58 protein-coding genes (1 of these 58 only partly in view) are annotated in these 55,807 nt (G+C 62.8%); 28 read left to right on the top strand and 30 right to left on the bottom strand.

The window, feature by feature from the left end; genetic code table 11:
• Window positions 1-589 carry the 5' portion of a TetR/AcrR family transcriptional regulator gene (locus tag B0E55_RS06475; protein ID WP_080909309.1) on the bottom strand. 95 nt of this gene lie to the left of the window's left edge, so only the first 589 of its 684 coding nucleotides appear in the window; the start codon lies at window positions 587-589; the stop codon falls past the left edge of the window.
• Between the two features lie 102 nt (window positions 590-691).
• Between B0E55_RS06475 and B0E55_RS06470 the strand changes: the two genes are divergently transcribed.
• The 5 genes from B0E55_RS06470 to B0E55_RS06450 are packed head-to-tail and all read left to right on the top strand — an operon-like array spanning window position 692 to window position 6,350.
• Window positions 692-1,882, top strand: coding sequence for a lipid-transfer protein (locus B0E55_RS06470; RefSeq protein WP_007735955.1), 1,191 nt, complete (start codon window positions 692-694; stop codon window positions 1,880-1,882).
• A gap of 42 nt (window positions 1,883-1,924) precedes the next feature.
• Entirely contained in the window at window positions 1,925-2,356 is a 432-nt protein-coding gene (locus B0E55_RS06465; protein ID WP_019746343.1) for a type II toxin-antitoxin system Rv0910 family toxin, read from the top strand.
• Window positions 2,357-2,363: 7 nt separating this feature from the next.
• Window positions 2,364-3,239: a MaoC/PaaZ C-terminal domain-containing protein gene (locus tag B0E55_RS06460; protein WP_080909308.1), complete on the top strand. Its 876-nt coding sequence runs from the start codon at window positions 2,364-2,366 to the stop codon at window positions 3,237-3,239.
• A 41-nt stretch (window positions 3,240-3,280) separates the two neighbouring features.
• Window positions 3,281-4,147: an SDR family oxidoreductase gene (locus tag B0E55_RS06455; protein ID WP_007735961.1), complete on the top strand. Its 867-nt coding sequence runs from the start codon at window positions 3,281-3,283 to the stop codon at window positions 4,145-4,147.
• Between the two features lie 4 nt (window positions 4,148-4,151).
• Entirely contained in the window at window positions 4,152-6,350 is a 2,199-nt protein-coding gene (locus B0E55_RS06450; RefSeq protein WP_080909307.1) for an acyl-CoA dehydrogenase, read from the top strand.
• 19 nt (window positions 6,351-6,369) lie between these two features.
• Here B0E55_RS06450 and B0E55_RS06445 read toward each other — a convergent pair whose 3' ends face one another.
• From B0E55_RS06445 to B0E55_RS06425, 6 genes are all read right to left on the bottom strand, one after another.
• Window positions 6,370-7,782 carry an amidase gene (locus B0E55_RS06445; protein WP_080909306.1) on the bottom strand — a complete coding sequence of 471 codons (1,413 nt, stop codon included), beginning with the start codon at window positions 7,780-7,782 and terminating at the stop codon, window positions 6,370-6,372.
• Window positions 7,783-7,872: 90 nt separating this feature from the next.
• Entirely contained in the window at window positions 7,873-8,031 is a 159-nt protein-coding gene (locus B0E55_RS31875; RefSeq protein WP_020905720.1) for a hypothetical protein, read from the bottom strand.
• Window positions 8,032-8,175: 144 nt separating this feature from the next.
• Entirely contained in the window at window positions 8,176-8,826 is a 651-nt protein-coding gene (locus tag B0E55_RS06440) for a sterol desaturase family protein (RefSeq protein WP_019746348.1), read from the bottom strand.
• Entirely contained in the window at window positions 8,823-9,545 is a 723-nt protein-coding gene (locus B0E55_RS06435) for a FadR/GntR family transcriptional regulator (RefSeq protein ID WP_019746349.1), read from the bottom strand. Before B0E55_RS06435 ends, B0E55_RS06440 begins: the two co-directional genes overlap by 4 nt.
• Window positions 9,546-9,599: 54 nt before the next feature.
• Window positions 9,600-10,571 carry an ABC transporter substrate-binding protein gene (locus tag B0E55_RS06430; RefSeq protein ID WP_019746350.1) on the bottom strand — a complete coding sequence of 324 codons (972 nt, stop codon included), beginning with the start codon at window positions 10,569-10,571 and terminating at the stop codon, window positions 9,600-9,602.
• A 53-nt stretch (window positions 10,572-10,624) separates the two neighbouring features.
• Window positions 10,625-11,515, bottom strand: coding sequence for a helix-turn-helix domain-containing protein (locus B0E55_RS06425; protein ID WP_198538398.1), 891 nt, complete (start codon window positions 11,513-11,515; stop codon window positions 10,625-10,627).
• Between the two features lie 152 nt (window positions 11,516-11,667).
• On the opposite strand from B0E55_RS06425, the gene B0E55_RS06420 reads away from it, so the two are divergent.
• Window positions 11,668-12,681: an ABC transporter substrate-binding protein gene (locus B0E55_RS06420; RefSeq protein WP_019746353.1), complete on the top strand. Its 1,014-nt coding sequence runs from the start codon at window positions 11,668-11,670 to the stop codon at window positions 12,679-12,681.
• Window positions 12,682-12,693: 12 nt separating this feature from the next.
• Here B0E55_RS06420 and B0E55_RS06415 read toward each other — a convergent pair whose 3' ends face one another.
• Genes B0E55_RS06415 through B0E55_RS06405 form a run of 4 tightly spaced genes read right to left on the bottom strand, consistent with a single transcriptional unit; the run spans window position 12,694 to window position 16,678 of the window.
• On the bottom strand, window positions 12,694-14,019 hold the full coding sequence (locus tag B0E55_RS06415; protein ID WP_241896025.1) for an amidase: 1,326 nt from the start codon (window positions 14,017-14,019) through the stop codon (window positions 12,694-12,696).
• The gene (locus B0E55_RS32125) at window positions 13,964-14,146 is read right to left on the bottom strand and encodes a hypothetical protein (protein WP_241896024.1); all 183 of its coding nucleotides are present in this window, start codon (window positions 14,144-14,146) and stop codon (window positions 13,964-13,966) included. Before B0E55_RS32125 ends, B0E55_RS06415 begins: the two co-directional genes overlap by 56 nt.
• Window positions 14,147-14,179: 33 nt before the next feature.
• Complete coding sequence (locus B0E55_RS06410) at window positions 14,180-15,442, bottom strand: amidohydrolase (RefSeq protein WP_020905726.1); 1,263 nt, start codon at window positions 15,440-15,442, stop codon at window positions 14,180-14,182.
• 27 nt (window positions 15,443-15,469) lie between these two features.
• A complete protein-coding gene (locus tag B0E55_RS06405) occupies window positions 15,470-16,678 on the bottom strand; it encodes an MFS transporter (RefSeq protein ID WP_080909305.1) in 1,209 nt (402 codons plus the stop codon).
• 99 nt (window positions 16,679-16,777) lie between these two features.
• On the opposite strand from B0E55_RS06405, the gene B0E55_RS06400 reads away from it, so the two are divergent.
• Window positions 16,778-17,797 (top strand): Lrp/AsnC family transcriptional regulator, encoded by a 1,020-nt coding sequence (locus B0E55_RS06400; protein WP_080909304.1) that lies wholly within the window; start codon window positions 16,778-16,780, stop codon window positions 17,795-17,797.
• 3 nt (window positions 17,798-17,800) lie between these two features.
• Here B0E55_RS06400 and B0E55_RS06395 read toward each other — a convergent pair whose 3' ends face one another.
• Window positions 17,801-18,514, bottom strand: coding sequence for a TMEM165/GDT1 family protein (locus B0E55_RS06395; protein WP_019746358.1), 714 nt, complete (start codon window positions 18,512-18,514; stop codon window positions 17,801-17,803).
• 292 nt (window positions 18,515-18,806) lie between these two features.
• A complete protein-coding gene (locus B0E55_RS06390; protein WP_019746359.1) occupies window positions 18,807-19,334 on the bottom strand; it encodes a hypothetical protein in 528 nt (175 codons plus the stop codon).
• 165 nt (window positions 19,335-19,499) lie between these two features.
• On the opposite strand from B0E55_RS06390, the gene B0E55_RS06385 reads away from it, so the two are divergent.
• From B0E55_RS06385 to B0E55_RS06370, 4 genes are all read left to right on the top strand, one after another.
• Window positions 19,500-20,849, top strand: coding sequence for a DUF1254 domain-containing protein (locus tag B0E55_RS06385; protein ID WP_080909303.1), 1,350 nt, complete (start codon window positions 19,500-19,502; stop codon window positions 20,847-20,849).
• 156 nt (window positions 20,850-21,005) lie between these two features.
• Complete coding sequence (locus B0E55_RS06380; RefSeq protein ID WP_019746361.1) at window positions 21,006-21,578, top strand: HdeD family acid-resistance protein; 573 nt, start codon at window positions 21,006-21,008, stop codon at window positions 21,576-21,578.
• On the top strand, window positions 21,568-22,716 hold the full coding sequence (locus B0E55_RS06375; RefSeq protein ID WP_080909302.1) for an AI-2E family transporter: 1,149 nt from the start codon (window positions 21,568-21,570) through the stop codon (window positions 22,714-22,716). The genes B0E55_RS06380 and B0E55_RS06375 overlap by 11 nt, the downstream gene beginning before the upstream one ends.
• Window positions 22,717-22,760: 44 nt before the next feature.
• A complete protein-coding gene (locus B0E55_RS06370) occupies window positions 22,761-24,107 on the top strand; it encodes a hypothetical protein (protein WP_080909301.1) in 1,347 nt (448 codons plus the stop codon).
• On the opposite strand, the gene B0E55_RS06365 is transcribed toward B0E55_RS06370, so the two are convergent.
• Window positions 24,108-24,731: a superoxide dismutase gene (locus B0E55_RS06365; RefSeq protein WP_003944189.1), complete on the bottom strand. Its 624-nt coding sequence runs from the start codon at window positions 24,729-24,731 to the stop codon at window positions 24,108-24,110.
• 260 nt (window positions 24,732-24,991) lie between these two features.
• On the opposite strand from B0E55_RS06365, the gene B0E55_RS06360 reads away from it, so the two are divergent.
• From B0E55_RS06360 to B0E55_RS06350, 3 genes are all read left to right on the top strand, one after another.
• Window positions 24,992-26,170, top strand: coding sequence for an acyltransferase family protein (locus B0E55_RS06360; RefSeq protein ID WP_020968085.1), 1,179 nt, complete (start codon window positions 24,992-24,994; stop codon window positions 26,168-26,170).
• Window positions 26,109-26,822: a peptide-methionine (S)-S-oxide reductase MsrA gene (msrA, locus tag B0E55_RS06355; RefSeq protein WP_020905733.1), complete on the top strand. Its 714-nt coding sequence runs from the start codon at window positions 26,109-26,111 to the stop codon at window positions 26,820-26,822. Before B0E55_RS06360 ends, msrA begins: the two co-directional genes overlap by 62 nt.
• A gap of 111 nt (window positions 26,823-26,933) precedes the next feature.
• Complete coding sequence (locus B0E55_RS06350; RefSeq protein WP_223257952.1) at window positions 26,934-27,530, top strand: Rv1733c family protein; 597 nt, start codon at window positions 26,934-26,936, stop codon at window positions 27,528-27,530.
• Between the two features lie 15 nt (window positions 27,531-27,545).
• Here the strand turns inward: B0E55_RS06350 and B0E55_RS06345 are convergent, their stop codons facing one another.
• A complete protein-coding gene (locus tag B0E55_RS06345; protein ID WP_020905735.1) occupies window positions 27,546-28,475 on the bottom strand; it encodes an LLM class F420-dependent oxidoreductase in 930 nt (309 codons plus the stop codon).
• A 16-nt stretch (window positions 28,476-28,491) separates the two neighbouring features.
• Window positions 28,492-30,273 (bottom strand): hypothetical protein, encoded by a 1,782-nt coding sequence (locus B0E55_RS06340; RefSeq protein ID WP_080909300.1) that lies wholly within the window; start codon window positions 30,271-30,273, stop codon window positions 28,492-28,494.
• A 415-nt stretch (window positions 30,274-30,688) separates the two neighbouring features.
• Between B0E55_RS06340 and B0E55_RS06335 the strand changes: the two genes are divergently transcribed.
• Genes B0E55_RS06335 through B0E55_RS06320 form a run of 4 tightly spaced genes read left to right on the top strand, consistent with a single transcriptional unit; the run spans window position 30,689 to window position 34,225 of the window.
• On the top strand, window positions 30,689-31,666 hold the full coding sequence (locus tag B0E55_RS06335; RefSeq protein ID WP_080909299.1) for a DUF4328 domain-containing protein: 978 nt from the start codon (window positions 30,689-30,691) through the stop codon (window positions 31,664-31,666).
• Window positions 31,663-32,427, top strand: coding sequence for a glycerophosphodiester phosphodiesterase (locus tag B0E55_RS06330; protein WP_020968088.1), 765 nt, complete (start codon window positions 31,663-31,665; stop codon window positions 32,425-32,427). The genes B0E55_RS06335 and B0E55_RS06330 overlap by 4 nt, the downstream gene beginning before the upstream one ends.
• An 11-nt stretch (window positions 32,428-32,438) precedes the next feature.
• Window positions 32,439-33,353, top strand: a complete 915-nt coding sequence (locus B0E55_RS06325) for a DUF5926 family protein (protein WP_024487903.1) — start codon at window positions 32,439-32,441, stop codon at window positions 33,351-33,353.
• A gap of 53 nt (window positions 33,354-33,406) precedes the next feature.
• A complete protein-coding gene (locus B0E55_RS06320) occupies window positions 33,407-34,225 on the top strand; it encodes an alpha/beta fold hydrolase (protein ID WP_003944129.1) in 819 nt (272 codons plus the stop codon).
• Here the strand turns inward: B0E55_RS06320 and B0E55_RS06315 are convergent.
• Both B0E55_RS06315 and B0E55_RS06310 read right to left on the bottom strand, forming a co-directional pair.
• A complete protein-coding gene (locus B0E55_RS06315) occupies window positions 34,222-34,767 on the bottom strand; it encodes a ferritin (RefSeq protein ID WP_024487904.1) in 546 nt (181 codons plus the stop codon). The two genes, B0E55_RS06320 and B0E55_RS06315, sit on opposite strands and share 4 nt — an antisense overlap.
• Window positions 34,768-34,921: 154 nt before the next feature.
• On the bottom strand, window positions 34,922-35,848 hold the full coding sequence (locus tag B0E55_RS06310) for a cation diffusion facilitator family transporter (protein ID WP_019746373.1): 927 nt from the start codon (window positions 35,846-35,848) through the stop codon (window positions 34,922-34,924).
• Window positions 35,849-36,027: 179 nt separating this feature from the next.
• Between B0E55_RS06310 and B0E55_RS06305 the strand changes: the two genes are divergently transcribed.
• The 3 genes from B0E55_RS06305 to B0E55_RS06295 are packed head-to-tail and all read left to right on the top strand — an operon-like array spanning window position 36,028 to window position 37,989.
• Complete coding sequence (locus B0E55_RS06305) at window positions 36,028-36,657, top strand: M23 family metallopeptidase (RefSeq protein ID WP_021342425.1); 630 nt, start codon at window positions 36,028-36,030, stop codon at window positions 36,655-36,657.
• A 28-nt stretch (window positions 36,658-36,685) separates the two neighbouring features.
• Window positions 36,686-37,045 (top strand): BlaI/MecI/CopY family transcriptional regulator, encoded by a 360-nt coding sequence (locus tag B0E55_RS06300; RefSeq protein WP_019746375.1) that lies wholly within the window; start codon window positions 36,686-36,688, stop codon window positions 37,043-37,045.
• On the top strand, window positions 37,042-37,989 hold the full coding sequence (locus tag B0E55_RS06295; RefSeq protein WP_080909298.1) for a M56 family metallopeptidase: 948 nt from the start codon (window positions 37,042-37,044) through the stop codon (window positions 37,987-37,989). The genes B0E55_RS06300 and B0E55_RS06295 overlap by 4 nt, the downstream gene beginning before the upstream one ends.
• Here B0E55_RS06295 and B0E55_RS06290 read toward each other — a convergent pair whose 3' ends face one another.
• A complete protein-coding gene (locus B0E55_RS06290; RefSeq protein ID WP_029254185.1) occupies window positions 37,990-38,634 on the bottom strand; it encodes a DsbA family protein in 645 nt (214 codons plus the stop codon).
• A gap of 159 nt (window positions 38,635-38,793) precedes the next feature.
• On the opposite strand from B0E55_RS06290, the gene B0E55_RS06285 reads away from it, so the two are divergent.
• A complete protein-coding gene (locus tag B0E55_RS06285) occupies window positions 38,794-39,603 on the top strand; it encodes a cytochrome c oxidase assembly protein (protein WP_080909423.1) in 810 nt (269 codons plus the stop codon).
• 11 nt (window positions 39,604-39,614) lie between these two features.
• Here the strand turns inward: B0E55_RS06285 and B0E55_RS06280 are convergent, their stop codons facing one another.
• The 5 genes from B0E55_RS06280 to B0E55_RS06260 form a co-directional block, all read right to left on the bottom strand.
• Entirely contained in the window at window positions 39,615-40,160 is a 546-nt protein-coding gene (locus B0E55_RS06280; protein WP_021342429.1) for a ferritin, read from the bottom strand.
• A 37-nt stretch (window positions 40,161-40,197) separates the two neighbouring features.
• Complete coding sequence (locus B0E55_RS06275; RefSeq protein WP_029254187.1) at window positions 40,198-40,668, bottom strand: hypothetical protein; 471 nt, start codon at window positions 40,666-40,668, stop codon at window positions 40,198-40,200.
• A 99-nt stretch (window positions 40,669-40,767) separates the two neighbouring features.
• Window positions 40,768-42,003, bottom strand: coding sequence for an LCP family glycopolymer transferase (locus B0E55_RS06270; RefSeq protein ID WP_020968096.1), 1,236 nt, complete (start codon window positions 42,001-42,003; stop codon window positions 40,768-40,770).
• A gap of 148 nt (window positions 42,004-42,151) precedes the next feature.
• Window positions 42,152-42,973 carry a CPBP family intramembrane glutamic endopeptidase gene (locus tag B0E55_RS06265; protein ID WP_020905746.1) on the bottom strand — a complete coding sequence of 274 codons (822 nt, stop codon included), beginning with the start codon at window positions 42,971-42,973 and terminating at the stop codon, window positions 42,152-42,154.
• 10 nt (window positions 42,974-42,983) lie between these two features.
• A complete protein-coding gene (locus B0E55_RS06260; RefSeq protein WP_003945406.1) occupies window positions 42,984-43,763 on the bottom strand; it encodes a DUF2470 domain-containing protein in 780 nt (259 codons plus the stop codon).
• 139 nt (window positions 43,764-43,902) lie between these two features.
• Between B0E55_RS06260 and B0E55_RS06255 the strand changes: the two genes are divergently transcribed.
• Genes B0E55_RS06255 through B0E55_RS06245 form a run of 3 tightly spaced genes read left to right on the top strand, consistent with a single transcriptional unit; the run spans window position 43,903 to window position 46,152 of the window.
• Window positions 43,903-44,541 (top strand): hypothetical protein, encoded by a 639-nt coding sequence (locus B0E55_RS06255; protein ID WP_080909297.1) that lies wholly within the window; start codon window positions 43,903-43,905, stop codon window positions 44,539-44,541.
• A gap of 13 nt (window positions 44,542-44,554) precedes the next feature.
• A complete protein-coding gene (pheA, locus tag B0E55_RS06250) occupies window positions 44,555-45,487 on the top strand; it encodes a prephenate dehydratase (protein WP_020905747.1) in 933 nt (310 codons plus the stop codon).
• Entirely contained in the window at window positions 45,484-46,152 is a 669-nt protein-coding gene (locus B0E55_RS06245; RefSeq protein ID WP_019746386.1) for a histidine phosphatase family protein, read from the top strand. Before pheA ends, B0E55_RS06245 begins: the two co-directional genes overlap by 4 nt.
• Window positions 46,153-46,161: 9 nt before the next feature.
• Here the strand turns inward: B0E55_RS06245 and B0E55_RS06240 are convergent, their stop codons facing one another.
• The 6 genes from B0E55_RS06240 to B0E55_RS06215 all read right to left on the bottom strand — a co-directional run bounded on the left by B0E55_RS06240 (window position 46,162) and on the right by B0E55_RS06215 (window position 52,369).
• A complete protein-coding gene (locus B0E55_RS06240) occupies window positions 46,162-48,264 on the bottom strand; it encodes an acyltransferase family protein (protein ID WP_080909296.1) in 2,103 nt (700 codons plus the stop codon).
• A gap of 40 nt (window positions 48,265-48,304) precedes the next feature.
• Window positions 48,305-49,057: an ESX secretion-associated protein EspG gene (locus tag B0E55_RS06235; protein ID WP_241896023.1), complete on the bottom strand. Its 753-nt coding sequence runs from the start codon at window positions 49,055-49,057 to the stop codon at window positions 48,305-48,307.
• Between the two features lie 65 nt (window positions 49,058-49,122).
• Complete coding sequence (locus B0E55_RS06230) at window positions 49,123-50,391, bottom strand: PPE domain-containing protein (RefSeq protein WP_080909294.1); 1,269 nt, start codon at window positions 50,389-50,391, stop codon at window positions 49,123-49,125.
• 84 nt (window positions 50,392-50,475) lie between these two features.
• Window positions 50,476-50,775, bottom strand: a complete 300-nt coding sequence (locus B0E55_RS06225) for a PE family protein (RefSeq protein ID WP_080909293.1) — start codon at window positions 50,773-50,775, stop codon at window positions 50,476-50,478.
• Window positions 50,776-50,908: 133 nt separating this feature from the next.
• Complete coding sequence (locus B0E55_RS06220) at window positions 50,909-51,259, bottom strand: metallopeptidase family protein (protein WP_007736028.1); 351 nt, start codon at window positions 51,257-51,259, stop codon at window positions 50,909-50,911.
• A gap of 3 nt (window positions 51,260-51,262) precedes the next feature.
• Window positions 51,263-52,369, bottom strand: coding sequence for a septum formation family protein (locus tag B0E55_RS06215; RefSeq protein WP_019746391.1), 1,107 nt, complete (start codon window positions 52,367-52,369; stop codon window positions 51,263-51,265).
• 70 nt (window positions 52,370-52,439) lie between these two features.
• Between B0E55_RS06215 and B0E55_RS06210 the strand changes: the two genes are divergently transcribed.
• From B0E55_RS06210 to B0E55_RS06200, 3 genes are all read left to right on the top strand, one after another.
• Window positions 52,440-52,835 (top strand): ankyrin repeat domain-containing protein, encoded by a 396-nt coding sequence (locus tag B0E55_RS06210; RefSeq protein ID WP_003945404.1) that lies wholly within the window; start codon window positions 52,440-52,442, stop codon window positions 52,833-52,835.
• Window positions 52,836-52,900: 65 nt separating this feature from the next.
• Window positions 52,901-54,154, top strand: a complete 1,254-nt coding sequence (serS, locus tag B0E55_RS06205; RefSeq protein WP_003945400.1) for a serine--tRNA ligase — start codon at window positions 52,901-52,903, stop codon at window positions 54,152-54,154.
• Window positions 54,155-54,518: 364 nt separating this feature from the next.
• Window positions 54,519-55,807 (top strand): Ig-like domain-containing protein (locus B0E55_RS06200; protein ID WP_241896022.1); only part of this gene is annotated, 1,289 nt, incomplete at its 3' end.

Genomic DNA, 55,807 nt, shown 5'->3' with positions numbered 1-55,807 from the left:
CGGCCAATTCCGCACTGGTCACATCGGAACCCGGCTGGCTGAGCCAACGGTTGACGCTGACGTCGACCAATCCGATGACGCCGAAAGCCAAGGGCTCCGCCATCTTCGACGGTTTGCCGCGGCTGGCGAGGATCGCGCCCAAGAGGTTCCCCAATTGGACGGCGATGGCTGTCTTGGTTCCGGTCACCACTTTCGAACCGGTTGCCCGCGTACTCGGCGAGCCCTTGCCTAAAAAGTGGTGCAGTCGTGGGTATTTCACAATCCACTGGAGGTAGGTCTCGACTGCCCGTGAGATAGCCTCGCCGACCGTACCCTGCGGCGTGAGGGTGGGTGTCAGGTCGGTCATCATCATCTCGAGGATGCGAACTCGCAGCTGCTCGTCGAGGTCGGCTCGATCCTTGAAGATCCGGTAGACAACGGAACGTGGGACGTCGGCGCGCTCGGCGATCTGCTGGACGCCGACGTCGGCGCCACCTTCGTTGACTGCATCGAGTGCTGCGTCGAGGATCCGCGCTTTGCGCTGCTCCTTGTGATCGTTCCAGCGAGTGCTGCGCCCGTCGGGCTGCGCCGACTCGGCTGTTTTTGTCATAAATCGAACGATACTCACCCCGCCATTGACTGGACAAGATGTCTCACATACTTTGGTGGGACAGCGTGTCACACACAGATACCGTTCTCTTCAGGAGTGGCAATGAGTAACAGGGTTTTTGTCGTCGGCGTCGGCATGACGAAGTTCGAGAAGCCGGGAGCCCGCGAGTGGGACTACCCCGACATGGCACGCGAGTCGGGTACCAAGGCGCTCGAAGACGCGGGTATCGACTACACCGAGGTCGAGCAGGCATACGTCGGCTACGTCTACGGCGAGTCCACCGCAGGTCAGCGGGCTGTCTACGAGCTGGGTCTGACGGGCATCCCCATCGTCAACGTCAACAACAACTGTTCGACGGGATCGACCGCGCTCTACCTCGCCACGCAGGCAGTCAAGAGTGGTCAGGCCGACTGCGCACTGGCGCTGGGCTTCGAGAAGATGCAGTCCGGGTCCCTCGGATCCACCTACGACGACCGTGAACAGCCACTCATGCGGCACCTCCTCGCTCTCGCCGAACTGCAGGAGTTCGCGATGCCGCCCGCTCCGTACATGTTCGGCGCGGCCGGCGTCGAGCACATGGAACGCTTCGGAACCACTGCAGAGCAGTTCGCGAAGATCGCCGTCAAGAACCACAAGCACTCACTGAACAACCCGTACGCGCAGTTCCAGGACGAGTACACCCTCGAGCAGATCCTCGAAGCACGCCAGATCCACGGGCCGCTCACCAAGCTCCAGTGCTCGCCTACCTCGGACGGATCCGGCGCGGCGATCATCGCCAGCGAAGCATTCGTCGAGAAGCACGGCCTCGCTGCTCAGGCGATCGAGATCGTCGGGCAGGCCATGGTCACCGACATGAACAGCACCTTCGAGGACAAGAGCGCGATCAGTCTCGTCGGCGCGGACATGACTCGTAAGGCCGCTGAGAAGGTGTACGCGCAGGCCGGGATCACCGCCGACGACGTCGACGTCATCGAACTCCACGACTGCTTCTCCACCAACGAGTTGCTGACGTACGAGGCACTCGGACTGTGCGCCGAAGGTGACGGCGGCAAGCTCGTCGACGCCGACGACACCACCTACGGCGGACGCTGGGTGGTCAACCCGTCCGGCGGCCTCATCTCCAAGGGTCACCCCCTCGGCGCAACCGGTCTTGCCCAGTGCGCCGAACTCACCTGGCAGCTCCGCGGAACCGCCGACAAGCGCCAGGTCGACGGTGCGAAGGTCGCGCTCCAGCACAACATCGGACTCGGCGGCGCAGTTGTCGTGACCGCATACAAGCCCTACGCACGCTGAATCACACCCACAACCCGCCAGCTACCCACCAGGAGTTTCATCATGGCTTCCGTTTCCGTCTCCGCTGTACTGCCCGCATCCCCCGAGAAGACCTGGGATGCGCTCTCCGACCTGTCTCGCTGGGAAGAGTGGCTCACCATTCACCAGGGCTGGAAGAGTGAACTCCCCACCCAGGTTGCGTTGGGCGCCAAGTTCACCGAGGTCGTCTCCGTGATGGGTATGGCAAACAAGATCGAGTGGACCGTCGAAGAGGTCGAGGTTCCGAAGATGGTCAAGATTGCCGGTACCGGAATGGCCGGCGTCACCGTCGAATTCGTTCTCTCGGTCGAGGCCGACGGTGCCGGTTCGAAGGCAACCGTCGACGCCAGCTTCAAGGGCACCATGATCGTCGGGCCGATCGGCAAGGCAGTAGCCAAGAACGCCAAGGCTGACCTCGAGGCCTCGCTGGCCAAGTTCGCCGAGCTGGTCGGGTAACGGCTCAATGACGACACCGAAGACCAACGCGGTCGAATTCGATACGTCCGGGCTGGGCGTATGGACCGATCCGGAGCACTTCGAGGTGACAGCCGAGCGCATCGCTGAATATGCCGCTGCCACCAACGATCCCATCGAGCGACACCTGGAGGGCGAGATCGCTCCACCGGTCTTCGCGGTGGTACCCGTCTTCATGTCGATGGCACCCGCTGCGCTGTCGGTGGCGCCGGTCGAACTGCTGATGAAGCTCGTTCACGGTGAGCAGGACTTCCTGTTCCACCGTCCGATCTACCCCGGTGACCACCTTGTCGCTCGTGCCAAGCCCATCGGATTCGAGGGCCGGGACAACGGATCCACCGTCGTCATCTATGTCGAAACCAAAACCGACAAGGGTGAATTGGTCAACGAGCAGTGGATGACGGCCTTCTTCCGCAAGGTCGACGCAGGCCCCGGACTTGGCGAGAAGGCTCCCGAACACCGATTCGACGACGCTCTTCGCGCGGGTAGTCCCGCAGCGGTGGTGAACCAGCACATCGACGAGGACCAGACGTTCCGGTACTCACCGGCTTCCGGCGATCCGATGCCGATTCACCTCGACGAGGAGATCGCTCGGATGTCCGGGCTCCCCGGAATCATCAACCACGGACTGTGCACGATGGCGTTCACGTCGTGGGGAGCCTTGACCGAACTGGCGGGCGGAGAGACCGAGCGGTTGCGCCGTCTCGCAGTGCGATTCGCGAAGCCCGTGCTCCCGACCCAGGACATCGAGACGGTGTTCTACAAGTCGGGTTCGGCAGACGGAGCCACGTCGTACTCGTACGAAACCAGCGCGGTCGGCGACCTCGTCATCAAGGACGGCCTCGCGGTCATCGCCGACAAATGAGTCTTCATGTCCGACAACTGAACTGATGGGAATCTGAACTGATGGGAAGTCTCGACGGTCGCGTAGCGATCATCACCGGAGCAGGACGCGGCATCGGCCGTGAGCATGCGCTGCTCTTCGCTCGTGAGGGTGCGAGCGTCGTGGTCAACGATCTCGGCGGCGCAAACGACGGATCGGGCGCAGATGCCGGCCCGGCGCAGCAGGTAGTCGACGAGATCGTCGCCGCAGGCGGAAAGGCTGTTGCCAACACCGACAACATCGCCACCTGGGACGGGGCCGAGGGCCTCGTCAAGCAGGCCGTCAGCGAGTTCGGCCGACTCGACGTACTGGTCAACAACGCGGGCATTCTCCGTGACGCCTTCATTGCCGGCATGGACGAGAGCCAGTGGGATGCAGTCATTGCCGTGCACCTCAAGGGTCACGCGGCGACGCTGCACCACGCTGCCGCGTACTGGAAGGACCAGAGCAAGGCAGGCGAGACCGTCAACGCTTCGGTCATCAACACCGCTTCGGCTTCGGGTACCTTCATGCCCAACGCGGGCCAGGGCAACTACGGCGCCGCCAAGGCGGGCATCGCAGCCCTGACTCTGGTGGCCGCTGACGAGCTCGATCGATACGGCGTGCGTGTCAACGCTATTGCGCCGATCGCGCGTACTCGGCTGACGCTGGCGACACCCGGTATGGGCGCGTTGTTCGCCGCCGAGGTCCCCGAGGGTGAGTTCGACGCGTTTGCGCCGTCCAACATCTCCCCGCTGGTGGCCTATCTAGCGGCAGCGGATTGCAAGCTGACCGGCAAGGTGTATGCCGTTCAGGGTGGGGCCATCACGGAACTCGCCGGCTGGCACGGTGTGAACACCATCGAGAGCGAGGGTCCCTGGACCACCGCCGACCTCGCAGAACGTCTGTAAGCGCATGGCACGCAACGCATACGAACTCGGCCTCGGGCTGAGTGAGGAGCACACCGCACTCGCAGATTCGGTGCGGTCATTCGCCGAGCGCACCATCACTACCGAGCAGGTGCGCGCGGCGGTGGAGTCGAGGACCGAGGACAAGTTCCCCGAGTTCTGGACGGCCCTGGTCGGGCAAGACCTTCTCGGGCTCGCGGTTCCGGAAGAACAGGGTGGTCACGGCGCCGGTCTGCTGACCTTGGCGGTGGCACTGGAAGCATTGGGCCGCACTGTCTCTCCCGGCCCGTTTGTTCCGACAGTATTGGCAAGCGCCGTTCTCGGTGCCGCCGATTCCAAGGCGGGACCCGAGTTCCTGCCGGGTCTGATCGACGGAAGTCGTACGGCAGCAGTCGCCTTGGGTGCACCGTTGACGGCCGAGTCGTCGGACGGCGGATACAAGATCACGGGCGCACTCGACGGTGTGCTCGGCGGTGAACACGCCGACGTGCTGCTGGTCCCGATCCAGTTGCCCGAGGGTGTCCGCTACGCGGTGCTCGAGAGCAGCGCAGTCGCGATCACCGTGCAGGACAGCATCGACGTGCTGCGCGGCAGTGCGCGGATCGAAGCTGACAATGTTCAGATCAGCGCCGAACGGATACTCGACGGTCTCACCGAGGCGCGGGTACGGTCCATTGCCGCAGTCGTTCTCGGCGCCGAAGACGTCGGCGTCATGTCCTGGTGTGTTTCCACTGCGTCGGAGTACGCCAAGACACGCGTGCAGTTCGGGCGACCCATCGGCCAGTTCCAGGGCGTCAAGCACAAGTGTGCGCAGATGGGCATTGCGCTCGAGCAGGCACGCGCCGTTGTGTGGGATGCGGCAAGCGCATTGGACAAGGGCGACGACACGGCAGATTTTGCCGCCGATATCGCCGCAGTCATCGTGCCGGACGCCGCAGTGCAGGTAGCGCAGGATTGTGTGCAGGTCCACGGCGGCATCGGATTCACGTGGGAGCACGACGCCCACCTGTACTACCGGCGCGCGCTCTCGATCCGCGGCATTCTCGGCACCCGCGAGGATCGTGCCAACCGTGTTGCGCAGCAGGCACTTGACGGTGTCAGCCGGGCTTCGGTTCTCGAACTGCCGCCCGAGGCAGAGGAGATCCGCGGCGACATTGCGGCCGAGCTTGCCAAGTTGGTCGAGCTCGACGAGGACGACCAGCTGATCGCGCTCGGCGACGGCGGCTGGGTTCAGCCTCACCTGCCGAAGCCGTACGGGCGCAGCGCCGCTCCGCTCGAGCAGATCGTCATCTCCCAGGAGATCAAGGCTGCGGGTATCTCGATGCCGCAGCTCCTGATGGGCACCTGGGCCGTGCAGGCCGTCGTAGCGCATGGTTCGGACAAGCAGAAGCAGGAATTGGCAATACCGACCCTGCAGGGTGAGCTGGTGTGGTGCCAGCTCTTCAGTGAGCCCGGTGCTGGTTCCGACCTCGCGTCATTGTCCACGAAGGCCGAAAAGGTCGACGGCGGTTGGAAGATCACCGGTCAGAAGATCTGGACCACGGTTGCGCAGTTCTCCGACTGGGCAATGCTGATCGCCCGTACGGACGCCACCAAGCCGAAGCATCAGGGCATCACCTACTTCGTGCTCGATATGTCGACACCGGGCATCACCGTCCGCCCGCTGCGTGAGATGACGGGTTCGGCGTTGTTCAACGAGGTGTTCCTCGACGACGTGTTCATCCCCGACGAGAACGTGGTCGGCGAGGTCAACGACGGCTGGAACGTCGCACGTACGACGCTGGCCGGCGAGCGCGTCGCCCTGAGCCAGAAGATGGAGGCGTACGCCTCGGACTCCGATCTACTGAAGTTCGCGAAGTCGGCAGACCTGAGCCCGATCGGGCGCTACCGCGTCGGCGAGCTGGTGGCCGAGAGTCAGGCGATCGACCTCATCGGCTCCCGCGTTGTGCTCAAGCAACTTTCGGGAATCGACGTGAGTACGACGTCGAGCGTCGGCAAGCTGTTGGCGATGAAGATCAGCCAGTCGATCGCCGAGTTCGTCGTCGCCGAACTGGGTGCTGCCGGAGCAGTCAGCATCCCAGGTCAGCCAAGCGACAAGGCGATGGAGCAGCTCATTTCGGGCCGTGCCACCACCATCTACGGCGGCACAACCGAGGTGCAACTCAACGTGATCGGTGAGCGCATGCTCGGATTGCCGCGAGACTGAGGGTATTTACCGGTGAGGCTCAGTCCTGGATTCTTCTCCAGGGCTGAGCCTCTTCCAGTTCGAAGGCCAATTCGAGGAGTGTGCGCTCGTCGCCGAGATCGGCGGAGAAATGCGAAGCCAACGGCAAACCGTTGCTGGTCTGGTGCATCGGTAGCGAAATCGCGGGACCACCGGAGATGTTGTTGAGCGGTGTGAACGACGTGTACGCGATCAACTTGTCGAAAAGCTCCTCGAAAGGCTGAGCGGGAGAGAGGTATCCGAGCTCGGGGGTGGTGTGCCCCAGAGCCGGCGAGAGCACGACGTCGTACTTCAAGAACATGGCGCTGTACTGCTGCTGGAGCCGTCGCAGGCGGTAGAGCACGCGCGGCGTCTTCACCAGGTTCTTCCGGTACAGCGTGTACAGGCCCTTGGTGAGATTGTCGGTGCCGGACTTGTCGAAGTCGGGCCCGAGCATCTGTTTGCCACCGGTGGAGATGGCAAACGACAAAAAGCCCCAGTAGATGCTGAAGTCGTCGATGAATTCCGGTCCGACGGGCAATGCCGCGTCCTCGACGTGATGGCCAAGGCCGGCAAGGAGTTCAGCCGTAGCTTCGACGGACTTGCGTGTCTCGTCGTCGGTCTTGGTGACCGTCACGGAATCGGTGATCACGCCGACGCGCAGGCGGGTTGAGCTGGGTCCTTCGATCAGGCGAACCGGTGCGAGTCGTGGATTGCGGTAGTAACTTTCGGCCGCTGACATCCATCGTGCGGTGTCGCGAACCGTGCGGGTGACGGCGCCCTGAGAGATCAGCCGGATCGGCATCGACTTGTCGGCCGGATCGGCGATGGTACGGCCGCGAGTGGGTTTGAGTCCGACCAGTCCGCAGGCAGCGGCGGGAATGCGAATCGATCCACCACCGTCGTTGGCGTGCGCGATCGGGAGGACTCCGGCAGCAACCAGTGCGGCAGCGCCACCCGAGGAAGCGCCCGACGAGTAGGCCGGGTTCCACGGGTTGTGCACGGGTTCTTCCGTCATGTACTCGGTGGACGCACTGAATCCGAACTCGGGCAGTCGGGTCTTGCCGATCGAAATGGCCCCGGTGGAGAGGAACTGCTTCGCGAAATCGCTGTCAGCCTTGGCGGGGACTGCTGTGAAGGCGGTGCTGCCCTGCTGGGTGGGAAGGCCGGCGCTGTCGGTGTTGTCTTTGATCGCGGTGGGGACGCCGGCGAAGATGCCCGTGGCCGGCCGGTTGCTCCTGGCGAGGGCGCGATCGAAGTCTGTGCAGGCCAGACCGTTCAATTGCCCCTGCACTGCCTCGGCGCGCGCGATCGACGCCTCCATGACTTCCCGTGCGGTCACCTCGCCTGATTTGATCCGGGCGGCGACGCCGGTGGCGTCGAGATCGCCCAGGGCGTCATCGGTGAATGCGTGGACGGGGGTGTTGGGGCTCATGGGGATCCTTGTCAGGCGGAGGCACTCAGGTCGTCCGTCCAGCATATTGGACGGACGACCCCTGAGTGGCGCTATCTGTGGATTGCGGTATCAGCTACCGAAGATCGTCACTGCCTGCTCTGCTGCCTGCGGTGCCTGCTGGAACAGGCCCTGAGGGATGAACTGCTGAGGAATGAACTGCTGGGGACCCAACTGCTGGAAGTTCGTGACCATCGGGTGGATGACGTTGTTGAATACATCGTTGAACATGTGTTGTGTCCTTCGGTTACAGCGTTTTTCGAACTTCTGACTCCATCGACACTAAGCACGGTTCGGGTGGGTTTCAACGAAAATCACTGATACACAGTCAAGTTCAAGTTCATTGCCAGCTAGGGGCCAGGAATCGGCGTTTCTTCACAGCTTCGACGCGGTGCCATGCAGGTTCTTGGCTGTCGGGGATGTCTCGACGGATTTGGGATCGGGGTACGTGCCCAGTACGCGATCGGCCGTTCCCGCGGTGGTGACGGTGAACCAGTAGTGCTCGTTCTTGAAGTGATGGTTGCGATGGTTGCGCCAAACCGACCGGTAGAGAGCAGTTTTCGGCTTGTAGTCACTGTGGATGAGGAAATGAGTCCACTCGTAGCCGAGGCCGAGTACGGAAATACAGGTCAGGAAGGTCAGACCGAGTTCGACGCGGGGAAACGCCAGGAGTGCGACGGCAGTCAGGACGGGAATCACAATCAGGAGCGTCTGCCACGGAATGAAGATGAGTGAGATGGTTCGCGGGGCGAAATGGTGCTCCCGATGGCTGCGCGCCAGGCGTGAATCGAGGGTGACGCCGGCAATGGTCCGCGGCTTCCAATGGAGAACGAAGACGTGAATAATCCACTCCACGAAGGGGAATGCGGCAAGCATCACGAGCGGAACAAGGGCGTCGGTGATCTGCCAGTTGCCCAGCGTGAAGCGCGCTGCCGCGGCGACCACCAACATGGTGCCGATCATCCACGGCGTCGGTGACTTGCGGAACGTCCGTGCTGCGTCGGCCAGAGTGAGAGGCTTGCTCATGGTTTCAGTCCTTCCAGGAAGGTGAGAGCGTCGCCGATTGCCGTCGTGCCGGTGTGAAGGAGCTGTGCGGCTGACGCCTCGGCAGTTGACTCGTCGTGTGAAGTGATGGCGGAGGCCAGTTTTCGATACAGGTCGGTCTGGCCGACTTCGGCGACCATGACGGAGGCAAGTGCAGTCATGGCCGGTTCGTATGCAGCGCGCAGGCTGTTGAAGATCAAACGGAAGGCAATGGAATCCGCGCTGTCGACGACGACGTCCCAGAACGCCAGAGCGCGGTCTTGCAGCTCTACCGGATCTTCGGTGGCGCCTAGTTGATCCACGGCCGTGTCGAGTTCTCGGGCAGATTCCGCGGAGATGCGACGGGCGGCCAGCACCGCGATCTGCGGTCCCATCAACTCGCGAGTTTCCAGGACGCTGCGCACCACGGTCAGGTCGGGGACGCCGTCTCGAACCAACAACTGGGGGAGAAGCTCGGGTCCGGCCTGGCGTCGAAAATCTCGCACGGACGTGGACTCGCCCTGGCGGACCTCGACGAGCCCGGCCTGGGCGAGCTTCTGAATTGCCTCGCGGACTGCGGGCCGCGAGACACCGAATGCCTCGGCGAGCTTGCGCTCGCTGGGTAGCGCCTCACCCGCGGCCAACTCTCCGGCCAGCACTTTCACTGAAATCTGGTCGAACACTGCGCCGGAAGCGGAGGTACGTGCAACGGGTTGGAACATGTACCGACCGTAAACTCTAACTGGTGAGAGGTCAAGTGGTATGACCAGTTAGCGTCACTGCAGGTTGCGAGTGGTGTCCGCCAACTTGTTCAGGAAGTCCGTGTAGGTGAGTGCGAATCCCACCTTGTCGTCGTAGTCGAGCGGTGCAACATTGCCGGCGGCCACGGCTGGAACACGATCCCACGCCGGGTTGCCCGGCCAGGAGTCGAGATTCTGGGCGACGACGACATCGGCGTCGGCGAGCACATCCGCATTCTCCCAACCGAATTCGGCGCTGTAGCCGCCGATCGCGGCCGACTGAGCGGCGGTGATCGCGTCGTTGGACAAGATCGTGTAACCGAGTGACGACGCTACGTCGACGGTCAGGTTGTTCGGGGTGTTGAACACGAAGAACTTGTCCTCGATCAGCGATACGAAGGCGATCGTCTTGGTCTGCGCGACGGAACCGACGTCGTCGCGGGCAGTGGCGAGAGCGGCTTCGTACCGCGCCTGTGCTGCCGAGGCGGCGGCGGTCTTGCCCAGTAGTGCCAGTTGCTCGCCCATGAATCCCAGAGGCCCGCCGAGTGATTCGGTCTCCTTGTCGGGCGAGCTGCCGTCCTGGATCACCAGAACCGGTGCGATGTCCTCGAAAGTGAGGTTCTGTGACTTGTAGCTCTCGTACCAGCCGACGGAGATGAGGATCAGGTCCGGGTTGTAGCTCAGCACGTCCTCCTTACTGAGATTGCCGCCCAAATGCCCCGCATCGGCAGGGACCTTGGATGCGAGATGGCTCGACTCGTCGTAATCGAGGGCGACGATCGGGTAATCGGCGAGAAGTGCGAACTCGAGGGACGTCCGGGAGTCGATGACAACCACTCGCTGCGGGTCGGCAGGTATCTGGGCGGAGTACCCCGCGAAGCTGTAGTCGATGGTCTCGGCCGAAGGCGAGGGCTGGTCGTCGGACGAGCTGCACGAGGCGAGCGTGCCGATCAGGATCGCGCCGACCGCGAGCGCGATAGACCTGGCAAAACGGCGGCGGTGGTGCATCTGTGGTGTTCTCCAACGTGTTCGGGCAACATGGTTTGCCTTGCCTAACAACGCTAACGTGTCACCCGTGCGGGTTTGGTGCCATTCTGATGCGGTTTCATGACAGGTGAGAACGAGCGGAAGTACGCGGCGGGGGTGTGGCCGATGACCTGCCTGAACAGGTCGATGAACGTTCCAGGGTTGGCATACCCGAGGCCGCGGGCCACGGCGACGACAGGTTTGCCTGCGGCAATCTCGATCAATGCAACGCGGACGCGCACCAGAATTCGCCATTGAGTGAGCGTCGTGCCGGTGTCGGCCTGGAAGCGGCGCATCAAGGTCCGGCCACTCACGCCGATGGTGCGAGCCCAGTCGGAAGTGGTGCGGTCGTCCGCCGGATCGGCGATGATCTGCTGGGCAATCGAAAGAAGGTCAGGCGTTCTCGGCAACGGAATGTCGAGACTCGCGGCCTGAACGGGATGGATGAGGTCGATTGCCACCTGCTGTAGCCGTAGTCGCTTCAGGTCGGGCATGGCGTTGTTCTCGTTGTGTAACAACACCTCCCGAAGTGCACCGGTCATGGGTATGCCGACTATCGAGTCCCAATCGGTGTCGATTCGATCCGGCGTCAGGTACGTCGCGAAGATGACGGCGCCGTCGTCGGAGCGGACGCGGTGCGCAGTGCCGGCAGGAATCCAGATGCCGAGCATCGGCGGAACCATCCAGAGGTGTTCGGACGCTTCGAGGGTGACGGTCCCACCTGCCGACCACAGCAGTTCATGTTCGCGGTGGGTATGGAAATCCCAGACGCCAGTTGCCGTGCTCTTGAACCGGATGGTGCTGACGGACCACGGCTCCGCGACGATCCGGTTCGGGGTGGACACCGGCTCGTTCCACGTCGACGGTTCCAGGGTCGGCGCTCCCCACAACATGATGCCGGGGAAGTCCTGTCGCGAAGGCGTCACGAACCAAGAACGTACCGGCTTCCGGCCGTCGACCGAGGGGGTGCGCGTATCGATGGCTCGATCGAAACAGTGGTTGGCCATGACGCTTCACCGTAACAGTGCAGGTGAGAGTAATTTTAGGTAGCCCTAATTCGGATACCGTCAGGAAACCCATGACATCACTTCTCTTGCCTACCGCTGACACCGATGCCGAGTTCGCTCGCATCACCGCAGCACTTACCCGACGCGGTTTCCTCGGGGCCGGTGCCTTGGCGGGGATCGGATTGCTCACGGCCTGTGGAACCAGCTCCAGTGAATCGGCCGAGGGCTCGATGCGCACCATCAACACGGCCCTGGGGCAGGTGGAGGTTCCCACCAACCCGCAGCGAGTGGTCAGCGCCGATTACTACACGGGCCCCGCGATGTTCGACGCCGGATTCACGCCCGTCGGATTGCCGGTGGACTACGAGAACGCCGACGGTGTCCCGGAACCGTATGCGTCTGCCCTGCGGTCTCTTCCGAAGGTGGGACGCTGGTACGAGCCCAACGCCGAGGCGATAGCGGCTTTGTCTCCCGACTTGATCGTGATGACCAACCTCCTTTCGGAGAACAACCCGGATCTTTACGAGCAGATCCGGTCGATTGCACCGACCGCAGTTTTTGCCGAAGACGGCCAGTACGCGTGGAAGGAGCGCGCCCTCGGGGTCGCGGACGCACTCAACCAGAGTGCGAAGGTTCAAGAGTTGGCAGACCGGTACGAGGCGCGGATCGCGAAGTTCCGCAGCGACAATGCTGACGTGTTGAGCAAGGTGAAGGTCGTCTACACCACGTACTTCGAGGAGAGTGGTTTCTCGCTGTACTCGCCGACCAAGTATCAGACGACGGTCATCAGCGAGGCCGGGTTCCAGTTCAACGACCGCTCACTCGCAATTCCTGCCGGCAGCAACGAGTGGTTCCCGAAGGAGCAGTTGGAGCTACTCGACGAAGCCGACGTCATCATCACCAACAGTGGCAAGGGCCCCATCAACGAGAAGTTGGCGAACGACACCATCTTCCAGCGTCTGCGCGCCGTCAAGAACGATCAGGTGTACTCGTTCGACTACGAGGGCGTCGCGTCGTTCGGTTGGGCCCTGACGTTCCTCGAGCAGTTCCAGCCGATCGCTGAGGAGATCAGAGCCAAGCTCTGATCTCCTCAGCAATCAAGAGGAAGCCGGCGCCACCACGTCCAGCCTCGGTTGATGCTGGTCGGTGTATGCCCACGGGCGGATCTTCTCCAGTGCTTTGCCGATCCGGAACACGGTCGGTTCGTCGTACGTATGGCCGACGATCTGGACGCCCGTGGGAACGCCGTTGTGTGCGTGTCCACTGGGCACCGCTAGTACGGGGCACCGATTGGCGACGTTGAACGGCAACGTGAGAAGTGCTTCGGCGGTGGTGTTCACGTGCTGGCCCGCAACCGTGAGGCCGTCGAGCAAAGACTCGCCTGCCGGGAAGGCGATGGTGCCCGAAGTCGGGCAGATCAGCGCATCGAATGGAGCCATCGCCTCGGCGAGCTCTCGTTGCATCTGGGTTTCTTTGCGAAGGCCGTCCAGAAATGACATTTCTGCAGCGCCCTTCGACGTGATCGCGACGTTGTCGAGCGTGTAGTCGGCAAGAAGATCACCGTGGACGCGAGCAACTTCCGCGACGGATGCACCCATGATCGTTCCGAAATGGACTTTCACCGCTGCTGCCATCGAATCACGAGTCCACGGCAACTCGATCTCCTCGACGATCGCGCCGGCATCGACCAACGACTGTGCGAGAGCCCGGGTGTTCGCCTCGATGTCAGGCTCGATCGGGAAGTCGCCGAGCCGCACGCACAGGGCAATGCGCATTCCCTCGACCGACGGGTACTCGTGTGGCAGCGTGATCGCCGGCCTGAGGGAAGAATGGTCACGCGGATCCGGCCCGATCAGAACGTTGGCCAAAAGAATTGCGTCGTCGACAGTTCGGGCCATCGGACCGTCGCCACGGTAGGAATCCATGGACAGCGGGGCGACCCCGGGAATGCGGCCGTACGACGCTTTGAGCCCGACGGTGCCGGTGAAGCCTGCCGGGCCCCGCGTCGACCCGCCGATATCGGATGCTGTTGCCAGAGTGGTAGTTCCGGCAGCGAGGGCGGCGCCCGCGCCTCCGGATGAACCGCCGGGACTGTAATCGAGGTTCCAGGGATTGCGAGTCACGCCCCACAGTGGAGAGTGCGTGAACGCCGCAACACAGAACTCCGGCGTCGTGGTGCGTGCGTGAATCAAGCCGCCTGCTGCCAGAACTCGATCGATCACCGGTGCGTTCTCGCGGGCGATGTTTCCGCGTGCCGCCAGCGAACCTTCGGTCAGAGACTTTCCGGCAATAGCGTGTTTTTCCTTGGCAGCTACCGGAATTCCCTCCAGCGGCCGCGGATCGGGTCCGTGGCCGAGATATCGGCTCTCAGCTTCCCGAGCGCCGATGAGTGCCCTCCTCGAACATCTCTTCGGTGAAGGCATTGATGTGAGGTTCGAACTTCTGGGTTCGGTCGACGACTGCTTGTAGCAGCTCGACCGGAGACAATTCTCGCGTGCGAAAGTGTGCAATAGCTTCGGTGGCGCTGAGGTAATGCAGGTCGTCTGACATTGCGTTATCTCCCTGGAGAAGTATGTGTAGGAATCACGCGCTTCGCGCAAGGGCGCCCAGTGCGGCCGCAGTCATAGCCGTGACACCTTCGGGTAGTGCCGCGGCCGGATCCGGCGCGAAGCGCGGTGAGTGATTCGAGGGTGTGCCGGGAGGAATCCGTCCCTCGGCGAGTGCGGCGAGAGCCCTTTCGTCGAAACTCCGAAGCGCCGTCCCGCCGAAATGCCAGAATACGGAGGGGCATTGGGCAGCAGTGCCGAAGACTCCGAAGTCCTCACTGCCTGAAAGCGGTTGCGGCAGGGTGTGCATTCCCAATCCTGCCCGGCGTAGGTCGGTCATCACCGTGGACGTTGCGTCCGGAGTATTGACCGTGGCCGGAAAGCCGTTGTACGCATGAACGTCCGGCGCTTCGGCGGCGCCTGCTCCGTCCGCTTCTGCGCGAGCGATCCGGCCTACAGATTCGAGCATGTGTTCTCGCGACGACGCACTGAAAGTTCGCAGGCTGAGTAGTAGTTCGGCGTCGTCGGCAATGATGTTCGCAGCTGTGCCGGCGTGCAATGCTCCCACCGTGAGCACCGGTGCTGTCGGGGTTGCCGCTTCATGAGCGACCAGACTTTGAATGCGCAGCGCGAAAGATGCTGCCATCAACAAGGGGTCGATGCACGCGTACGGCGATGACGCATGTCCACCACGGCCGTGAAAAACCACTCGAATCGTGTCGGATGCTGCCATCAAGATGTCGGGTTTGCTGACCAGCATCCCAGCCGGAGTCGGGCCCACGTGTTGTCCCAGGCAGAGGTCCGGTCGCGGGAAGCGGTCGAAGATTCCGTCGTCGACCATCGCACGAGCGCCGGACCCGGTCTCCTCGGCAGGCTGGAAGACCGCGACAACAGTGCCGGTGATCGACGTCGGATCCGCGGAAAGTGCTGCGCACGTGGCAAGTAGCGCGGTGACGTGGACGTCGTGGCCACACGCATGCATGACGCCATCCGTCTTGGAGGCGTATGACAGCCCGGTGTCTTCTGCGACCGGCAACGCGTCCATGTCGGCGCGTAGCAGGATCACCGGCCCGCTGCTCCCTTGGAGAACACCGACGACACCCGTGCCGCCGACTCCGATCGTGACGTCCCAGCCGCCGATCCGCCGAAGCTCTTCGGCAACAAGTGCGGCAGTGCGAGTTTCGTTGCCGGACAACTCGGGGTGTGCGTGCAGGTCCCGGTACAGATCGAACCAGTGCGGCTCGACGGTTCGCAACCGCGACGGGTCTCCGAATTCAAGATTCGAAAGCAGTTGGTTCATGGTCGATCTTCTTTCGGTTGGTGATGATCAGTTGGCGGTTTTCAGTTGCACCAGGTTCAGCATCTTTTCTCGGGTCTGCGGCGCTGCCATTACCGCGATGATCGCCACGACGGGCCCGAGCGCGAGCGATACGAACGCCGCTGACCAGGAGAGGTGGTCCACGATGAATCCGAACACCAGCGGTGCGACTATCCCGGCGACCATGCCGCCGAAAATGATCATCGACGAGGCGGCTCCGACAACCCATGAAGGCAGGCTACGAAGTGGGAGTGCAAAACACGGCATGAAAGCGAAAGAGGCAGCGGCAGATCCGAGGGTGACGAGAACGACGAACAAGGCCGTGTTGGAGGCGAAAGGAACTGAAACGAGCATCACGATGCACGCGAGCATGGACGGCACTACGACGATGCGGCTGTTGCCTGCCAGTCGATCCGAGATTCGGCCGCCGATGACGGTGGTCACGGCGGCCACCACGGTTGCCGGGATGAGAAGGAGGCTCGCACTCGAGAGGGCGATTCCACGTTCGTCATGGAGGTAGGACGGAACCCAGGACGACATCCCCCAGATCACGAAGTCGTAGCCGAAGAACATCAAGGCGAAGAGCCACATCGCGCGGGAGCGAAGTACGGTGCGCATGTTGTCCCAGGAGGAATCCGGACCGTGGTCGATCTCCGCCGGAAGTGCGGGCGGGAGCCACAACTTGATGCTGACGAGCGAGAGTACGCCGAGCGCCGCGACGGCCAGAAACATCCCACGCCAGCCGATCAACGGGAGAAGCGCTGCCGCAACGACAATGGCGAGAAGCGTACCGACGGCGTTGGAACTGTTCATCCATCCGGTTGCGGTGGCACGTTGCTCCGGGATGCTGCGTTCGGCAACCAGCTTTACTGCGGCTGCCGGAAACACGCCCTGTGCGAGACCGAAGAGAAAGCGAACAACCAGAAGCGTCCCGAACGACCACGCAAGGGCGGTGAGGCCGGTGAAGACACTCCACGCCACCAACCCGATCAGAGCCATCCGGACTGCGCCGTATCGATCGGCGAGCAGTCCACCAGGCAGTTGGGCCAGTGTGTATGCAATGAAGAACGTGGAGATGATCAATCCACGCTGGGAGTAGTCGAGATCGAACTCCTCACCGAGCAAAGGGAGGGCGAGGTTGATCGCCAGCCGATCTATGTAGTCGATCGCGTAGGCGACGAACAGCAGCGCGACCGTGACTTTGGTGGAGCGAAGCACTGGGCCTCCAAGTGGTGAACCTGTGAAGTGATTCACATATCTTCGGCAAACAGGCAGGGATCACCGGCCAGAATGCAGTAATCCAGCAATACTTGGCAGATGAAGCCGGAATCCGACGCATTTGTGATCGCGGAATCTGATCTGGAGATCATCAATGCACTCCAACTCAACCCCCGCGCGTCGTGGACACAGTTGTCGTCGGTACTCGACATGGATTCGACGACGATCGCCCGCCGGTGGCGTCGCCTCGTCTCGAACGGTCATTCGTGGGTCAACGCGGTCGCAATCGGTCGAACCCACATATTCGGCTATCTCCTGATCAGGACCACTCAGGATGCGGTTGCCGACGTGGGGGAGCGGTTACGTGAGCTGGCCTGCGCTTATCTGTTGGCCAGGACGGAAGGTGAGTACGAGTACTTCGTCGGAGTTGTGGCCGCCGACCACAAGAGTTTGGACGCCTTGGTGTGTGAGCACCTTGCTGCCGATCCTGGAATCTTGTCGATCAGAAGCCGGGTCGGGGTGAAGGTGTACCGAGACGGCTTCAGTTGGGAGCCGGGCGCTCTGGGGCAAGCAGGTCGCGCTCAGCTGGCAACCGCTGCGGCGCCGGCAGATCCGACAGTGTTCCGTGAGTCCGACGGTGCCCTGTTGGAGGCGCTCGGCCGTGACGGACGTGCCAGCTATGCGCGTCTCGCCGCGATTTGTGGAACGAACGAGACTGCGATTCGACGGCGCTTGGCCCAGCTGACTGCATCGCGACAGTTGATTTTCCGCTGCGATGTCTCGCAACAGGCTGTCGGTTCACCGTTCGAAGTGATCTTCGATGTCGCTGTGGACGGTTCCACCGACGAACTCGGCAATCTTGTGTCGAGTTGGCCGGAGATCAGATTGTTGGTGGCGACTACCGGAACAGCGAACATGTTGATCAGCGTGTGGCTGAGCAGCCTCGCGCAGAGTCTTGTCGTCGAGGATCGACTCCGCCGAATCGGTAGTGTGCGGATCCTCGATCGACGTGTCTCGCTGTACCCGATGAAGCGGTTCGGGCAGCTACTCGGACCGAGCGGAGTGGCGGAAGGTCATGTCCCGGTCGCGATTTGGGGCGCCGGCGACGTTATTCGTTGAGCGTCAGTCGATCGGCGTCCGATTGTCGTCGACGAGGTGTGTATCGGAGTCGGTCGCACGGGAGCGCTTCCAGATCATCCGTGCCAGCGCACCCAGTACGGACACTGCCAGGACAACGCCACCGCCGATGATGCCGGCCGACGAGTCGGGGAAGATGCCCTCGAGCAGCAGCCAGACACCGAAGACGAAGAACAGCACCGCGGCGCCGATCTTGATGAATCCGTCTGGGAGGTGCTTGCCCAGTACCGAGCCGACGATGATGGCGAGAGCGTCGGCCGCCACCATGCCTACCGTCGACCCGATCCAGACGCCGATCCAGTCGTTGTCTGTCGCAAGGGTGATGGTGGCGAGCATGGTCTTGTCGCCGAGTTCTGCCAGGAAGAAGGCCGACGCGACGGCGATGAAGGCGGATCGCGTGACGCGACCGGCTTTGTTCTGCTCGTCGTCGGTGAGATCGTCACCGCGCAGGGTCCAGAGGCCGAAGATCAGGAACGCGATCCCGCCGACGATGGAAATTGCCGCGGTGGGGAGTGCGACGCCCAGGTAGTGGCCGACGGCGACCGAGACAAGGTGAACAAGGGTGGTGGCGACGGTGATTCCGCCGAGAACGACCCACCAGCGATATCGCAAGGCAAACGTCATTGCCATCAGTTGCGACTTGTCGCCGAGTTCCGCGACGAAAATGACGCCGAAACTCAAAAGTATTGCGGCAAGCAAGGTTTACTCCTCCGGTCGGTGTAGGTCGGAGGAAAAATGCGAGCCTCCGGCCTGGGCAGGCGCATAGTGCGCTTGTCCGGCCGAAGGTCTCGCCCACCGAGGCCACAGGACCTTCGGTTCGCCAGGCCGGGTGCTTCGCGATCCACACCAGGCGGAGCGCGTCGAACCAGTATGTCGACACAGGCGATTGGGGGCTACTCCCCTTCGTTGCTACCCACGTTAGCGCGGTCGGCTCGAATTGGCAAAGCGCACAGCAAGTTTGGGAGTCCGAACTTATCGCTTACCGCGGCCGTCACGAAGCGAGGAGCATGGCCAAAACAGCGGTGTCGGGATCGCTGATCAAATCGATGCCGACGCGGCTGATCATGGAGACGACCGTGCCGTCCGGCTCTGCCTCCACCCAGGCCGCACGATGCTCCAAGCCCAGGTAGGGAAGTCCTGGCAGTAGTACGCACCCCGACGCGCTTCCCTCGCATTCCGGCAGGCTGGGGGTAGTTTCCGACGGCGGGTGCAGCATGATCAGTGCCGGCGGCTGATGGTCGGAGAAACGGCCGGGTGTCAGTGCAAAATCGCCGAGCACCGGACCTTCGGCAACCACCAGACCGACGGTGCCGGGTTGCGGATCCTCGGGAACGTCCTCACGCACTCCGAAGACCGTCGTCGTCGGCAACAATCCCGGCATCGAGGCCACTCGGACAGCCAGGGCGAGAAGCTGCGCCCACTCCTGGGTGGTGTCCGGCCAACGGCCGGAAATGACGAAACCCTGCAAAGACCCAGCGGCTTGGAACGGAGAAATGCCTATTGCTTCGTTTCTGTTCATTTCTGTTCCTCCCTCGGTGCTGGGGCAAATCTCGGTCTGACGCGCATGCGTCGGTCCGGCACACCTCGTTGGGTAATCGAAATATGCACCTATTCGGTACTGGCACACAAGACAGGGAGAGTGCCAGCCAGGTTTGCGCTGGTGAGAGCGGTGGTATGCGCAGGCATGACTCTGTCGAAGAACCGTTCTCGGCTCGAAGACCTGGCAACGCAGGCGTGGATCTTCGGGTATCCCCTGTTGATTGCGGCGGTATCGCGTGACGTCATGACGGCGACGCCGACCCCGGTGGCGATGAAAGCCCCGCTCAACCAGTTCGCTTATGCGCGTACGACGCCCGACGCGAGCTTCACCGATGTCGTCTCGCCCAACGCGGACACTCTTTACTCGTCGGGGTGGCTGGACGTCTCGACGGAACCGCAGGTGCTCTCGCTGCCGGACTTCGGCACCCGGTACTGGTTGGTCCCCATCCTCGACGCGTGGAGCGACGTCTTCACGGTGCCGGGATCTCGGACGGTAGGACGCACCGGGGGGCCGTACCTGGTGGCCGGACCGAATTGGAAAGGCAACGTGCCCAAGGGTTTGACGCTGCTGCGGTCGCCGACGGCGATGAATTGGATAGTCGCCCGCTACGCGACGTCAGGGGGAACGGACCTGGCCGAAGTGCACAGCCTGCAGGACCGGACGCGACTCACACCACTGTCGGAATGGACGGGTGACCCGAAGGCCTACACGCCCGGAGAAGTTCCGGTGAACTCCGCTGTCGACACGCGCACACCGCCGGTGGACCAGGTGGCAGCAATGGACGGCGAGGCCTTTTTCACCACGCTCGACGCACTTCTCGACGACAATCCTCCGCGTCCGGAGGATACCGAGATGATGAAACAGCTGTCCGACATCGGAATCGGCTCCTCGCTGCCCTGGAAGTCGCGCCCGCAAGAGGTGCGTGATGCCCTCGACCGGGCTGCGCGGACCGGAATGGACGTGCTGAGCGAGATCGCCAAGGAGGCGGAAGGCAATCCGAAGAACGGCTGGACGATGCACCGCGGCTTGGGGCATTACGGGACTCATTACGCTCAGCGGGCTCTGATCGTCTGGCTCGGTTTCGGGGCCAACCTCGACGCAGATGCCGTGTACCCGCACGCCACCACCGACGTCGACGGTAAGCCTCTGACCGGTGAGAAGAAGTACGTACTTCATTTCGAGAAGGACGAGTTCCCGCCGGTCGAGGGATTTTGGTCGCTCACGATGATGAACGAGCGACAGTACTTCGTGGACAACCCGATCGATCGATATGCCATCGGCGATCGAAGTGATCTGGTGTTCGCCGACGACGGCTCGCTGGACATCTATCTCCAGCACGAGTCGCCTGGTGGCGAGAAGGAGCGGAACTGGCTGCCGGCTCCGTCCGGTGAATTCAACGTCTTTCTGCGCCTGTACTGGCCGAAGGCTGCAGTGCTTTCGGGATCGTGGACTGCGCCCGGTATTCGGGAAGCAAGTATTCGGGAAGCGGGCTGAAAGTCCCCTCGCTTCGCACCCGAAGAGCACAACTCGGTATCAGCCGCGCGTTTCGATGGGCGGAAAGGTCACGATAGCCATACGATCTGTCGGTATTGCCCTGTTTGAAAAGCTGTTGAATCGGTCAGAGACACCCGCTTGCTTCGGAGGCTACTGATGGTCACGCAGAATCCGTTCGTGCAGTACGGCAAAGAGATCTGGTGGATGATCCTGATCCGCGGAATCTTCGGCGTGATCTTCGGAATCATCGCGCTCGTGTGGCCGGGAATTACCGTGGTGGCCTTGGTTTTCCTGTTCGGTATCTACTCCATTGTCGACGGCTTGATCACGCTCGTTCGAGCCATCCGGGACCGCGAACACCTGAGTTCGTGGGGATGGTGGGTGTTCACCGGCGTCGTTTCGGTGGGAGCCGGTATCGTCGCGCTGGTCTGGCCAGGCATCACGGCGCTGGTACTTCTGTACATAATTGCCTTCTACGCCATCATGTTCGGAATCTTCGGAATTGTCGGCGCCTTCAAGATGAAAGCGCTGCCAGGATCCAGTTGGGGATGGCTGCTCGCCGCATCGGTGCTCGCGGTCATCTTCGGCATCATCCTTCTGATCGCACCAGGCGAAGGCATCATCAGCCTCATCTGGCTGTTGGGTTGGTACGCAATCTTGTTCGGCCTCTTCATGATCGTGGGCGCATTCCAGATCAGAAGCCGGGCAAAGGAAGCCGGTGTTCTCTAGGAAGGGCAAGCCGGCCGCCGCGGCTCCCGCTCCGATCCCCACGCTTTCCGGTAGTGCGAACTGGTCGATCCCGCGCGGTCTGATCGTCCTGCTCGGTCTCGCGGCCACCGTGGTTGCCGTCGGCGGAATGAAGGTGTTCGGCGGCATCCTCGGACCGGTATTCCTGGCGCTCGTGCTGACGATTGCCGTTCAGCCCATTCAGGATTGGTCACAGCGACGAGGGTGGCCCAAGTGGGTCGGGATGCTCGGCTCACTGGTCACCGTGTACCTGATTCTGCTCGGGTTGGCGGCGTCGTTGATCGTGTCGACGGCCCAGTTGGCGACAATCCTGCCTCAATACTCCGAGGAGATGACCAACCTCCTCAACGAGGGCCGCGACAAGTTGGCCGACTTCGGAGTCAGCACCGAACAGATCCAAAGCACACTCAGCAGTATCGATCTCACGAAGGTCGTGGGCGTACTCGAAAGCGGGCTGGAGGGTCTGCTCGGCATTCTGTCGGATCTGGTGTTCATCCTCGCGCTGTTGTTGTTCATGGCTTTCGACGGCATGAGTATCCGCTCGCGGTTGAATGTGCTGTCGGAGCAACGTCCCGAAATCTCCTACGCGCTCTCCACCTTTGCCGCCGGAACTCGCAAATATCTGGTCGTCTCGACGGTCTTCGGCCTCATCGTGGCGGTACTCGACGGTGGTGCGCTGTGGCTGATGGGCATTCAGCTGCCCGTCCTGTGGGCGCTGCTGTCGTTCATCACCAACTACATCCCCAACATCGGGTTTGTCATCGGCGTCATCCCACCGGCGCTCCTGGGACTCCTTCAGGGCGGGCCGTGGCTGATGCTGTGGGTGATCGTCGTCTACTCCGTCATCAACTTCGTGATCCAGTCCATCATCCAACCCAAGTTCGTCGGCGACGCCGTCGGGCTGTCGGTGACGATGACCTTCCTCTCGCTTGTCTTCTGGGCGTGGGTTCTCGGAGCACTCGGAGCATTGCTGGCGATTCCGCTCTCGTTGCTGGTGAAGGCCGTCCTGCTCGACATCGACCCGGCCACACGCTGGGCGGACATCCTGATCAGTGGTCCTCGAACCGAACCGGATGAAGACCCGAAAGAAGAAGCGAAACCGACCCCGGCGCCCACCTAGAACTTCTCAGTGTTTCTACAAGTTGTTGCTTTATCGTCTCGCCCATGAGCGCCGAGAACACCACCGAGAACTCCCACCGCCAGCCGTCACGCCTCGGTCGACGGCTGGCAGTGGGTGGTGTGGCCGCGATTGTCGCGGCTGCGGTGGCGGGGATCGGGTTCGTGATCTTCGCGGGCGGTGCCGATTCCTCGAACACCGTCGCGATCGTGAACGCCGACGCGGGAACCACGCTCGACGGCAAGGAACTTCGGGCCGGCGACACCCTGGTGGACACGTTGGGCAAGAACGAAGACTTCGACTTCCAGGTGGTCGACAATCCCGGCGGGAACTACTTCGCGACGTTGACGGTGCCGGAAGACTTCAGCGAAACCGTCGCGTCGATGTTCGGCACTGATCCCCGCCAAGCCAGTGTCGAACTGGCGGTGAATGGCTCGGACCCGGAGAAGTCCGCCGAGTTGACTCGGGCCGTATCGGCGCAGGTCGGCGCGGACGGAATCAAGGGTTTGCTGGCTCAGACTTCGGCCGCGCGGCGCTCGATCGATCAAAACCTCACCACCGCACAGATTCTGGTCGCCGGCACCAACGAGGCCGGAAAGTCCATCGATCAGGTGAAGGCAGGCGCAGGCACTCTGCTGCCGTATCTCGAGACCGCACGCTCGGGAGCGTTGGAGTTGATGAGCGTGGCGGACCAGGTATCCGGCGTGGTCGATCAGGCGTCGGGGTCGGCGGAAGAGCTGGCCACGCGCGCTGACTCACTGGGCCTGACGCTGGGGGAGGCGTCGTCGTCGACCGCGGAATTGAAGACACGGATCGACACGTTGCAAACTGCGTTGAACGGCCTTCCGATCCCGCCCGACGTGACAGCGCAACTGGCCGGTGTGAGTTCGGATCTCGGTGCGCTGAATGCGCAATTGGGCACCGTTCCGGCGCTGTTGGGTGGCTCGGTCGGACCCGATACGGAGCTCGGTGATCTAGTCCGCACCGCTGTCGGGCAGCTGCAAGGCGCGAGCGATCAACTGAGCAGTGCTGCCGGACAATTGAACGACGGACTCATCCCCATCGCCGATCAGGCACCGCAGATGCTCGGCGACGTGACCGATCAGATCACCCAGGGATTCACGACGCTGCAAGGGATCGCCAAGTCATTGGTCACGGGCCTCGACGGCGCAAAATCCGGTATTCCGGCGATGACCACTCCGCAGCAGGTTCAGTTGACCTCGGTGCTGTCGGATCCGGTGGCCGTGAATCAGACCAGCGCGAGCAGTGGTGACTCCGGAACTCGCACACTGGCATTGGTCTTCGGAGCCACGACGGTCCTGCTCGGTGGCGCTCTGCTGACGCGAACGGCGGCGCCCCTGGTGAGGCGCCGCCGTTCGCAAGAAGAGCTGTGACTAGACGATCAGACCTGCGGTCTGGGTACGTGCACGGTCGAAGCGAGCCGAAACGTCGTTCCAGTTGACGATGTTCCAGAATGCCTTGACGTAGTCGCCCTTGACGTTCTGGTAGTCGAGGTAGAAAGCGTGCTCCCACATGTCGAGGAGCAGCAGCGGCGTGAGGCCGATGGAGATGTTGCCCTGCTGATCGTAGAGCTGGACGATGATCAGACGCTGTCCGATCGAGTCCCACGCGAGGATGGACCAGCCGGAGCCCTGGATGGCGTTGGCGTTCGCGGAGAAGTGAGCGCGGAAGAGATCGAACGAACCGAAGTTGTCGTCGATCGCTGCGGCGAGCTCGCCTTCGGGCTTGTCGCCACCGTCAGCGCTGAGGTTGTTCCAGAAAACGGTGTGGTTGGTGTGGCCACCGAGGTGGAACGCCAGGTTCTTCTCGAGCAGGTTGGCCTGCGCTGCGATGGTGTCGTTCTCACGAGCCTCGGCCAGCTTCTCGAGTGCAGCGTTGGCACCGGCAACGTAAGCCGCGTGGTGCTTGTCGTGATGCAGCTCCATGATCTTGCCCGAGATGTGCGGCTCGAGGGCTGCGTAGTCGTAGGGGAGTTCCGGCAGCGTGTAAACAGACACGAGGGTCCCTTCTTTGCGGGCTGGTGAGCCCTGGTGCTTTAGAGTGCGTCGATCACCGGTCACGGCGTGACGTCACTCGCGTATGTGCAAATCATTCTTCGGGTTTCCACCCAATAACATTCGTACACCGTCCGCAACAGTCCGGCTCAGGTAGTAATCACCAAAGAATAAAGTTTGGTTAACCGAACTTAGTCGGATCTAAGGGTAAGCTAATATGCGCAAATTCGTCGTAAAGGTGAACGGAACCTTAAACTTGCGCGATGCCCGCACCAGTTTTCCTCCCGGAATCACCAGAGGCGGCCGCGCCTCGGGTGAATCTTCCGGGCGCTGACCTGCTGCGAGCACTGGCGGTTGCCGCCGTGATCTACTCCCACATCTCTTTTTACGTCATCGACGATCTCGGCTCGGGTTGGTGGGTGATCGACGTCGTTTACGGCGTTCTGATCGAGCCTGCCGAACTCAACCAGCACCTCTCTTTTGTCGGCGTCGCGGTATTCATGATGCTGACCGGCGCTCTGGTGACGCGGTCCGCGATTCGTGACGGCCCCGGAAAGTTCTTGACCAACCGATTCAGCCGCCTGCTGCCTGCATTCTGGGTGGCAACCGCGATTGCCATTCTTCTGGTCCGCCTCGGAATCAACGGAATGTTCAGCGGTCAGGAAGGTATTTCCGATACCGAAGCGTTGATGAGCTTTTTTCTCGGCGGATTCTTTCTCAAGCCCGAGGTAGCGGTTCTCGGAGTGACCTGGACGCTCACCGTCCAGTTCCTCTTCTATCTCGCCTGCGTCGCGGCTCGACCGATACTGCGTCTGCGTCCAATCGTCATGCCGCTCGCGGGCGGAGCACTGTGCTCATTGGTGCTGCTCTACAACGTCTACGCGCCGTTGCCGTACACGGTGCCGATGCTGTCCAAGATCGCCGCGACGCTGCCGGCTGTCTTCCTCGGTCAGATCATGTACCTCGCGTGGGCCAAGCTCGCTCCCGGCCGCTGGCTGATCGTTGCCGTCCTCGTTCAGATGCACGTCATCATCGTGGCGACCCAGTTCCGCGTCTACTGGGCCGGCGAGCACTACCTGTGGACCATTTCGGTAGTCGCCGCAGCGGTAGTTCTCATCGGCCGCTACGACGGTGTCCCGACGCGCTGGTCAGTCGTGAAATGGCTTTCGACGCGCAGTTACATCATCTATCTCGTGCACACCCTGATCCTGTACCGCGTTGTCGAGAACACCGTTTTGTACGTCGGACCGACGCTGGCGTTCGCGCTGTTCCTTCTGGCAACGGCCGCGGTAGCAGAAATCGGCTACCGGTGGGTGGAGCTGCCCGGCGCCCGCGCGGTCACGGCGTGGCGAAACAGCCGCTCACGCGTAGCATCGAAGCATGAGCTGGTACGACGACATTCTGGGACGAGCGTCCGCAAAATCCACGCTGATCGCGCCTGAGGACGCCCTGCCCGGGCGAGAGCAGAAAATGCCGGTACCTACCGCGCACTACGTCAACGGGCATCCGTTGACGCCGCCGTTTCCGGCCGAACTGCAGACCGTCGTCGTCGGGATGGGTTGTTTCTGGGGCGCCGAGAAGGAGTTCTGGCAGCTTCCCGGTGTGTACACAACCGCTGCGGGTTATGCGGGAGGCTTCACCCCCAACCCGACGTACGAAGAAACGTGCTCCGGACGTACGGGTCACACCGAAGTGGTGCTGGTGGTCTTCGATCCCGCAGTGATCTCCTACGAGCAGATCCTGGCGCACTTCTGGGAGAACCACGATCCGACGCAGGGGATGCGTCAGGGTAACGACCAGGGCTCGCAGTACCGTTCGGCGATCTTCACGACGTCCGCCGAGCAGGAAGAAATCGCTCATGCGTCGGCCGTCGCTTTCGGTGAACGACTTGCCGAAGCCGGATACGGCGCGATCACCACCGAAATCGGTCCGCTGCGCGACTTCTTCTACGCGGAGGATTACCACCAGCAGTATTTGGCGAAGAACCCCGGCGGCTACTGCCCGGTGCATGCCACCGGCGTCAGTTGCCCGGTCGGATTGCTCCGTCAGGATCAGGTTCCGGCGCAGACGGACATCCTTCCGCCGAGTGAATAACTGGACAGGTGTTGGAGGACACATGTGATTCAGCTCGTTAACACTTGCAACTAGATCGAAACAAAGGGAATCTCGATGTAAGAGTGTGTCGTCGAGAGAACTGAGCTAATAATGTCAGGTAGTACGCGAGGAACTGCGTCGCTGCTCCGACGCACCATTCATGTAGGCCACGATCCGATGGTTCGCCGCAGTGATCGGATCGAAGGATTCATGTCCTTCGGTCTGATCATTTTCGCGATTCTTCTGCTGCCTCTCGCGGTATGGGCAGGGGCTGCGACGGCTTCGAGCCAGAACGCACTGATCGCCAAACAATCCGCCGAACTACACAGCATCTCGGCGACGACGACTGCAGACTCGACGCAGACCACCCCCTCGACAGCCGATTACATTGCACCGACCACTGAAATGGCCAGCGCGCAATGGAACTGGAACGGTGAGGTTCACACGGGTGATGTCACTGTCGACTCGGCGACGCCCGTCGGCACCGAGGTCCCCATCTACGTCAACGATCACGGCGACAAGACCGTAGCTCCGATCACACAGAGTGCTGCCGACGTCGCAGCCGTGGTGACCGGGGTTTTCACCTGGTTCAGCGTGATGTCCCTGTTGGTCATCGCGTTCATGCTGGTGCGGGTCTTTCTCGATCGTTCCCGCTCGGCCCAGTGGGACCGAGACCTACGCGCGTTCCTCGACGCGAACGCGCTGTAGATCCCGGACCTTTTCTCACTGCAGTTGGGGCATGACCTCGCTTGCGACGAGTTCGAGATGATCCAGATCGGCCAGATCGAGAGTCTGCAGGTACACGCGCTGTGAACCGGCCTCGGCGAAAGTGCCGATCTTGTCGACCAGCTCCGAAGGTGTTCCGGCCAGACCGTTCTCACGTAGCTCGTCCACGTCGCGTCCGATCGCTTCGGCGCGCTTCTTGATCTCCGCCTCGTCGCGGCCGCAGCACAGGACGAGAGCGTTGGAGTACACCAATTCGTTCGGATCGCGCTCGATGTCGATGCAAGCCTGACGAACCCGCGCAAAGATGTCCTTCGTTTCCGCGAGGGACTTGAACGGGATGTTGAACTCGTTCGCGAACCGAGCGGCGAGCGCCGGAGTCTTCTTCTTGCCCGTGCCACCGATCAGGATCGGCGGACCGTCGACCTGGTGCGGTTTGGGAAGCGCGGGAGAGTTCTTGATCTGCACGTGCTTACCGTCGTAGTCGAACGTGTCGCCGACCGGCGTACGCCACAGGCCGGTCACTACGTCGAGAGTTTCCTCGAGCAGTTCGAAGCGATCCTTGAGCGCCGGGAACGGGATGCCGTACGCCTGGTGCTCTTCCTCGTACCAGCCGGCACCGATGCCGAGGTCTACGCGGCCACCACTCATCTGATCGACCTGTGCGACCGAGATGGCCAGCGGTCCGGCGTGACGGAACGTAGCCGACGTCACCAGAGTGCCGAGGCGGATGGTGGATGTTTCGCGGGCGATTCCGGCGAGCGTGATCCACGCGTCGGTGGGTCCGGGAAGGCCGTCGGAATTCATGGCGAGATAGTGGTCCGAGCGGAAAAATGCGCCGTAGCCGAGTTTTTCGGCAGTCTGGGCAACAGTCAGTAGTTGTTCGTAGGTAGCGCCCTGCTGGGGTTCGGTGAATATACGCAGCTCCATGACTTCTACTCTGCCACTATTTTGCGGAGGTCGGGACGACGGCACCGACTTGTCCGGCGCCGAAACACAGCGTCAGTCCCGGCGTTGTCGGCGTGATCTTCACACTGTTTCCGTGGCCGACCAGGCGCACGAATGCCGAGTGCAAACCCTGCGTCACGGGTACCGATACTGCGTCGCCGGACTCCAACGCGACATCGATCGTTCCGTCGGTGCTCGCGAGGTAATTGAGCTGCACCGTCCATTCCCAGCCGGCCAGGGGGCCGTCGAGGGGGAGTTCGGTCGGGCCTTCGGCACGGGTGCCGCAGTTCGGTGCCGCTCCTTCGGGAATCCTTCTCGTCCAGGTCACTTCGGCATCGACAATCCGTCCGCTGTCGTCGATGTTGCGCAGAATCGGAGTGCTGGAAGAAAATTCGGGGCGATCAGGCAGTGGCGCGAGAACATTGCTTGCCAAATTGTTCGGAAAGGCGACGGGAAGGAGCACTTCGATCGCGACGGGTTGCTCGAGCAGTGGAGCATCCTCATTCTGTGACAACGACATTCGCGCGTTGGCGAGGTAGTCGCGAGTCGGGTTCTCGCGCCAGATGTCGACGAACGTGACGGTCGAGACGAGCGAACTGACCACGAAGAGCGCCGACAGGCCGGCGGCGACTGCGACGGGTATCCGGGCCGGACGCCGCCGAGGTGCAGCGAGAATCAGAGCGGCGGCGAGGGCGAACACCGTCGCCGAATCCGTGAAGTAACGCAAGGTCTGCGCCAACTCGTACGTGGTGTCGGCGTCGGATCGGGTAGCGGTCATCGCCACGACAGAGGCCAGGAAGTACAGCGCCGCGGCGACCCAGATCCAGGCAGCGCCGCGTCGGGCACGCACGGTCATCACGACCGTCGTCAGCAGCGCGGCCCAGGCCGCGGCCACCAAGACCGTCGGCGGATCGGCCCAGGCGGGGCTGGGGATCCACCGCTCCCAGCGCCAGGGGCCGCCGAGAAGGGTGGGAAGCATCCCCAAAGACGTGCCGTGATGCAGCAGTTCGGTGGACATGGAACGGCCGTTGCCGGTGATCGGAGATTCGACAGTTGTCAGATACACCGGAATCCAGATCGCGAGCACGGCGGCGCAGGCCGTCCACAGGCGTCGGCACTTCGTGACCGCACTTCGTATCGGCGTTCCTTCACCTTGTGTGCGCAAGTACAGCACCAGAAAAGCGAGTGCCACGAACGGAACGAGCACTGCCTTCTCGAAGAACAGCAGAGAGACGACAAAAACCGCGGTGCCCGAGAACACGTAGCGCACATGTCCGGTGCGGTACAGCTTGATCGCGTCGCCGCATGCCCAGGCAAGCGCGATCTGAAGCGGCAAGGCGTTGAGTGCGGCCGCCCACCACGAGAACGACGGAAGGGTCAGCGGGACGAAGAGATACAGGATCAGCGGAATCAACAGCGCCGGTCGCCAACCAAGGACCAACCGAAGAGTGCGCAGAAGCGCCAACGACGCCGCGGCCTGGCCGATGACGAGCAGCGTTGCCGACAGCGCCCAGTTGTACGGCGCGATGCGGGTGATCAACCCGGTGAAGAAGAAGGCCGCGGGCATGAAGTGACCGTCGTGGTCGTAGAGCAGGAGTTCGCTCGAGAAGAGAGGGAAGCGTCCTCCGCGGCCCATCAGGATGAGGTCGTCCCAGTAGAAGTAATTGCTCGCGGCAACCCAGGCGCGAATGACGAGCTGACATCCGATCAACACGAACGCGAGCTGCGCGACCCGTTTCGGGGTGAACGTCAGAGTTGGCTCGGGCTGTGGAGAAGTCATCGACGGTCATGCTTCCAGGTGTGTCAAAAACCGACTTCCCGCAAAAAAGGGATAACGGTCTTTTCTGTCTTTTCGGGAGCAATTTCTGAATGGATTGTGAACTTTGCCGGGATAAATGACGCCGACGCCCAAAAGTTCACTGACCTGCGGTGTCAAATTCATCCTCGAGCCTGTGCATCGTTCGCTAACACCTGTCAGCAAATTCTCAGGGTCTTGCCCGTGACCTGTGGATAAAGCCCGATTCATTCATCCAGAACTGTGGATGAACCTGTGGAAACTGTGGATAACTCGAGTTTTTAAGTGGCGGAGGTCACATTATTCGAACAATGCAGGTGAACGCGGTGGAGGTTCGATCACAAATCGGGAGTGAATCCATTTGCTGCCGTTACCGATACGGCGTGACAGAATCGAAGTTGTGAGTGTCGTTCAGGTCTGCGCCCGGTGCGCCGCACGATGGCCTGTCGTCGGCGGCCCAACGCAGTGGTGCCCGCGCTGCAGCGGCGTCCTGCTGATCCCCACCCGCACCGAGATCTACCAACCACCCAACCGTCGAGGCTTCCGCTGGATCGCGCGCTCACCGTCCGACCCACGCGGCGTGGGGGACGCACCAGTGCGTCGTAGCCTCACCACCCCGCGCTACGACGCCGTCCCGCAGTGGGGACTCCAGGACATCGTCGACACCTCACCGGTGCCGCCCTCGCGAGCGGACCGGATGGCCGACCGAGTCGGGCCGTTGCTGACACTCGCGACAATCCTCTACGGACTCGCTGTGTTCGCCGAACTGGGCAGATACGCGATCCTGGTGCGTAACCGCACCACGCTGATCCCGCAGTGGCTTCTCACGGTCTCCGACGCCGCCGTGTACTTCACTCAGTTGGGTGGACTGCTGATCTCGGTCTTCGCGGCTGTCGCCGGTGTGTGCTGGCTACTTCGTCGGCGTCATGAACACTTCGCAGGTGCCGGGGAATCCGATCCGCGCACAGCGTCGGAAGTTGTCGTCGGCTGCGCTGTGCCGATCCTCAACCTCGTGATGCCGGCGGTTTATCTCTTCGAGTTGGTCCGCCGCGATCCGCGCGGAACTCTGCTGGTGAAGATCTGGTGGGGCTTCTGGGGGTTCAGCGCTCTGCTGCTGGTGGTCAACGCGTACTGGCGATCACGCCCGGGGATTCAGGCAATGGCCGACGGGGTTCTGCTGAACGCCTTCATCGCATTGGTCGCAGCAGTCACCGCGGCGTTGACGCTCGTCGTGATCCGACGGATCGAGCGCAGGGGTTGGCGCGGCGAACCCGAATCGGAAACTCGATGGGTGCCAGTGCCGCGCTCGGTGCTGGAAGAGAAGACGGTGTTGGAAGAGAAGACGGTGTTGGAAGAGAAGGAGACCGCTGCCCTGTGAGCCCAGATCGTCGAGGTCCACTCGTCGTTGCGCACCGAGGTGCGTCGGCTGCGCGGCCGGAGCACACCCTCGCCGCCTACGAACTGGCCCTCGAGGAGGGTGCCGACGGGCTCGAATGCGACGTCCGGCTCACCCGCGACGGGCACCTGGTCTGCGTTCACGACCGCAAGGTCGATCGCACCTCCAGCGGCACGGGGATAGTCAGCGAGATGACGCTCGATTCGCTGAACGCTCTGGACTACGGGTCGACGAGCGAACCGGCCGAACTGCTGACTCTCTCCGACCTCATCACCCTCGCCCTGGATTTCGCTCGCCCGGTGAAGCTGTTCATCGAAACCAAACACCCCGTGCGGTTCGGCGGCCTGGTCGAAGCAAAACTTCTCGCGGAACTGCACCGCTTCGGGATCGCGTCGCCGCCGTCGGCCGATCACTCTCGCGCGGTGGTCATGTCTTTCTCGGCTACTGCGGTCTGGCGAGTGCGCCGTTCGGCACCGCTGCTGCCGACGGTCCTGCTCGGTGACGCGTCGCGGTACCTCGGCGGTGGTGCGTCGACGGCTGTCGGCGCCACGGCGATCGGGCCGTCGATCAAGGCGCTGCGCGAACATCCCGATCTGGTCGATCGGGCTGCCGCTGCGGGTCGCGCGACGTACTGCTGGACCGTCGACGACAAGGCGGATGTGGACCTGTGTCGTGAGCTCGGGGTCAGTTGGGTGGCCACCAACCATCCCGGGCGCACGAAGCAATGGCTGAGCAGCGTGTAGATTTTGCCCTCGTGGCCAAGAAGAGCAAAAGAAACAGTGGACCGAAGCAGGGCAGCGCACGCGCAGAGAAGCTGGCGGCACGCCAAGCAGAGCGTGAAGCCGCTGCCGGCGCAGTGAACCGCCCGTTCGAGGGCCTTGCCGCCGAGTGCGATCTGGTCGCGCTGCGCGAATTCGTTCCGTCCGCCACGGCTCCGTTGCCGGTCATCGGCTCCGACCGTCCCGTCACGTTGGCGACGGTCCTCCCCGGCGCTGTTGCCGCCCTCGTCCGCGACGAGGGCGAGACGGCCACCGGATTTGTCGGTGTCCAGGTTCAGGCGCACTCTGCAGACCTCGGCGCAGACCTCGCCGCTTCGGTGAACTGGATCAAGGACGCGGCCCCCGGCGACGCGCTTTCTGCCGCGAACCCCGATTCCGAGACACCCGCCGTCACCGAGGTTGTCGATCCATCGGCTCTGCTCGACATCACGGTGCACCAGAACTTCAACTGGTGGATTCCGGAAGGCGTCGAAACCGATCCTGAGGTTGCCGCCACCGTGCAGCACGCCAACTCGGCGATCATGCCCTCTGCACGCCTCGAAGGAGACGGCCTCGTTGCCGCGTGGTGGGTCGACGCCGGCGAGAAGGCGCACCTGCGTTGGGTTCGCCCCGAGAGCGAAGACGACCTGATGCTCGCGTTGGCGCGCGTGCACGCGACCGGTGGACTGCACCTGGGTGAGGGCTCGCGCTACGCAGGCTCGTTCCGCACCCACGGCCTGTTGGTCCCCGTCTTCGACCTCGACCGCGAAAAGCATGCAAACGAGTGGGTAGCGGCAACCGTCGAGCTCGGTGAGCGTCTTGCCGAGGCTCTGGCCGTCGACGCTCCACTGAACTCGGCCGAGCTGCGCTCGCGCGACGGCCTGCGCGGACGCCAGGTCACGCTGCGCTGATTTTTTCGCCAGAACTATAGGCGTTACGCAAAGTTACGGTTAATGTTGGCGGCATGACTTTGTCGCACGACATCTCCGGTAGCGGTCCCACGCTTGTGCTCGTTCATGGCATCGTCCATCGACGGCAGGCGTGGGATTCGCTTTTGGACCAGCTGACGCCGTATCGCCGTGTGGTCACGGTCGACCTGCCAGGTCACGGAGAGTCCCTGCTACCCGAACTCGGTCCGGACGTCATGGGACAGCTGATCGACGACGTCAGTGAGTTCGTCAAGGAAGTGACTCCGGCGGGGGAGCGTGCCCACGTCGCCGGAAACTCACTCGGCGGATGGATTGCACTCTCGCTGGCAGCGCGCGGAGACGTCGCGTCGGCGACAGCTCTTTCGCCGGCCGGGTTCTTTGTCAATCACCTCGATCAGGTGCGGGCGATCAACACGTTCCGTGCACTGCGCGGCACGGCCAAGCTCATGGGCGATGGTCTGCCACGTGCATTGCGGTACAAGCTGATTCGCTATCCGGCGCTCGCCGCGTTCTTCGCTCATCCGAGTCATGTCGGTTATGCGGCGGCGTTGGCCGACTGCCGTTCGCTCGTGTCCAACGAACTCGTCGATCTCGGTCTCGAGATGGACTTCGTGTTGCCGCCCATCGTGGATCCCACTGTGCCGGTGACGGTTGCGTGGGGTCGACGCGATCTCATTCTGCCCGTGTACCAAGCGCAGCGCGTGAAAAAGCCGTTCCCGCAGGCGAAGTTGATGGTTTTGCCCGGACTGGGGCACGTGCCGATGACAGATGCCCCCGAGCTGATCAGTTCGATCCTGCTGGCAGGAAGCGAACCGTTCGGCTCGAGGGCAAAATCCGTGAGTGCTGCAGGCTAGATGGTTCCGCCTGCTGCGTTCGGCGCACCGGTGGTGTCACCGACGGTGCTCATCTCGCGGGACACGAAGTCTTCGAGGTCGAACAGGTTGGCGCCTGCGCGGTCCGCGATGGTGAGAAGTGTTGTCATGCTGGCAACTTCCTCGACCTGCTCCTTGAGGAACCACTGCATGAACTGCTCGCCGAGGTAGTCGCCTTCTTCGCGGGCAGTGCTCGCGAGCTGGACGATCTGCTCGGTGACCGTCTTCTCCTGCGTCAGCGCGAGAGCGATGGGCTCACGGGCATCCTTGAAGTCGGCCTTCGCGGCGTCGACGCCGGTGAGTTCGACGTTGATGTCGCGATCGAGGAAATACTGAACGATCATCATGGCGTGGTTACGCTCTTCCACAGCCTGCTTGTAGAAGTGCTTTGCCAGCTGTGGCAGGTCCGCATTGTCGAAGTAAACCGCTGTCGCGATGTACTGATGCGAAGCGTTGAACTCGTTGCGAATCTGGTCTCGGAGTAGTGCGTGGAATTTGGTCATGTGAGTCTCCCCAGAAGTCATGAATTCCAAGATAGTGCAGGTCAGAGGCCCTGTCATCCCAGTCTGACCTTATTGTGGTAAGCGTTCCCAAACTAAAGAAGACCTAATTTCTTTTCGAATTCGGTGCGGTTATCCATTGGCCCGAAAGCGAATGTTTCATTTAGGAATGTCCTTTTCACCAGGCGAGTTCCGTGCATTTACCGTCACTTCCCTGTAGTTCCACCTGCACAGTGGCGTGCTCCAGTTCGAATACCTCGGCCAGCAAGGTTTGGGTGGCCGCGAGCACCGTAGTGGGATCGGCGTCACTGGCCGCGGTGACGTGAACGGAAGCAACTTCCATCCCCGAGGTGAGTGTCCAGACGTGCAGATCGTGCGCGTCGACGACTCCCGGGAGTGTGTTGATCTTCTCGAGTATCGAGGTGACGTCGATGCGATCGGGAGCCTGCTGGAGCAAGATGCGGACCGCATGGCGGCCCAGGTTGAAGGCGCGCGGCAAGACGAAAAGGCCGATGGCGACGCCGATGACGGGGTCGGCGTAGCGCCAACCGAAAGCGAGCGTGACCAAGCCGCTGACGAGGACGCCGATGGACCCGATCATGTCCGCCATGACTTCGAGGTAGGCGCCGCGGATGTTGATGCTTTCCTTCGCGCCGCTGCGGAGCATCAGGAAGGCGATGACGTTCATCGCCAAACCGACGACGGCGACTATCGCGACGGGGAGGCCCGGAACCTCGGGCGGATCCGAGAATCGGCTGGCCGCCTCGTAGAGCACCCACCCGGCGACTGCGAAGAGCAGGATCGCATTGGCCAGTGCCGCAAACACTTCCGTGCGGTACATGCCGAAAGTGCGATCCGGGCGCCGTGCTGCGCGCTGTGCGACGAGGATCGCGGCGAGCGCCATGAAGATGCCGAAGATGTCGGTGAACACGTGCGCCGAGTCCGAAAGCAGCGCCAGCGACGAGGTGAAGAAGCCGACCGTCACCTGCAGCACGAACGTCACCAACCCGAGGCCGGCGGCGATCCACAGTTTGTTGACATGCTTGCCGCTGTTGCTGGTCGCAGCCTCGGCGGGAGAGATTCCGTGCCCGTGTCCGTGTGACATCGAAGGTCCTTTCGTCGACGTCAGCCTAGACACATATGCATATATGCGCAATAGTGCATGTCTTAAAAACTATGCAACATAGTTGTAAGGTGGCGGCGTAGACCTTCATTTGTCATCGACGCGAGGACCGAGAAGTGGGAAGACATCGAAAATCCGAGCCGATCAGACCCGGCGGGCGCATGGCCGCGGTTTCCGTGGCGACGGGTGCAATCCTGGCGTCCGGCACTTCCATCGGGCACGCATCGCCGCTTCCAGTTGCAGCGGAAGGTCCAGCGCTGGTGTCGGTGCCGGAGATACTCGACCTTGTTCGGACGACGGATCTTGCCGGGATAGCCGAACAACTCGGTAAGACGAGACAACTCGAAGCCGAACGGGCGGCGTTGGCGTACGAGGCAGAAAAGCCGCGGGTGATGGCCCCCGTCAGCGGGACGATGACGTCCAACTTCGGTCCACGCTGGGGAACAACCCATTACGGTCTCGACATCGCAAACTCGATCGGTACGCCCATCGTCTCGGCGACCGACGGTGTTGTGATCGAATCCGGTCCCGCCGCGGGATTCGGGCTCTGGGTCCGCATCCAGCAGGACGACGGGACCGTCGGCGTCTACGGGCACATCAACGAGGCGCTCGTGGTTGCCGGTCAGAAGGTGCGGGCGGGTGAACTGATCGCGACCGTCGGCAATCGTGGACAATCGACGGGACCGCACCTGCACTACGAGGTGTGGCAATCTGACGGGCAGAAGACTGATCCGCTCGCGTATCTGAATTCCCGGGGCGTGTCGTTCGGGGAGAAGGCCGCGAGCGGCTGAAGTTCTGTCACGACGCGATGGAGGAGCAATGCAGGGGCTGGGCGGACTCGAAGCCGAGGTCATGGATGTGCTCTGGCAGTCCGACGACGCGCTCTCGGTCAAGGATCTGGTCGAGATCTTGGGTGAGCGTCGACAACTCGCGTACACCACCATCCTGACCGTCGTGACTCATCTCTACGACAAGGGCTGGGTGAGTCGTGAGAAGAAGAGTCGCGCCTACTTCTATCGGCCGAGTCGCAGCCGTGAAGAGGCCACATCCAGGGCACTGCGCGAATTGTTGGACAGCAGTTCCGATTCCGCTGCCGTGCTGTTGCACTTCGCGAAGACAATGACGGACGCTGAGAACGAGGCCCTGCGCCGAGGACTTTCCGGGGAAGGTGCGCAATGACACTGGCCTTGCCGATGCTTCTCGGTGCGGTATTCGTCGGATTTTTGGTTCCGAGAGCGTTACGGGCCGTTTCCTCGACGTTGTCACCGACGGTGCTGCTCGCGGCGTGGCTCGGCAGTATGGCGTCGGCTCTGTATCTCGCTCTCTCTGCGGTCTTGGTTCTGGTGTGGCCGAGCCACGCGCCGGTCGAGGGGCTGGTCGACGGTATCGCTCGGTGTTTCAGCGCCTTCGCGCACGGCACGAGTTCATGGGTGGGTGAACTGATCACCGGTACAGCCGTTGGTGTGGTGGGTTTGATCGCTGTTCGGATCGTGCTGGCCGGCCGCAAACAGGCACGTGAGCACGCGAGAGTCCGAGATTTCCATCGTGATTTTCTCTCGATCGTCGCGCGCCGCGACAACTCGGAGTCCGACGTGTTGTGGTTGGATCATCCGCTGCCGATGGCCTACAGTGTCGCCGAAAAGCCTGGATTTGTTGTTGCGACACAAGGCTTGTCATCCGCTCTTACCGGGGGCGAGCGTGACGCGGTCCTCGCGCACGAGCGTGCGCACCTGAGCGGCGGTCATCACCGAATCGTCGGTGCCTGTGAAGTCTTGGCCGCTGTTCTGCCGGGAGTGCCGTTGTTCGCGGCGGCACCTGCTGCCGTCGGCGCGATCGTGGAACTGTCGGCGGACCGGCACGCCGCTCGCGTCACCAGCCCGGCTGCAGTGCGTTCCGCCCTTGCCGCGGTGTCGAAATCGCCGCTTCCTCAGCCGGACTGGAGCTTGGGCGATCGCGGCGGCGCGACCGCAGTGCGATTGCGTTCCCTGGTCGACGGCGACGTGGCGTCGCCTCGGCGACTGACCTGCGCGGTTGCGGCGTGCGTGCCGGCGGCCGTCACGACGGCCGTTGCCGTAGCCGTGACGGTGGCCGTCTCCGCGGGTATCTGCGCTGTTCTGACCTGATCATTGCTCCAACGCTGAGTCGATCTGGGCTTTCAGATCTTCGTAGCTCGGCATCTGGGCCAGCTTCACGTCGTTGAGGAACAGCGTCGGGGTGCCCTGGACGCCAAGGCGTTTGCCCTCGTTGAAGTCGCGCTCGACCCGCTCGCGGACGCCGCGGCTGCTGAGGTCGGATTCGAATCGGGTCATGTCCAGGCCGAGATCTTGTGCGTAGGAGCGGAACAGTGCCTCCTGCGATTCGGCGGATTCACCCCACTGCGATTGCGTCTCGTACATCCGCCGATACATCTCGACGAACTTGCCCTGGCGAGATGCGGATTCGACGACCTGCGCCGCGAGAGTGCTGTTGGTGTGACTCGGAATCGGAAAGTATCTGATACCGAATGTGATTCGATCCTCGTACTCGGCTCTGATTCGCTCCATCGTCGGGTACAGCGCGAGGCAGGCCTCACATTCGAAGTCGAGGAACTCGACAAGATTCACTTTGTCGTCAGCGGCCGAGGTCAATCGGTACGCGTCGTCGGTCAGGACGGCGGTGGATTGTGCTGCCCGATCGGTGCTCTCGTTGTCCGCCCTGATCGGATCGACGGTGATGAACGTGATCAGTGCTACCGCGAACAACGCGATCAGGGCGGCGGATATCTTCATGCTTCTGGACACTGCTGTGTACCTTGACCTTCCGTCGATTACCTAAATACTATCCAACATAGTATTTAGGTGTAGAGTCGACGGTACCCGAAAGGATTCGAAGGAGGGTTCGCCCGTGGATCGGAGGTGAAAGGTCTGGCGCCGCCGTCGATCGGACAGATGTTGACCTGGGACTCCTCGTCCCTGTCACCTCTTGTTCTGCTGGGAGCTGTTCTGGCGCTTTGGTATTGGTGGTCAATGCACCGTGTGCGTGCGCGGGGACGGCTATGGCCCTGGTATCGAACTGCGTGTTTTCTGGCCGGATGCTTGCTGTTGATCGCCGTGTCCGGTTCGAAGGTCGAAAGTTGCGGGAACGAACTCTTCAGTGTCTGGATGTTCCAGCATTTGACGCTCTCGATGGCGATCCCGCCGCTGTGGGTGCTGGGCTCGCCAGGACTGCTGATACTGCGTTCGACGTCGCATCGAGGTCCCGGGAGAAATGTTCTGGCGCTTGCACTATCGGCATTGCGCAGCCGTCCGGCGGCCGGACACGTCTTTCTCGAAATCTTCTTTCTCGCCAGCGGTCTGCTCTTCATCATGCCCGTGCTCGCCACCGGACCACTGCCGGTGCGGCAAAGCTATCTCGGCCGGTGTTTCGACCTTTTCGTGGAGATGCCGCTGCACGTGTTCATCGGAGTCGTCCTCATGATGGCGACAAAGCCGCTGCTGACCACGTTCGTGAATCCGCCTCCCGAGTGGGGCGTGGACGTGATGCAGGACCAGCAGTTGGCCGGTGCCCTTGCGTGGTCGTACGGTGAGCCCGTCGCGCTGGTGGTGGTCGTGATCTTCGCGATGCGCTGGAACCGGGACGACAAACGGATGAATGCCGCCCAGGACCGCCGCGCCGAGATCGACGGCGACAGTGATCTGGAGGCATACAACAACTTCCTCAGATCACTGAGCGCCGCCGAGCGGCCGGAAACTCGGTAGGCCGGTGGCCCTCAGGCGCCGCCGCCGGCGGGTGTCGGCGCCATTGCGTCGGCAGCTGCCGGTGTGTTCATCTCGCGTGCGACAAACGTTTCGAGGTGGAAGAGGTTGTCGCCGGCACGGTCGACGATGGTGAGAAGTGTTGTCATGCTTGCAACTTCCTCGACCTGCTCCTTGAGGAACCACTGCATGAACTGCTCGCCCAGGTAGTCGCCGGTATCGCGCGCGGTGCGCGCCAACTGCGTGATCTGCTCGGTGACCGTCTTCTCCTGCTCGAGTGCCAATTCGACCGGGGCGCGGACGCTGTCGAACTTCGTCACGACGTCGTCGACACCCGGTACGTCCACGTCGAGGTCGTTGTCGAGCAGGTACTGGATCATCATCATCGCGTGACCGCGTTCCTCGGTGGCCTGGCTGTAGAAGCGCGCGGCCATCTGCGGAAGATCGTGTGCATCGAAGTACACCGCTACCGCGATGTACTGCTGCGATGCAGTGAACTCGTTACGGATCTGCTGACGCAGCAGAGTGGTGAATTCGCTCGAGTTCTTCGCCTGTGTCATCCCAACAGATTACTGGGTCGGCGGCACGGACAGGGAGCTACTTGTTGTCGAGCTGATCGATGATGAAGTCGAGAGTTTCCGGCCGGTATCCGTAGACGAACGAGTCCTTTTCGCCGACGTACCAGTCGCCGCACTGGAAAGAACTGCCCTTCTCGACCCCCGTCGGCCACCACTGTGCGGACAGCGATGCCGGACGAGTTTCGACGGTGGGTCGTGCGATGCAGCTGTTGTGATCTATCTCTGTGATGTTCGCAGTCATTCGCAGGATGCGTTCGTTGCCGGTGGTGCGGATGACCTCGTCGATACCCGTCGCGCCGGCGGGAACCCAACTCGGCAGTGTGTCGATTCCGCTGGATGCTTGTGCAAAAGAGAAGGTTTCGGTTTTCTTGTATGCCTTCGACTCGTCGAACTTGTCGAAGGTGCCCGAGCAGGACGTGGCCAGTAAAGCCGCTCCGGCCGAGGCGGCGATGACGGCGGCAGTGCGGAATCGGCGGTGTGCTGTGTTCATACCTTCACGGTATTTTTCCGCCGGCCGTTCCGCGTCCTGCCGGAAAGCGATTTGTTCGCTCGGCCTGTCCTCCCGGGGTACTACCGAAACTCAGGGCGATCACCCCGTGGTGATCAGATCCTGCGGAATCTGCTGATCGTTGGCCAGGGCGTCGAAGAACTGCGAAGCGCGTGCCTTGTCCCACAACAACACGTTGCCCGACCCGTCCACGTCCTCGAAACCGGCGACCGGAACCGTCGTGGTGGTCATCCCGCCGCGAAGCGCCCAGGCGAGTGAGGCCAGATTCCAGATGTGATCGCCCTCGTCGACCTGCAGGGACTTGGCCGTATCGGAGACGAGCGGCCACAACCGGAACGGATTGAGGAACGTACTCGGACTCGTCGCCTTCGACAGCAACGCCGACATGAACTGGCGCTGGTTGTTCATGCGGTCGAGGTCGGCGAGCGCGGTTGCTCGGGTCCGCACGAACCCGAGTGCATCCGAACCCTTCAAGTCCTGGCATCCAGCGGGGAGGTTGATCCCAGCCAGCGGATCGTCGATCGCCTGCGTCAGGCATACATTGACGCCACCGACGGCGTCGACGATGCCGGCGAACCCGCTGAATCCGATCTCGGCATAGTGGTCGATGCGAAGTCCGGTTGCCTCCTCGACGGTCTGCACCAGCAAGGGGGCACCACCGAAAGCGAAGGCGGCGTTGATCTTGTCCGAGCCGTAGCCGGGAATCGGAACGTACGAATCGCGAGGGATGCTGACCATCGTCGTCTTCCCGCTCTTGGGAACGTGGACCAAGATGACCGTGTCAGTGCGCTTGGGGCCGGTGTCACCACCTGTCGCAAGCGCTTGCTCCTGCTCGGGTGTGAGTCCCTCACGACTGTCGGAGCCGACGATCAGCCAGTTCGTGCCCGGAGTATCGGCGACGCGTCCCGCGTAGTCGGGCAGCGCGTCGATTCGATTGAGCGAACTGTCGACGTAATAGACCGCGCCGGCCAGCGCGAGCAGCAAGACCAACAACGTGATGCCGATACGTTTACCCCAGCTACGACGCTTGCGTGGGCGTCGCTGCTTCGGGGGTTCAGGAGGGCGAGGCGGGGCGTTCGGCGGGGTTCGGCGCGGCGGCGCGGGTGCGTACTTCGCCTGGCGTTGCGGATCCTGACGCGGCGGCCCCTGCCTGCGGGGGTCGTCCTGGAACGGCTGCGGGCGTTGGGTCGGCGCCCAGTCCTCACGCCTGGGTTGCTGCGGCGCTTCTGGTGGGACCTGTGACCAGGCCTGATTGGCCGGATTCTGCTGCGGTGGACGTCCGTCGCGGCGAATGACCGTCGGCCCTTCGGGCGGCATCGGTGGGCGCCGCTGCGGGGGTGGGCCCTGACGGGGTGGCATCGGTCCACGCGGGGGCGGCTGGCGCCGCGGAGGTGGCCCTGGCGGCTGGCGCCGCGGAGGGCGCTGAGGATATTCGGAGTCGCCGGTCACCAGTTCACGGTACCGGTCACGGCAGCCAGGAGACGTGATCGCGCAGGAGGGCGTAACCGATGAACGCCACCATGTCGATGAGCGCGTGGGCGATGATCAGCGGCCACAGCTTGCCGGTGCGCTGCCAGTATCGACCGAACACGAGCCCCATGATCACGTTTCCCACACCGCCGCCGAACCCTTGGTAGAGGTGATAACTACCGCGCAGGAGCGAGGACGCGAGCAGTGACTTGTTCTCGCTCCAGCCGAGTGTCCGGAGGCGAGTGATCAGGTAGGCGACGACCAGTACCTCTTCGGCGCCCGAGTTCGCGATTGCGGACAGTACGAGGATCGGAACCCGCCACCAGTGGTCGTCGAGCGCGCTGGCCTGGACGGTGAGGTTGATGCTCAGTGCCTGAGCGACGAGGTAGAACAGGAGGCCGGGGAGGCCGATCACAGCGGCGAGGCCGAATCCCGGAGCGATGTCGCGCCCGAATCGAGGCTTGGGAGTCAGGCCCGCAGCACGCGGACCGATCCCCGAACGCCACAGTAGATAGAGTCCCAGCGCTGCCCACGCGAGAAGCTTTGCGACGCCCAGTAATTGGCGCGCCAGGTCGATCCAGTCGATGGCAGCTCGCGACGGGTTGAGTGCAACCGTCTGATCCGAGAGCGCAACCGGCGTCGCCAAGGATTCGGCGAGCGAAAGGATCCCGGACAATCCGCTGAGCCCGAAGGTGACCAGCAGAACGATAGTGATCTCGATCCGGATTCCGCGTCTGGCGGCGGGATCGAGTTCCGGGTCCGTTCGAACGGGAGACGGCGGCCGTAACCAGGTGCGTACGGTTTCGCGGGCATTCACCCGCGCAACGCTAGCCGTTTGATGCGCCACCCGACCGGAGGCCGTTGAGGAAAGGGCACCCGACCAGCATTCGGATGGCGCGGCTCAGCGCGGGAGCGTCGTCGACGGGGTTGGCGAACGGCATCCACACGTCGCGGTCGCCGGTGTGATCCTCGACCCGCAGGCGCAGTCCGTAGCGGTCGATGCCGAGTGGGCGAACGCGTCCGGTGCGCATGTACGGGGGAAGCTTGCGCACGAGCAGGTCCACGAGATCGCGGTGGTCTTCGTCGAGATGCTGCAGCCACGCCGTCTCCATTTCCCAGAAGGGATCGGGGCTGGCGTTCAGTAGTTCGTCCACGGCGACGGGCTCTGCCCCCGTCGAGTCGGCGACAACGGCCGAGGCCAGGCTCAGGCGAAGGAGGACCGAGGTGTGGCCGATGTCGAGGAGCCCCGGATGGGGGTGTTCGGATGCGACGTCGTCGGCGAGAACGCGTGCCTCGTAGTCGGGCACGGCGTGTAACGAGCCGCGAAGCCACACGAGGGAGCGCACGGGCTCACGCAGACGCAGTGGTGCGTGATCGGTGATCTCGAGGACGGCAGGCAGTCCGCCGCCGCCGGAGTTCCAGGCCAGGGCCGCAGCTGCGGAGGCATGTGGGACTGCAACGACGACGTCACCGTTCGAACGCAGGTGATGCACCGACGTGACGGTGGGATCGCTGCCTTCGATGGCGAGAACTGCGTCCTGTGCGCGCACACAGGCGCTGCGGACGCGTTCGGCGGTGGACGGGCCGGTGCTGGTCTTCGTTGCCATGCTGCCCCCTTGGCGGGTGTTCTCTCGAACTCCATCGGATGATGAGGTAACCCTAACCTAAGGCGCTTCGGTGTGAATCGCAAGACTTTTGCGCAACTCGCGTGGAATCCGCCGCCTGCGCCGGGGTTACGGTTTGTCTGTGGCCATTCCTCTTTCACTCGGGCTGCCCGCCCCGAGAAACTCGCGCGGACTTCTCGAAGCACTCTTTCTCCCGGTCGTTCCGGCTTCGGCGCTGATCGGTGGCGAAGCAGCAGGCCGGGTTGTCGTTCGCCTCAATATCGATCCGGAAGAACTGCGTGCGGACACGGAAGCGTCGTACGAGGCCGTCCGTTTCGACGTCGACGTCACCACCGACCAGATCGACGACGCGATCGCGCTACGTCTGCCCGCTCCGCTCGCGGTGTACGTCGACGGCGGCGAAGAGGATCTGACACCCGCCGAAGCGGCGCTGCGCCTGTGTGAAGGTGGACGGATCCCCGGACTCGCCGCCGGTCGTACGCCCACCGAAGTGGCTGATTTCCTGGCGGTACTCGCGCACGAGTCCGTCGGTTTCGTAGCCCGCGCAGCCGACGGCGACGAGGTGATCGCCCTACTGTGTGGCACCGTCGCTGCACTGCGCGGCGACGACGTGCGCGCCGCGATAGTCGATCCGAAGCCCGAAAAACTCGCCGCGCTGATCCCGGAAGCCGCGTCCGCGATGCGCGAGGTGCTGCTCACGATCGAGGTCGCGGATCTGCCTGCGGTGGAAACGGCTCTGCGTGCCGCGGGTTTGCAGTGACCGGCGTGGGTCGATGCGTAATCTTTTAGGCGTGCCAAGAATCGCGTATTTCGGTCCGTCGGGAACCTTCACGGAGATAGCTCTCGCCCAGTTGGAGGCTGAGGGCGCGTTCGGCGAAACCGTCGAGCGAGTACCGGCCGGCAGTCCGCCGGCGACTCTCGACATGGTTCGCGACGGTTCCGTGGACGGGGCCGTAGTTCCCTTCGAGAACTCGGTGGAAGGCGGCGTAGCGCCGACGCTCGATTCACTCGCTCTCGGTTCGCCCCTGCAGATCGTTGCCGAAACCGATCTGGACGTGAGTTTCTCCATCCTGGTTCGGGCCGGGACGACCGCCGACCAGGTCCGCACGATCGGGGCCTATCCGCATGCGGGCGCACAGGTCCGCGGATGGATCGCCGAGAACCTGCCCCAGGCCGAGGTGGTGTTGGCCTCGTCCAACGCCGGTGCGGCGCTGGACGTGCAGGCTGGAACGGTCGACGCCGGTGTGTCCACGGCTTTGGCCGGTCAGATGCTCGGACTCGACAGCCTGGCGGACAACGTCGCCGATGTGGGCGGCGCCCGTACACGTTTCGTGCTGGTCACCAAGCCGGCTCCGGTTCCCGAACGGACCGGTGCCGATCGCACCGCGCTGGTGCTTCACCTCGACAACGCTCCAGGCTCCCTGGTGCGCGCACTCTCCGAATTCGCCGCTCGCGGTATCGATCTGACTCGGATCGAATCGCGTCCGATGCGAACGGAATTGGGTACGTACCGGTTCTTCGTGGACTGCGTCGGACACGTCGAGGACTCGCTGGTGGCCGAGGCGATGCGTGCACTGCATCGGAAATCCGGAGTCCGCTTCCTGGGGTCGTGGGCGACAGCGAATTCGACCGGGCCACAACCTCCTTCGGACGAAGAAGCGATTCGGTGGATCGACGAACTCAAGCATGGAGGGGGAGAACGATGACCGGAAGGCTCATCCTCGTTCGGCACGGTCAGACGGAGGCGAATGTCGCCAAACGTCTCGACACCGCTCTGCCCGGAGCAAAGCTCACGCCGGAAGGGTTGGCGCAGGCCGAGACGTTGGGCATCGGCCTGGCTTCGGCTCCTCCTCTGGCGCTCGTATCGTCCTTGGCTTTGCGTGCCCGGCAGACAGCAGGTTTTGTGGAGCAGGCCGCCGGTGTATCCCTGGATGTGCGGGACGGACTGCACGAGGTCCAGGCCGGTGACCTCGAGGATCGCACCGACGAGGCCGCGCACCGACTGTTCATGGAGACGTTCCATCACTGGCACACCGGCAACCTCGGCGCTCGCATTCCCGGCGGTGAAACGGGATACGACGTCCTGGAACGGTACGTCCCCGTCGTCAATGCGCTGCGCGAAGAATTTCTGGAAGGCTCACGAGACGGCGGCGACATCGTCGTGGTGAGTCATGGTGCTGCGATTCGTCTTGTCGCCGCCCAGCTTGCCGGTGTCCCCGGACTGTTCGCAGCCAACAACCACTTGGCCAACACCGAGACCGTCGAACTGTTGCCCTCAGCTGATGGCGGCTGGGAATGCCTACGCTGGGGAGCCGTCAACCCGCCGTTCGAGCACCGACTCATCCCCGGCGCCGACGACGTGATGGGCTGACAGCCGGTTTCACCACCAACCGGTCTGGACGCTCAGTTGGCGCCCGAGTTCAGCGGAAAGTGTGCTCACGTAGCTGGCTGTCAGGTGGTGGGAATCGTGATACACCAACACATTTCCCTCCACGACGCGGCACAACTCCGGTCCGCACACACCGTCGCTGAGATCGAGTAGGCGGACGTTGGTCAGATCGGCAATTGCCGACGGCGCCGGATTGACGTCGCTGAGCATTTCGGACCGTGGCATCGCGCAGTGATCGGGTGACGTGGTTGTCGCCAGACAGTCGATCGCGCGGTAGGCGACGCCGTCGTGGTGCAGCCAGGGGGTATCGCGGATGGCGAGGACGTCGATACCGTCGCGCTCCAGTTCCTGCCAGACGTGAACGTACGACTCTGGCGTCACGTCACCAGGGCCGTCGGAACTCGGCCTGGTTGCCGTCGTGAACACGAAATCGGGTGAGGCGTCGGCCAACTCGGTCAGCACTCCACGCGACCAGTCGACACAATCCGGATAGTCGTTGTCCGACAACGTCTGCATGGAGTCGACGGTGAGCGGGCAGCCCATCTTCAGATACGTGTCGACGCGGAACCCGTGACTCTTGCCGAGTTCGTCGAGCGCAGTGAGCCAGTGCTCGGAGTGCGAACCACCCGCGAGCGCGATGGTTCTGTCTGCATCGGCGTCGCCATAGGTGCAGTGGACGACGTCCCGCTCGAGAAAATCGGCGATACAGCCGTCGAGCGTACTGGCCGGAAGGTCCAGTGGCGCATCGAAGATCGAGGGAACCATCGACGCCTTGGGTACTTCGGCACCGTCGGTGAGCGCGAGTGCGCCGGGATGGGTCGGGAGGTCGAGGGTGTCGACCGCCCGCTGGCCCGTCGTCTGGCTGCTCGCGTACGACTGCCAGGCGACTGAAGCGGCGAGGACCGCGGCAGCGGTGACGACGCATGCCAGGACGGTGTACCGGCGCGAGCGGCCTCCGCGCTCCACCGGAACCTCGACCAGGCGCCGGAGTGCAAGCGCCCCCGCGACGGAGAGGGCGATGATCAGTGCCCCGCCGAGCAGGCCGGCTTCGGGGCGTCCGGTGATCACGAGTGCAAACACCAGAATCGGCCAGTGAATCAGGTACAGCGCGAATGCGAACGAGCCGAGCCACGTCAGTGCCGGATGGGCGAGCGTCTTCGACGTCCAAGGTGTGTCGTCGCCGACTCCGGACAGTATCAACGCAAGAGTGGCCAGCACCGGTACCAGCGCCCACGGGCCGGGGAACTGCTGGGCGCCGTCGAGCACTATGCCGCACAACAGGATCGACGAAAGCCCCGCCCAGCCGATCGTCGCTCTGACCGAGAACGGCAGGGATGCGATCTGCCGACTGCGCGTGCTGGTCATCAGAACGGCCAGCAGACCACCGAGGGCCAATTCCCACAACCTGGCGCCGGAGTCGTAGTACGCCCAGGCTTGGTGACGCGAAGATTTGGCGAGTGCGTAGAGAAAAGATCCTGCGGTCAGAACCAGAAGGGTGACCGCGAGTGACGGGCGGAAATAGTTGGGATTCACGCGTGAAGCCACATAAGCGATCACGGAGACGAGTGCGATGGCCAGGAGATAGAACTGACCTTGCACGGCCATCGACCACAGGTGCTGCAGGGGAGTGACCGAGCCGTCGGCGGCCAGGTAGTCGCTTGCGGTGCTGGCGAGCTGCCAGTTCTGGAAGAACCCGAGCACCGCGATCAGTTGATCGCCCAGATCGGCCCAGCGTGTGCGTGGCAGCAGCAACGCGGTCCCCAGTGCGGTCAAAATGCTGACCACCGCGATAAGGGGGAACAGCCGCAGAAACACCCGCCGCAGTGCCGGGACCGGGTTGAGTGAACCCCCGGCTTCGGCGCGTCGAACCAGTGAGCCGACGAAGAAGTATCCGGACAGAACCAGGAAGACGTCCACCCCGCCCGATACCCGTCCGAACCACACGTGGAATACGACCACCAAACCGATGGCGAGGCCACGCAGTCCGTTCAGGTCTTGTCGGTGCGGTGTTGTTGCCCGTTCTTCGTTCGGCCGGTCGATCGTGGCGACCGAGCCTTGTTCGCCCGGTGACGACGGTTGACGCGAGAACTGCATGCTGAAGTAAGGCTCCGGGCGTTGAAGGGACGCCCCGAGGTTACCCGGAAGTCTCCGGCGTCGATTCCTCGAGTTCGGTTACCAGCGCGTTCACGGCTTGTCGCAGGCGATGCGGTGTTCCGGAACTGATGGACGTCCACTCGGTGCCGTCGGCAGCCCGAGTAGTCGAACCCACGAGCCGGCCGGCCAAGGTGTCGTACACAGTCACTGCGCCGGTCATGAGCGTCGTCGCTCCCAAACTGTGTGGTATTCCAACCAATTCGGCGAAGGCGGTGCATGTGACGATTGCGCTACCCAGTTGGCGCGCGTCGTCTTCGGGTATCCCGGCGTTGATCAAGGCCGAGGTCACGCTGTCTGCATCCGGGCCGGCGCCGAATGCCAGGCTGAGCATCTCGGTCGGTGCGTTGATCACGGCAATCGGCATTGCTTCGGCGCTGCCGAGCGCGGTGACGACGGGTGCAGCTGGTTCGGCGGTGACGCTGCACAATGCGAACGAAGAATCGGTTGAAGTTGCTTCGACACAAAGGAATTCGCCCTGTGCGACGCAGAGGCGTGAAATCCTTCCACCGACATGCCGACGCAGCGCCAACTCCCACTTGGGGTGGGTCAGGACGCGTAGGCGGGCGCTGAGTTCGTGATGGATCTCCCCGCCGGGGAGGAGATCGCGCTCGGAGAGTGAATCTGCCGCGGACTGCATCGCCATACGGTGAGCGCTCGCACTGGCGTGAACCGTCGCGCCACCGAGAACCACGGGAAGCGCATCGAGCCCGAGTCGCTCACGTACATAGTCCATTTCGTCCTGTGACAGGGCGACGACAGGCAAATTCCACCCATCAGGTGAGGTGCCGAGGTCCACCATCAACGCTCTGCAGTTTCGAGTGCGCCACCGATCACGGACGGGATGACTGTTCGGCCGTCGGCGAAGTGCTCGAAGTGCTTCAGATAATCAGGTGTGTCGTGCTCGGTCTCGTCTTCAGATTGGGCCGCATGACGGCCGCCGGCGATCGGCGCAGATCCGCCTGCGGTTCGGGCCGGATCCACTTTGACGGTATCGACGGTGCCCTGAACCGGCGAGGTCACGGGGTTCTGGCGCGCGGCGCTCTGGCCGGTGGAGGGATCCGGAAGAGCGTGCCGGCCGGTGCTGCTGCTCGACGACGAGCCCGCGAATGCTCCGGCTCCGGTGGTCGCGGAAGCTGCGCTGACCTGTGCCGTTGCCCGACTTGCCGAGGGGGTGCCGAACAGTGATGGTGTGGAAGCGCCGAGTCTCGCACCGCCGAGTCCTGCGCCACCGAGCCCTGCGCCGCCCAGTCCGGTGAGTCCTGCTCCGGCCGTCGCGAGAGTTGATGCGGCAGTGGTGGCGCCCGTGACGGCGGTGGTCGCGGCACTGACGGCGGCCGACGCTCCACCGGAGATGGCACCGGCCTGTGAGGCAGCGGCGGCAAATACCGGGTTGGAAGCTACGGATGCGACAGCAGCGGTTGCGGCGCGCACGGGATCCGCGATTACGTCAGCGAGCGTTGATGCCGCTTGCACGACGGACTGTCGTGCAGCACTGCCTGGGCTTTCGGCCGAAGCGGATGCCCCAGCTGTGGGTTCCGCGATGGACGGTGGTGAATCGAAGTTCTGCTGCACGGCCAGATGCGTCGTTGCGGCGTCGTACGTTTCCATCGTCACCGCCGCTCGAATTTTGAGTGCTTCTTCGGCAGCCTCGGCGGCAGCGGCCCCGCCGACCAGGGCCCCGCCGATGGAGTACGCGGCGACCTTGGCCGCTTGAACCGCCGTGATCTCCGCCAGGGACGGCATGGCCAGGGTGGCGACGGTGTAGGAACCGGACTGCACTTGGGCTTTACCAGCGGTTTCTCCCGCGAGCAGCGCGGCCGAGGCAGCCCATTCCTGGAACGGTGCGAACTTGCTCAACGCGGCATCCGCGGCTTCTCCTGACCACCCGGTGCGAAGGTCCGCCATCACGCGAGAGATGGACGCAGCGGTGTCGGTCAGTCCGGACGACACGGTGGACCAGGCCCCGGCCGCCACACCGAGAGGGACCGGCCCGGCCCCGGCGACCAGTGCTGCAGAGTTGGGTGCTGCGCCCCGTGGATACCAGATGACGCCGGTGATGCCGACCATTGTTCTTCCCCCCAGGAAGTGTGACTGTGTTGCCGAGTTGCCGAGTTACCGAGTTACCGAGTTACCGAGTTCGATTTCTGTCGATCAGATCGGTGCGGCTGCCAGGCTGGACTTGGTGAGCTGGTCTTCGAGCTCGTAGGCAGCTGCATTCTTGCGCAGAGCTGCCGCAGCCTCGGTGAGCTCCTCGATTGCCCGATCGGTGGACGAGGCAAGGCTGCCCGAGATGGTGTTGAAGTAATTTGCCGCGCTACCGGACACTTCTTCGGATCCGGCTGGGAGAACGCGTAGCGTCGGCTGCGCAGTAGAGACGATTCCGCGCAATCGCGTCGCCGCAGACTCGAGTTCCATTGCGGCGGCAACTAGGGCTTGAGGGTCGACGTACATAGTGCCGAACTCCTTCCTGACCAGGGCGGATAAGTGGCCGGGAGGTCGTGCACACAGCCGTAGAAATCCCCCCGCACATAGTTTGATGCATACCGGCCGCTTTTGGTTCCCCCGAAATCGGACGACTTTGCCCTCAGCCCCAGCCGAGTTCGTGCAATCTGTCTTCTTCGATGCCGAAGTAGTGCGCGATCTCGTGGATGACGGTCACGGCAACCTCGTGAACAACCTCGTCCTCGGATGCACAGATGTCGAGTATCGAATCGCGGAAAATAGTGACCGTGTCCGGCAGGTACCCACCGTAATGAGAATCCCGCTCGGTCAGAGCGACGCCCTGATACAAACCGAGCAGCCCCGGTTCTTCCTCGTCACGTGCTTCGACAAGCACCACGACGTTGTCGATGGCCTTGGCAAGTTCGGGCGGAATCAGATCGAGCGCCTCGCCGACCAGTTCCTCGAACCGGTCGGGCGTCATAGTCACCGTCATGGCTTACGACGGCGGAGCTGCGCCGGGCAACGGCGTCGGCAGCGACCGACCTTCCGGTGCAGCGGGTGGCGGGACCGGAGCGGCGCCGTTGATCAGGATTTCGCCCTTGGCGCTTCCGGTGATCGCGGCAAACCCGCCGGTTTCGACCTCTTTGCCGATCGAACAATTGACTCGGCGGCTACCGGCCAACCAGCTTTCCAGTGAAATGTTGTCCCAGAACAGCGTCAGCGTCTTGTCGCGAAGCGCGTCTGCGGAACCAAGGTACTCGTTGGACGCCTGAGTGCAGACGCCCTCGAGGTAACGGTCCTGATCTTCGACCGACGGCATTGCGCCCGGGAATTGAGTGCCGAGGTCGATCACCGAAATAACCTCGTATGCATGCGGTTTCGCGCAATCGACCGGATCGGTCGGGAGGTTCTGGTTGATGCCGATGCACGTGCCGACGTCCCACACGTTCGACTGGTCCTGGTCCGCCACGCGGCCCACGAACGGTTGTAGTTCGCCGGTCGTGGTCGAGAACTGCAAGCCGCAACGCAGTGCGCGCTCGCCCGAAGCCCAACCCGATTCGCTCGGGAACATCAGGCCGACGCTGAACTTGCCCTTGGGATCGAACTTCGAATCGAGGTAGGACATGACGATGGGTGTGCAGTGCTCGTCGCGGAGTTCGGCGAATCGAAGGGCGCCCGGGTACCGGGAACCGGGGCCGAACTCGGCGCCGGGGAACACCGAGAGGTCGAGTGGTCCGGCAACCTCGAAGCGGTGTTCAGTTCCGCACTGAACCTTTGACATGTCCGTGCGGTCCCCGCCCGACTCGGTCGCAGGCGTCCAGTTGAGGCAGTCGCCGGCCGCAGCCGCGGTGAAGGCGTCGTCGCGAGTAGATCCCGTCGCTGCTGGACCGCCACCACTGACACTGACCGAGGACGAGTCGTCCTTGTTCAATCCACCGGAAATCGCGATCGTTGCGATCGCGGCGACCACCGCACCTACCGCCACAGCAGCCAGGACCCGACGGGTGCGACTCGCTGAGACAGTTTTCTTCGCCGGCGTCCCCTGGGGATCTGCCGGATCTGGCGACTTCTCGATCTTGTCTTCGGACATCGATTCCATCATGCCTGTTGCCGTGGCGATATCGAACCTTCACTACAAAACTCACAAACGCGTCTGTGAGTATTTTGTAGTCATGAGCGAAAACACCCCACTCGATCCCGAGGCTGTCGAGCTGGCGGGCCGGCTCTTCGACATGGCACGAACCGGCGACGCGGCCGGGCTGGCGTCGTACGTCGATGCTGGAGTTCCCGTCAATCTGACCAACGAGAGTGGCGACACGCTCGTCATGTTGGCGGCGTATCACGGTCACGCTGACGCCGTCGTTGCCTTGATCGAGCGCGGCGCCGACGTCAACCGGCCCAACGACAAGAACCAGACACCCCTCGCCGGAGCCGTCTTCAAGGGCGAGGATGCGGTGGTGAAAGCGCTGGTGAGCGGGGGAGCCGACCCGAAAGGTGGACACCCGACTGCCGTCGACGCGGCTCGGATGTTCGGACGCGAGGACTACCTGAGTCTGCTCGAATCGTGATCTCCCCCTCTCCGACATGGACGTGACCGTCGGCGAGCTGCGGTGAGTGGGTAAAGTTCGAAGTCGTGATTGACCTCAAGTTTCTCCGTGAGAACCCCGAAATCGTCCGCGAGTCGCAGCGCACCCGTGGAGAAGATCCAGGACTGGTCGACGCTCTGCTCGAAGCCGACGCGTCCCGACGCGCTGCCGTTCTGACCGGAGACAACCTCCGCGCAGAGCAGAAGGCCTTCGGCAAGAAGGTCGGACAGGCATCTCCGGAGGAGCGTCCCGCGCTGCTCGAGGGTTCCAAGGAACTGGCGGCCAAGGTCAAGGAAGCCGAGGCCGCGCAGCACGAGGCGCAGGCCGCGCTCGACTCCGCACACCGCGCGATTTCCAACGTCGTACAAGAAGGTGCGCCGGCCGGCGGCGAGGACGATTACATCGTGCTCGAACACGTCGGTGAGATTCCGAAGTTCGACTTCGAGCCGAAGGATCACCTCGAGCTGGGCGAGTCGCTCGGCCTGATCGACATGGAACGCGGCGCCAAGGTTTCGGGTTCGCGCTTCTACTTCATGACCGGCTACGGGGCCATGCTCCAGCTCGGACTGCTGCAGTTGGCGGCGCAGAAGGCGATCGCCAACGGATTCACGATGATGATTCCGCCGGTGCTCGTACGCCCGGAAATCATGGCGGGCACCGGGTTCCTCGGTGCTCACTCGGACGAGATCTACCACTTGCAGGATGACGACCTGTACCTCGTCGGAACTTCCGAGGTACCCATGGCCGGCTACCACTCGGGCGAGATCCTCGAACTGAACGAAGGCCCGAAGCGTTACGCCGGTTGGTCCTCGTGCTTCCGCCGTGAGGCCGGCAGTTACGGGAAGGACACCCGCGGCATCATCCGTGTCCATCAGTTCGACAAGGTAGAGATGTTCACGTACTGCCGTCCCGAGGATGCCGACGCCGAACACCAGCGTCTCCTCGGCTGGGAGCGAGACATGTTGGCGGCCATCGACGTTCCTTACCGCGTGATCGACGTCGCCGGCGGAGATCTCGGTTCTTCGGCTGCGCGTAAATTCGACTGCGAGGCATGGGTTCCGACGCAGGGCACCTACCGCGAGCTGACATCGACGTCCAACTGCACGACTTTCCAGGCCCGCCGCCTCGGAGTTCGGTACCGCGACGAGAACGGCAAGCCGCAGACGGCTGCCACTCTCAACGGCACCCTGGCAACGACGCGCTGGATCGTGTCGATTCTCGAGAACCATCAGCAGGCCGACGGCTCGGTGCGAGTGCCCGAGGCATTGGTGCCGTTCGTCGGCACGGATGTGCTTCGCTGACACACTGAACAAACACAATCAGGGCCGCGACGGACTCCGTCGCGGCCCTGATTCGTACTTTCGTACTGGTAGGTTTGGAACTTTTTCTGAACTGGCGGAATATCATATTTTTCCCGCCGATTGACGAGTTGACCACCAAAAGCGTTGTCGATAGACCGCTTTGGCGTTAGTTTTGCGTTCAATCGGGCTTCCATACCCTGCTTTTCCATCCCCCGTCAGGTGATGTGAGGGTGAGTCCGGGGTGAATTGGACAAGTGTCTTGCCAAAAGTAGTACACGTACTAGTTTTTTCGTTATGTTGTGACGGCGCGCACACGTTTTGTCCGAATCCACTGCTTATGTTTGCCCTTCCGAAGGAAGTGCCCATGCCCCAAATCTCTCAGTTGCGGCGATTCGCCGTGCCCATAACCGGAACCGCCATGGTCGCGGGGATGCTGCTGATCGGCACGCCCGCATCCGCCGCGATCTCGACCACCGGTTTCAAAACAGCGTGTGTCGCAGGCTCCATCATCGGAGACGTCCACAAGGTCACCGACAACCTCATCACGGTCGACGCACCCGCTTCTGTCCAACCCGGCGAGACTTTCACCTACCGAATTCAGCCGAGCGGAACGTCGTATCCAGACAAGGATTCCGGCGCGACGACTACGAACCTGTCACGTCTCAAGGTCGACTACGCAATCCCGGCCAACGCGACGTTCGTTTCCGCGGCCGTCGTCGCGGGCACCTCGGTCGGACTCGACAGCGTCGCACCGAATGTTCTCAGGGTCAACGACTCTGGCAACGTCGACGGTAGCGGCGGGATCCTTCGGCTGTCCGGAAACAACCAGGTGATCGGCAACAGTCCGACGACGAGTACCAACTCGGAGGGAGGTATTCGAGTACCGAAGTCCAAGAAGAACCTCGATGGCTCGACAAACGGCAACGGAGACACCTGGTTCCGGCTTCCCGCAGTCGACGTGACAATGGTCGCTGGTGCGACGGGAGTGATCCAACCGAAGGTGAGGACCGCGGGTACGGCCGGCAACCTCGGTGCCAGCGAAAACTTCAGCACTCAGCTCGCAAAGGCGAGTTTCCTTGGTACACAGTGGGCGCCGACCCGTTGCTCGCCCCGCGAGAACAAGGACACCACACCGCTCAATGCCGGCGCGGGTCCGCTCGCGACAATCAGCATTGCTTCGGCTCCGGTCGATGTCGAGACCACGACGTCGCTCTCGGTTCCGGCGACGGCGATCACGGGTACGGCGGTTGATCTGACTGCGACGGTTGCTCCGAACAATGCTGTGGGTACGGTGCAGTTCAAGTCGAACGGCACTGCGATCGGTTCGCCGGTGACGGTTTCCGGTGGAACCGCGACGCTGTCACATTCCTTCGATGCCGCTGGCGCTCAGAGTGTTACCGCTGACTTCACCGCCGGTGCAGGGTTTGTCAGCTCCTCGGCGTCCGCTCAGACGGTGCCCGTTTCGGATCCGGCTCCGGTCGATGTCGAGACCACGACGTCGCTCTCGGTTCCGGCGACGGCGATCACGGGTACGGCGGTTGATCTGACTGCGACGGTTGCTCCGAACAATGCTGTGGGTACGGTGCAGTTCAAGTCGAACGGCACGGCCATTGGTTCGCCGGTGGCAGTCTCCGCGGGTGTTGCGACATTGAG

Origin of the sequence: Rhodococcus sp. 66b (genome assembly GCF_002076325.1) — a bacterium.
GTDB lineage: Bacteria > Actinomycetota > Actinomycetes > Mycobacteriales > Mycobacteriaceae > Rhodococcus_F > Rhodococcus_F erythropolis.
This window is presented reverse-complemented; position numbering and strand designations above follow the sequence as displayed.

Bases quoted from the DNA above. Each gene is read 5' to 3' on its own strand.
- B0E55_RS06315 (WP_024487904.1), bottom strand. From the start codon at position 34,767: ATGACTTCTGGGGAGACTCACATGACCAAATTCCACGCACTACTCCGA.
- B0E55_RS06305 (WP_021342425.1), top strand. From the start codon at position 36,028: ATGGCCGCGGTTTCCGTGGCGACGGGTGCAATCCTGGCGTCCGGCACT.
- B0E55_RS06440 (WP_019746348.1), bottom strand. From the start codon at position 8,826: ATGAGCAAGCCTCTCACTCTGGCCGACGCAGCACGGACGTTCCGCAAG.
- B0E55_RS06295 (WP_080909298.1), top strand. From the start codon at position 37,042: ATGACACTGGCCTTGCCGATGCTTCTCGGTGCGGTATTCGTCGGATTT.
- B0E55_RS06390 (WP_019746359.1), bottom strand. From the start codon at position 19,334: ATGAACAGAAACGAAGCAATAGGCATTTCTCCGTTCCAAGCCGCTGGG.
- B0E55_RS06455 (WP_007735961.1), top strand. From the start codon at position 3,281: ATGGGAAGTCTCGACGGTCGCGTAGCGATCATCACCGGAGCAGGACGC.
- B0E55_RS06230 (WP_080909294.1), bottom strand. From the start codon at position 50,391: ATGGTCGGCATCACCGGCGTCATCTGGTATCCACGGGGCGCAGCACCC.
- B0E55_RS06225 (WP_080909293.1), bottom strand. From the start codon at position 50,775: ATGTACGTCGACCCTCAAGCCCTAGTTGCCGCCGCAATGGAACTCGAG.
- B0E55_RS06400 (WP_080909304.1), top strand. From the start codon at position 16,778: ATGAAGCCGGAATCCGACGCATTTGTGATCGCGGAATCTGATCTGGAG.
- B0E55_RS06430 (WP_019746350.1), bottom strand. From the start codon at position 10,571: ATGCACCACCGCCGCCGTTTTGCCAGGTCTATCGCGCTCGCGGTCGGC.
- B0E55_RS06420 (WP_019746353.1), top strand. From the start codon at position 11,668: ATGACATCACTTCTCTTGCCTACCGCTGACACCGATGCCGAGTTCGCT.
- B0E55_RS06465 (WP_019746343.1), top strand. From the start codon at position 1,925: ATGGCTTCCGTTTCCGTCTCCGCTGTACTGCCCGCATCCCCCGAGAAG.
- pheA (WP_020905747.1), top strand. From the start codon at position 44,555: ATGCGTAATCTTTTAGGCGTGCCAAGAATCGCGTATTTCGGTCCGTCG.
- B0E55_RS06260 (WP_003945406.1), bottom strand. From the start codon at position 43,763: ATGGCAACGAAGACCAGCACCGGCCCGTCCACCGCCGAACGCGTCCGC.
- B0E55_RS06450 (WP_080909307.1), top strand. From the start codon at position 4,152: ATGGCACGCAACGCATACGAACTCGGCCTCGGGCTGAGTGAGGAGCAC.
- B0E55_RS06385 (WP_080909303.1), top strand. From the start codon at position 19,500: ATGACTCTGTCGAAGAACCGTTCTCGGCTCGAAGACCTGGCAACGCAG.
- B0E55_RS06285 (WP_080909423.1), top strand. From the start codon at position 38,794: ATGTTGACCTGGGACTCCTCGTCCCTGTCACCTCTTGTTCTGCTGGGA.
- B0E55_RS32125 (WP_241896024.1), bottom strand. From the start codon at position 14,146: ATGTCAGACGACCTGCATTACCTCAGCGCCACCGAAGCTATTGCACAC.
- B0E55_RS31875 (WP_020905720.1), bottom strand. From the start codon at position 8,031: ATGTTCAACGATGTATTCAACAACGTCATCCACCCGATGGTCACGAAC.
- B0E55_RS06380 (WP_019746361.1), top strand. From the start codon at position 21,006: ATGGTCACGCAGAATCCGTTCGTGCAGTACGGCAAAGAGATCTGGTGG.
- B0E55_RS06275 (WP_029254187.1), bottom strand. From the start codon at position 40,668: ATGAACACAGCACACCGCCGATTCCGCACTGCCGCCGTCATCGCCGCC.
- B0E55_RS06220 (WP_007736028.1), bottom strand. From the start codon at position 51,259: ATGACGGTGACTATGACGCCCGACCGGTTCGAGGAACTGGTCGGCGAG.
- B0E55_RS06270 (WP_020968096.1), bottom strand. From the start codon at position 42,003: ATGCCGCCCGAAGGGCCGACGGTCATTCGCCGCGACGGACGTCCACCG.
- B0E55_RS06300 (WP_019746375.1), top strand. From the start codon at position 36,686: ATGCAGGGGCTGGGCGGACTCGAAGCCGAGGTCATGGATGTGCTCTGG.
- B0E55_RS06240 (WP_080909296.1), bottom strand. From the start codon at position 48,264: ATGCAGTTCTCGCGTCAACCGTCGTCACCGGGCGAACAAGGCTCGGTC.
- B0E55_RS06415 (WP_241896025.1), bottom strand. From the start codon at position 14,019: ATGCCTTCACCGAAGAGATGTTCGAGGAGGGCACTCATCGGCGCTCGG.
- B0E55_RS06410 (WP_020905726.1), bottom strand. From the start codon at position 15,442: ATGAACCAACTGCTTTCGAATCTTGAATTCGGAGACCCGTCGCGGTTG.
- B0E55_RS06435 (WP_019746349.1), bottom strand. From the start codon at position 9,545: ATGTTCCAACCCGTTGCACGTACCTCCGCTTCCGGCGCAGTGTTCGAC.
- B0E55_RS06345 (WP_020905735.1), bottom strand. From the start codon at position 28,475: ATGGAGCTGCGTATATTCACCGAACCCCAGCAGGGCGCTACCTACGAA.
- B0E55_RS06215 (WP_019746391.1), bottom strand. From the start codon at position 52,369: ATGATGGAATCGATGTCCGAAGACAAGATCGAGAAGTCGCCAGATCCG.
- B0E55_RS06350 (WP_223257952.1), top strand. From the start codon at position 26,934: ATGTCAGGTAGTACGCGAGGAACTGCGTCGCTGCTCCGACGCACCATT.
- B0E55_RS06360 (WP_020968085.1), top strand. From the start codon at position 24,992: ATGCCCGCACCAGTTTTCCTCCCGGAATCACCAGAGGCGGCCGCGCCT.
- B0E55_RS06210 (WP_003945404.1), top strand. From the start codon at position 52,440: ATGAGCGAAAACACCCCACTCGATCCCGAGGCTGTCGAGCTGGCGGGC.
- B0E55_RS06280 (WP_021342429.1), bottom strand. From the start codon at position 40,160: ATGACACAGGCGAAGAACTCGAGCGAATTCACCACTCTGCTGCGTCAG.
- msrA (WP_020905733.1), top strand. From the start codon at position 26,109: ATGAGCTGGTACGACGACATTCTGGGACGAGCGTCCGCAAAATCCACG.
- B0E55_RS06320 (WP_003944129.1), top strand. From the start codon at position 33,407: ATGACTTTGTCGCACGACATCTCCGGTAGCGGTCCCACGCTTGTGCTC.
- B0E55_RS06290 (WP_029254185.1), bottom strand. From the start codon at position 38,634: ATGAAGATATCCGCCGCCCTGATCGCGTTGTTCGCGGTAGCACTGATC.
- B0E55_RS06310 (WP_019746373.1), bottom strand. From the start codon at position 35,848: ATGTCACACGGACACGGGCACGGAATCTCTCCCGCCGAGGCTGCGACC.
- B0E55_RS06470 (WP_007735955.1), top strand. From the start codon at position 692: ATGAGTAACAGGGTTTTTGTCGTCGGCGTCGGCATGACGAAGTTCGAG.
- B0E55_RS06445 (WP_080909306.1), bottom strand. From the start codon at position 7,782: ATGAGCCCCAACACCCCCGTCCACGCATTCACCGATGACGCCCTGGGC.
- B0E55_RS06340 (WP_080909300.1), bottom strand. From the start codon at position 30,273: ATGACTTCTCCACAGCCCGAGCCAACTCTGACGTTCACCCCGAAACGG.
- B0E55_RS06235 (WP_241896023.1), bottom strand. From the start codon at position 49,057: ATGGACTATGTACGTGAGCGACTCGGGCTCGATGCGCTTCCCGTGGTT.
- B0E55_RS06460 (WP_080909308.1), top strand. From the start codon at position 2,364: ATGACGACACCGAAGACCAACGCGGTCGAATTCGATACGTCCGGGCTG.
- B0E55_RS06245 (WP_019746386.1), top strand. From the start codon at position 45,484: ATGACCGGAAGGCTCATCCTCGTTCGGCACGGTCAGACGGAGGCGAAT.
- B0E55_RS06370 (WP_080909301.1), top strand. From the start codon at position 22,761: ATGAGCGCCGAGAACACCACCGAGAACTCCCACCGCCAGCCGTCACGC.